This is a genomic window from Flavobacterium sp. PL11 (genome assembly GCF_035985025.1).
Classification (GTDB): domain Bacteria; phylum Bacteroidota; class Bacteroidia; order Flavobacteriales; family Flavobacteriaceae; genus Flavobacterium.
Map to the genome: position 1 here is coordinate 57,672 of NZ_JAXCIA010000009.1, position 57,671 is coordinate 115,342.

44 protein-coding genes, 1 tRNA gene and 1 pseudogene (2 of these 46 cut by a window edge) are annotated in these 57,671 nt (G+C 31.5%); 33 read left to right on the forward strand and 13 right to left on the reverse strand.

Annotated features, from left to right (window positions below; all coding sequences use genetic code 11):
- Both ribB and RCH18_RS06685 read left to right on the forward strand, forming a co-directional pair.
- A protein-coding gene (gene ribB / locus RCH18_RS06680) for a 3,4-dihydroxy-2-butanone-4-phosphate synthase (protein ID WP_326935978.1) crosses the window boundary here: on the forward strand, positions 1 to 141 show its final stretch. It extends 993 nt beyond the left edge of the window; only the last 141 of its 1,134 coding nucleotides appear in the window; the start codon falls outside the window, past its left edge; it ends in the stop codon at positions 139 to 141.
- A gap of 167 nt (positions 142 to 308) precedes the next feature.
- A tRNA-Ser gene (locus tag RCH18_RS06685) sits at positions 309 to 393 on the forward strand.
- A gap of 95 nt (positions 394 to 488) precedes the next feature.
- Here RCH18_RS06685 and RCH18_RS06690 read toward each other — a convergent pair.
- Positions 489 to 983 carry a thermonuclease family protein gene (locus tag RCH18_RS06690; protein ID WP_326935979.1) on the reverse strand — a complete coding sequence of 165 codons (495 nt, stop codon included), beginning with the start codon at positions 981 to 983 and terminating at the stop codon, positions 489 to 491.
- A gap of 90 nt (positions 984 to 1,073) precedes the next feature.
- Between RCH18_RS06690 and RCH18_RS06695 the strand changes: the two genes are divergently transcribed.
- Positions 1,074 to 1,877 carry a hypothetical protein gene (locus tag RCH18_RS06695; protein WP_326935980.1) on the forward strand — a complete coding sequence of 268 codons (804 nt, stop codon included), beginning with the start codon at positions 1,074 to 1,076 and terminating at the stop codon, positions 1,875 to 1,877.
- Between the two features lie 160 nt (positions 1,878 to 2,037).
- Here the strand turns inward: RCH18_RS06695 and RCH18_RS06700 are convergent, their stop codons facing one another.
- The 10 genes and pseudogenes from RCH18_RS06700 to RCH18_RS06745 form a co-directional block, all read right to left on the reverse strand.
- Positions 2,038 to 2,460, reverse strand: coding sequence for a DUF6943 family protein (locus RCH18_RS06700; protein WP_326935981.1), 423 nt, complete (start codon positions 2,458 to 2,460; stop codon positions 2,038 to 2,040).
- Positions 2,461 to 3,519: 1,059 nt separating this feature from the next.
- Entirely contained in the window at positions 3,520 to 3,741 is a 222-nt protein-coding gene (locus tag RCH18_RS06705) for a hypothetical protein (protein ID WP_326935982.1), read from the reverse strand.
- Positions 3,742 to 3,747: 6 nt separating this feature from the next.
- Positions 3,748 to 5,037 carry a hypothetical protein gene (locus RCH18_RS06710; protein WP_326935983.1) on the reverse strand — a complete coding sequence of 430 codons (1,290 nt, stop codon included), beginning with the start codon at positions 5,035 to 5,037 and terminating at the stop codon, positions 3,748 to 3,750.
- A 34-nt stretch (positions 5,038 to 5,071) separates the two neighbouring features.
- Positions 5,072 to 7,771 carry a DEAD/DEAH box helicase gene (locus RCH18_RS06715; protein WP_326935984.1) on the reverse strand — a complete coding sequence of 900 codons (2,700 nt, stop codon included), beginning with the start codon at positions 7,769 to 7,771 and terminating at the stop codon, positions 5,072 to 5,074.
- 38 nt (positions 7,772 to 7,809) lie between these two features.
- Positions 7,810 to 9,726 (reverse strand): site-specific DNA-methyltransferase, encoded by a 1,917-nt coding sequence (locus RCH18_RS06720; RefSeq protein WP_326935985.1) that lies wholly within the window; start codon positions 9,724 to 9,726, stop codon positions 7,810 to 7,812.
- Positions 9,727 to 9,730: 4 nt separating this feature from the next.
- On the reverse strand, positions 9,731 to 10,855 hold the full coding sequence (locus RCH18_RS06725) for a HigA family addiction module antitoxin (RefSeq protein WP_326935986.1): 1,125 nt from the start codon (positions 10,853 to 10,855) through the stop codon (positions 9,731 to 9,733).
- 15 nt (positions 10,856 to 10,870) lie between these two features.
- Positions 10,871 to 11,212 (reverse strand): killer suppression protein HigA, encoded by a 342-nt coding sequence (locus tag RCH18_RS06730; protein WP_326935987.1) that lies wholly within the window; start codon positions 11,210 to 11,212, stop codon positions 10,871 to 10,873.
- Between the two features lie 60 nt (positions 11,213 to 11,272).
- Positions 11,273 to 14,167, reverse strand: a complete 2,895-nt coding sequence (locus tag RCH18_RS06735; protein ID WP_326935988.1) for an SNF2-related protein — start codon at positions 14,165 to 14,167, stop codon at positions 11,273 to 11,275.
- Between the two features lie 110 nt (positions 14,168 to 14,277).
- The gene (locus RCH18_RS06740) at positions 14,278 to 15,261 is read right to left on the reverse strand and encodes a DUF3987 domain-containing protein (RefSeq protein WP_326936029.1); all 984 of its coding nucleotides are present in this window, start codon (positions 15,259 to 15,261) and stop codon (positions 14,278 to 14,280) included.
- A pseudogene (locus RCH18_RS06745) lies at positions 15,257 to 15,620 on the reverse strand (IS1595 family transposase); the annotation flags it as partial. The pseudogene RCH18_RS06745 and the gene RCH18_RS06740, both read right to left, overlap by 5 nt.
- A gap of 693 nt (positions 15,621 to 16,313) precedes the next feature.
- Between RCH18_RS06745 and RCH18_RS06750 the strand changes: the two are divergent.
- The 30 genes from RCH18_RS06750 to RCH18_RS06895 all read left to right on the forward strand — a co-directional run bounded on the left by RCH18_RS06750 (position 16,314) and on the right by RCH18_RS06895 (position 55,629).
- The gene (locus RCH18_RS06750; protein ID WP_326935989.1) at positions 16,314 to 16,535 is read left to right on the forward strand and encodes a hypothetical protein; all 222 of its coding nucleotides are present in this window, start codon (positions 16,314 to 16,316) and stop codon (positions 16,533 to 16,535) included.
- Positions 16,536 to 16,566: 31 nt separating this feature from the next.
- Entirely contained in the window at positions 16,567 to 17,235 is a 669-nt protein-coding gene (locus RCH18_RS06755; protein ID WP_326935990.1) for an FAD-binding oxidoreductase, read from the forward strand.
- Positions 17,236 to 17,749: 514 nt separating this feature from the next.
- Positions 17,750 to 18,733, forward strand: a complete 984-nt coding sequence (locus RCH18_RS06760; RefSeq protein ID WP_326935991.1) for an NADP-dependent oxidoreductase — start codon at positions 17,750 to 17,752, stop codon at positions 18,731 to 18,733.
- Positions 18,734 to 18,782: 49 nt separating this feature from the next.
- Positions 18,783 to 19,421: an SDR family oxidoreductase gene (locus tag RCH18_RS06765; protein ID WP_326935992.1), complete on the forward strand. Its 639-nt coding sequence runs from the start codon at positions 18,783 to 18,785 to the stop codon at positions 19,419 to 19,421.
- Between the two features lie 678 nt (positions 19,422 to 20,099).
- A complete protein-coding gene (locus RCH18_RS06770) occupies positions 20,100 to 21,236 on the forward strand; it encodes an efflux RND transporter periplasmic adaptor subunit (protein ID WP_326935993.1) in 1,137 nt (378 codons plus the stop codon).
- Between the two features lie 22 nt (positions 21,237 to 21,258).
- Positions 21,259 to 24,396, forward strand: a complete 3,138-nt coding sequence (locus RCH18_RS06775; RefSeq protein WP_326935994.1) for an efflux RND transporter permease subunit — start codon at positions 21,259 to 21,261, stop codon at positions 24,394 to 24,396.
- A gap of 5 nt (positions 24,397 to 24,401) precedes the next feature.
- A complete protein-coding gene (locus RCH18_RS06780; RefSeq protein WP_326935995.1) occupies positions 24,402 to 25,817 on the forward strand; it encodes an efflux transporter outer membrane subunit in 1,416 nt (471 codons plus the stop codon).
- A gap of 338 nt (positions 25,818 to 26,155) precedes the next feature.
- Positions 26,156 to 27,157 (forward strand): NADP-dependent oxidoreductase, encoded by a 1,002-nt coding sequence (locus tag RCH18_RS06785; RefSeq protein ID WP_326935996.1) that lies wholly within the window; start codon positions 26,156 to 26,158, stop codon positions 27,155 to 27,157.
- A 931-nt stretch (positions 27,158 to 28,088) separates the two neighbouring features.
- Positions 28,089 to 29,861, forward strand: a complete 1,773-nt coding sequence (nhaA, locus tag RCH18_RS06790; RefSeq protein WP_326935997.1) for a Na+/H+ antiporter NhaA — start codon at positions 28,089 to 28,091, stop codon at positions 29,859 to 29,861.
- 464 nt (positions 29,862 to 30,325) lie between these two features.
- Positions 30,326 to 33,613 carry a SusC/RagA family TonB-linked outer membrane protein gene (locus RCH18_RS06795; protein ID WP_326935998.1) on the forward strand — a complete coding sequence of 1,096 codons (3,288 nt, stop codon included), beginning with the start codon at positions 30,326 to 30,328 and terminating at the stop codon, positions 33,611 to 33,613.
- Between the two features lie 16 nt (positions 33,614 to 33,629).
- The gene (locus tag RCH18_RS06800; RefSeq protein WP_326935999.1) at positions 33,630 to 35,063 is read left to right on the forward strand and encodes a SusD/RagB family nutrient-binding outer membrane lipoprotein; all 1,434 of its coding nucleotides are present in this window, start codon (positions 33,630 to 33,632) and stop codon (positions 35,061 to 35,063) included.
- A gap of 35 nt (positions 35,064 to 35,098) precedes the next feature.
- Entirely contained in the window at positions 35,099 to 36,412 is a 1,314-nt protein-coding gene (locus RCH18_RS06805) for an MFS transporter (RefSeq protein WP_326936000.1), read from the forward strand.
- Between the two features lie 125 nt (positions 36,413 to 36,537).
- Entirely contained in the window at positions 36,538 to 37,215 is a 678-nt protein-coding gene (locus tag RCH18_RS06810; RefSeq protein ID WP_326936001.1) for a peptidoglycan DD-metalloendopeptidase family protein, read from the forward strand.
- Between the two features lie 3 nt (positions 37,216 to 37,218).
- A complete protein-coding gene (locus RCH18_RS06815; RefSeq protein WP_326936002.1) occupies positions 37,219 to 37,704 on the forward strand; it encodes a hypothetical protein in 486 nt (161 codons plus the stop codon).
- 702 nt (positions 37,705 to 38,406) lie between these two features.
- Positions 38,407 to 38,961, forward strand: a complete 555-nt coding sequence (locus RCH18_RS06820; RefSeq protein WP_326936030.1) for a helix-turn-helix domain-containing protein — start codon at positions 38,407 to 38,409, stop codon at positions 38,959 to 38,961.
- Positions 38,961 to 42,068: a PAS domain-containing hybrid sensor histidine kinase/response regulator gene (locus RCH18_RS06825; RefSeq protein WP_326936003.1), complete on the forward strand. Its 3,108-nt coding sequence runs from the start codon at positions 38,961 to 38,963 to the stop codon at positions 42,066 to 42,068. Before RCH18_RS06820 ends, RCH18_RS06825 begins: the two co-directional genes overlap by 1 nt.
- Positions 42,068 to 42,502: a response regulator gene (locus RCH18_RS06830; protein ID WP_326936004.1), complete on the forward strand. Its 435-nt coding sequence runs from the start codon at positions 42,068 to 42,070 to the stop codon at positions 42,500 to 42,502. The genes RCH18_RS06825 and RCH18_RS06830 overlap by 1 nt, the downstream gene beginning before the upstream one ends.
- A gap of 100 nt (positions 42,503 to 42,602) precedes the next feature.
- Positions 42,603 to 46,787: a chemotaxis protein CheB gene (locus RCH18_RS06835; RefSeq protein ID WP_326936005.1), complete on the forward strand. Its 4,185-nt coding sequence runs from the start codon at positions 42,603 to 42,605 to the stop codon at positions 46,785 to 46,787.
- A gap of 652 nt (positions 46,788 to 47,439) precedes the next feature.
- On the forward strand, positions 47,440 to 48,822 hold the full coding sequence (locus RCH18_RS06840; protein WP_326936006.1) for an NAD-dependent succinate-semialdehyde dehydrogenase: 1,383 nt from the start codon (positions 47,440 to 47,442) through the stop codon (positions 48,820 to 48,822).
- 149 nt (positions 48,823 to 48,971) lie between these two features.
- Complete coding sequence (locus RCH18_RS06845) at positions 48,972 to 50,072, forward strand: alkene reductase (RefSeq protein ID WP_326936007.1); 1,101 nt, start codon at positions 48,972 to 48,974, stop codon at positions 50,070 to 50,072.
- A 283-nt stretch (positions 50,073 to 50,355) separates the two neighbouring features.
- Positions 50,356 to 50,829, forward strand: coding sequence for a Dps family protein (locus tag RCH18_RS06850; RefSeq protein WP_326936008.1), 474 nt, complete (start codon positions 50,356 to 50,358; stop codon positions 50,827 to 50,829).
- Between the two features lie 611 nt (positions 50,830 to 51,440).
- Positions 51,441 to 51,887, forward strand: coding sequence for a hypothetical protein (locus tag RCH18_RS06855; protein WP_326936009.1), 447 nt, complete (start codon positions 51,441 to 51,443; stop codon positions 51,885 to 51,887).
- A gap of 394 nt (positions 51,888 to 52,281) precedes the next feature.
- Complete coding sequence (locus tag RCH18_RS06860) at positions 52,282 to 52,488, forward strand: hypothetical protein (RefSeq protein WP_326936010.1); 207 nt, start codon at positions 52,282 to 52,284, stop codon at positions 52,486 to 52,488.
- Positions 52,489 to 52,867: 379 nt separating this feature from the next.
- Positions 52,868 to 53,329 carry a hypothetical protein gene (locus RCH18_RS06865; RefSeq protein WP_326936011.1) on the forward strand — a complete coding sequence of 154 codons (462 nt, stop codon included), beginning with the start codon at positions 52,868 to 52,870 and terminating at the stop codon, positions 53,327 to 53,329.
- A 178-nt stretch (positions 53,330 to 53,507) separates the two neighbouring features.
- Positions 53,508 to 54,131: a porin family protein gene (locus tag RCH18_RS06870; protein WP_326936012.1), complete on the forward strand. Its 624-nt coding sequence runs from the start codon at positions 53,508 to 53,510 to the stop codon at positions 54,129 to 54,131.
- Positions 54,132 to 54,165: 34 nt separating this feature from the next.
- Positions 54,166 to 54,318: a lmo0937 family membrane protein gene (locus RCH18_RS06875; protein WP_326936013.1), complete on the forward strand. Its 153-nt coding sequence runs from the start codon at positions 54,166 to 54,168 to the stop codon at positions 54,316 to 54,318.
- Positions 54,319 to 54,355: 37 nt separating this feature from the next.
- Positions 54,356 to 54,508 carry a lmo0937 family membrane protein gene (locus RCH18_RS06880; protein WP_326936014.1) on the forward strand — a complete coding sequence of 51 codons (153 nt, stop codon included), beginning with the start codon at positions 54,356 to 54,358 and terminating at the stop codon, positions 54,506 to 54,508.
- A 38-nt stretch (positions 54,509 to 54,546) separates the two neighbouring features.
- Positions 54,547 to 54,873 (forward strand): YtxH domain-containing protein, encoded by a 327-nt coding sequence (locus RCH18_RS06885; RefSeq protein ID WP_326936015.1) that lies wholly within the window; start codon positions 54,547 to 54,549, stop codon positions 54,871 to 54,873.
- Positions 54,874 to 54,923: 50 nt separating this feature from the next.
- Positions 54,924 to 55,268: a hypothetical protein gene (locus RCH18_RS06890; protein ID WP_326936016.1), complete on the forward strand. Its 345-nt coding sequence runs from the start codon at positions 54,924 to 54,926 to the stop codon at positions 55,266 to 55,268.
- A 4-nt stretch (positions 55,269 to 55,272) separates the two neighbouring features.
- Positions 55,273 to 55,629, forward strand: coding sequence for a hypothetical protein (locus tag RCH18_RS06895; protein ID WP_326936017.1), 357 nt, complete (start codon positions 55,273 to 55,275; stop codon positions 55,627 to 55,629).
- Positions 55,630 to 55,783: 154 nt separating this feature from the next.
- Here RCH18_RS06895 and RCH18_RS06900 read toward each other — a convergent pair whose 3' ends face one another.
- Together RCH18_RS06900 and RCH18_RS06905 are read right to left on the reverse strand one after the other, a co-directional pair.
- Complete coding sequence (locus tag RCH18_RS06900; RefSeq protein ID WP_326936018.1) at positions 55,784 to 56,824, reverse strand: o-succinylbenzoate synthase; 1,041 nt, start codon at positions 56,822 to 56,824, stop codon at positions 55,784 to 55,786.
- A gap of 212 nt (positions 56,825 to 57,036) precedes the next feature.
- Positions 57,037 to 57,671 carry the 3' portion of a tetratricopeptide repeat protein gene (locus RCH18_RS06905; protein ID WP_326936019.1) on the reverse strand. It continues 571 nt past the right edge of the window, so the window shows 635 of its 1,206 coding nt (coding positions 572-1,206); its start codon lies beyond the right edge, outside the window — the gene reads right to left on this strand; the stop codon is at positions 57,037 to 57,039.

Sequence of the window (57,671 nt, forward strand, 5' to 3'; positions counted from 1 at the left end):
AGTAAAGACTTTGGAATAGGCGCTCAAATATTACATGATATTGACATTTCAAAAATCAGATTAGTTTCCAATACTAAGGGAACCAAGCGCGTTGGAATGATTGGCTACGGCTTAGAAATAACCGAGAACGTTGGTTATTAATAGCAATAATTCTATTTAGTAAACTTAATTATATTGTTAAAGTAAAGGAAATGAAACAATTGAAAAATACTTTACAAAACAGCTAAAATTTTTATTAAAATTGTTTTTGTAAATCGAAAAAGGTGCTTATATTTGCACTCGCAATCATTAAATGATTGTCGCTCACTGGAGAAATGGCAGAGCGGTCGAATGCGGCAGTCTTGAAAACTGTTGACTGTAACAGGTCCGGGGGTTCGAATCCCTCTTTCTCCGCTGAATTAAAACCCTAACAATTGATTTTCAATTAGTTAGGGTTTTTTGTTTCTACTTCTAGCCCACATTTAGTCCACAATCAATAAAAAAATATTTTAGAATTTATTTACAATGGCATAAAGTCCTTTTTGACTGTTTTTAGCTTGTAAATTCCACTCTTGATACAATGGAAGCATTTCGCAAAACACTTCGTTATATGGCTTCGCATAGCCTTCTTTTATCATAATTTCGTTTAATACTCTGCCATCATTCAAAACTAAGTAACCTAATAGCCTACCATATTTATCAAATAAATTATTTTGTTCCTGTACTAAAGTGCAAAAATCACCTAAATTAACTTGATCCTTTAAAAATTCAAAAGATAGAAAACCTAACTTTATTAAAAGTGCAGCAGGTGTTTGAAGTTCTTTTTCATCTTTTTTTATCTTATCACAATAATTTATTTCGGGTGCATCTATCCCTAAAAATCTAACTTCAATTTTTCTTTTTGAAATAATATCTTCTAAAATAATTCCATCACCATCAACAAACATTATAATTTTCAGAAGGTTTTTTTTAATTGTTATTTCGTTAGCGTTAAAATGCTTCATTTTGCTTTATTTAATATCTTGTTTATCAATACTTTACGTTATAAATTTAGGATAAAATTTTTATATAACATAATTTAAAATTGATAGCATATGGCTAGACAGAAAGGACATGTTAAATATGTCGGGACGTTAGGTGAAATTCGTCATTTCAAAATTAAAGGTAACGCCGGTTACTTTGCAGGGTTAAAAGGTGGACCAACAGCAGAACAAGTAAAAACTGCACCTGGTTTTATCCGTACACGTGAAAACATGTCTGAGTTTGCAGCATGTGCAATGGCAGGAAAATCTGTTAGAATTGCTTTATCAGCTTTAATGAAACAAATGACTGATAGCCAATTTACAGGAAGACTAACTGCTATTATGAAAAAAATAAATATTGAAGATGGCTCTGAAGCCAGAGGACAAAGAGCAATTCTTATTTCTCAACAACCTCAATATCTGAAAGGATTAGATTTTAATCGTAACATTTCATTTAATGGTGTTTTTAATGCTCCTTTCACGTTAACTCCAACTGCTTCAAGAATTGAAAGCACTTTAAGTATTGCTGCATTTAATCCGCTGAATTACTTAAACATTCCTTCTGGAGCAACACATTTTAGGATCATTAATGCAGTTTCTGTAGTTGCTGATTTTATTTACAATTCAGTAACGGGAAATTACGAACCTTCTGATTCGGTATTGAATCAAATGTCAAATGTTGCTTATTCTGATTATTCTCCTGTAGATGTTGCAACCTCTCTAATTGAAGTTACTGCTACATTATCGGGAGCACCAACATTAAATACAGATGTATCAGTAATTGGTAGTATTGGAATTGAATTTTATCAGAAAGTTGGAAATAACTACTATTTATTCAATGCGGGTAACGCTTTGAAAATAGAAGATATTTTCTAAAACACCATCAGTTTGCAAGAATGCAAACTTTGCAAATTTGCAATCTAAGCCCTTTCTAACGAGAGGGCTTTTTGTTTTTTACTAATTTATCTATAATGTGGACTTATGTATGACATATAGGGCGAATAAAGAGCAAATATGTATTAGTCGGAATATTATGTTACTTTTTAAAATAATGCGCTAAAATCGTACTTCTCATTTGATCCATTAAAACTAAACTTTCCTGAAATTGCTTTTCTTTTATCTCAATAATTTGCAAAGCTTTAACTTGTTTATGGTGCTGCTCCATATTTTCCAACATATTATTCAGATTCGGAATAAAGTTTTTCTTGAATTCGTGAATCCGTAAAAATGGAATTACGGAACCGCAAAGATATTGATGCCAAAAATCAGCTTTCCATAAACTATAAATAAGCCAGTAAATTGTCTCTGCTTCTTCTTTGCTTGAAAAAGTGACAACAAAGCTATTTGTAAAAGCTGTCTTTTGAGGCTTTCCACTATTCAAGCCTTTGCTCAAGATGTAAATCTGATTATCTCGGCAAACTGACTCTTTTCTGTGCGTTTTAATGATTGGATTCGGCATAACTTCTGGTTTAAAATGATGCTTTCGCTACGCTCCGCACCATATCATTTTTAAAAGAAAAAGAAAAAAAAGAAAGACGTCTCAAAAGTGGAGGTTTCAAAAGGAGTCAAGTTTTTTTGAAAAAATACTACCCAACTATTGCAATGGAATCCGATGCTTATCGGCGGAGAAAAAGAGTTGTACTGAAAATGTAAGGGTGGAGATTTTTTCAAAAACCCAGAGGGCTTGAACTTTACTTTTTGAAACCGTAACTTAAATTTGCTTTCTTTTTATTTATTTTTTTTTCTTGTTAGCACAAAATATCATTGGTAAGCATTGTTTTTTAGGAGAACGTTCTTATGGAAACGGCAATCAAACACCCCCAAGCACCGCAAGAAGCAAAAAAAAGTGTTGTCCCGTTTTTCAGGAACAAGGAACTTTTATTTGCGTATGAGGAGCGAAGTTGGTGGTGTTGCGGCAATCGAACGGCTACCATAAACGCGGGAATTGAGCGAAGGAACGTAGCGAAATGAAGCGGATATGAGCGTGAAACGGCGGGGAAAAAATAAAAGACAGCCTTTGGCGTTCCTTGATTTAGGGCAAAGTGATAACGGAGCCAACCCCGATAGCTGTGCGAAGGAGCAACCGCTGAAAAAACAAGGGGCGACAGACATAATACTGCTTAATGCAGAATATTTCTAGTATGGAAACGAGAAGTTCTTAAAGCTGTATTGTGGCTGTAATAGCCCCGACGAACGCAGGAAGATCGCGTGTGAAGATGAGGAACGAAACAGTGCTGAAAAAATAGCTGATTGTTTTCAAGCTGCTGTTTTTATAGTGCTGTGAAGTGCCTGTGGAATGGAGGGAAACCTAAATAGTTATTAAGAGATAAGATTCCCTAATTTATACTAAAAGTTATTATGAAAATATTTGGTTGACCGACTGGAACAGCCGAACGGAACAAAGCAAACGACCGAAGAGAGACCGCTTGATTGCCTCTTATTCTTTTTAACGTAAATGATGTTTTAAAAACCTTTTAGAAATAATATATTAATATCCGATAATTTTTTATCTCTAAATTTATTTCTTAACTGTTTTTGTTTCAAAATCTTCTTTAGTAATCTCGAATTGTTCTTTTACGACATTTATAATCTTTTCCGAAACAACCTCTGATATTTCGCTTATGGACATACCTTGTCGTATTGTAATTTTTTTATCATTACTTTGTCTGAATACCGAAAGAACGTCTTTGGTTACTTCTAAAGTACTCGTAAGATCATTATTAAAAGTCAGTAAGCTCATAAAAGATTATTTAAAATAGTTATCAAAAAAATGTTGATTTAATTCTGGTCTAAAATAGTGTTTTCTTTTAATCCAAACAAAGCCATCTCCTTTAGAAATTATAGCAACATCTACAGGACCACCAACACTCTCTTCTGCAAAGGTAATTCTTCTTTTTAAATAAGTCAAATATATTAAACTTTCCGCCATTTCGGCTAAATCCTCTTTATCAAGATTACTAACAGCATCCATTAAAGGAACTATATAATTCTCTCTTTTTATTTGCTGGTTTAAACTATTAAATTCACCTACAATAGCGTTAATATCGAGATTACTAATCTGTTCTGTAAGAAGAGGATTAGTATCGCCTATAGCGGCCAATATAGTTTGATTGTATTTTTTCAAAAGTTCTTCAAAATTATTCAAATAAATAGTGTTTAACGAAGGATCTATACCTGTTAGTATTGTATTAATAACGTCTGTTTGTGCAAAAGGATTGATTGATCCAGAATTATCATTAGATATTTTTGCAATTTGGTTGTCATCAATAAAGTAATGCAATCTGTTGTCAATTACCATTGAAATAAATACAGGAATTAAACTAGGGTAAATTTCATCTTCACCAAAACCAGTAAATATTAAACCTGTAAAACTGTTGAAATTTTCTTTTGCTCTTAATAGATAAAAAACTGTTTTCTTAATTTTTAAAAATAATTCATCTGAAACAATAATCTCATTTTGAATAAATCTATTTTCATTTATTTCATTAAAAATATCATTAGAATATGCTTCGAAATTTTCAAAAGTATAATCTTCAAATTCTGGACAAAAATTAGTCTGAATAATCCAGTTATTCATCAAATTATCAACTTTCACTTCAAGATTTTCTAAAAAAACAACTCTATTTTCAGCAGTAGGATTTAGGGTAATACTATTATTTATAGCGATAGCATCATTAATGATTAAATTTACAATATCTAAAGTGAAAAGCTTTAAAAAATCACTTTGTATAGTATCATCAGTATAATATTTTTTAGACTTTAAAAACGCAAGGAAATCAACTTGATATTCATTGAGGGTATTAAAGGATTTGTCTTTTAATTGTTTTCTGTAAACTTTTATTATTGTTTCCCAAGGTGTACCCATAAAAGATGCCGCATTATAAATCATAATACCCACAGGATGGCATTTAGACAATGCAAATACTTTGTTTGCTTTATTAAATATTTTTTTACCATTAGAACCTCCAATAGTTACAGCACTATCGGCTGCCATTGCTACTGCTTGCTTATTTAAAATACCTACTATTGCTGTCATAATTATTTGTATTTATTGGCTTTCATAATCATTCTTAACTAAACTTTGCAATTAATAAATCGAAATTGATTGTTCTTGATATTTCATTGTGTGGAACTAATAAATACCTCCAAGGTTTACCGTTGTTTTCAGCGGTGAATTTGGAAGCGTATTTGCAATATTTTACTGCTGCTTCTTTTTTGGCTAAAACATCGGAATCATTCATATTGGCCGATGATTTTGGTTCAACCATATAGATTGTATCTTCTGTTTCTATAATAAAATCAGGTTCGTATCTTTTTGAATTATTGTCCCAATACATACGGAATTGATTGGATGCTGGACGAAGCCATTTAATTACTCTAGCATCGTTTTCTATTACAAATGCTAAATCTTGTTCTGTTTTACTGTCAAATTTATATTCGAAATGACAGGCTTTTTCAAAACCTCTAAAAACATATTTAGCAACTGATATTGTTGGTACAACCACTTCTCTATAATCTCTATATCCTGCATTGATTAAAGCGGAAAAATTCCATTGTTCAATCTTGGTAAATGCATATACTCGTGGTGCTACATAATCAGGTGTTGAAAGTGTAAAATGTACTTTCATTTGGTTGTATATCTTATCTGCAATGGCTGACTTGAATTGAAATATAGTTTGGTGTATTTTATCTTTTTCTACACTATTTTCAAGAATATAATCATAGGCTTGATTCGCCAAATGGTATAATAAATCTGCATTGTCGTCATAATCGATTTCAGGATAATCAATTAATTCTGCAATTATCATTTTTACAGGATTACCATAAGAACCGCTTGATTTTGCTTTTATGGTTTCAATCAATTTATCTCTTAATCCCATTCTGATTATCTCTTGATCTAATGCTTGATAATTAAATTCGGTAAGATCTAAATTAAAGTGATTGAATGTTGCGGTAACTTCGCCTAACACTAAATCCATTCTTGGAATTTCGATTATATTCTCTTTGTAGGAGGCTACAATCTTTTCATAGGTTTCTTCGGCTTCTTTAAGAATATCCACTGCAAACAGATTTCCTTGACCTTCGCTTAATTTTTTTTCTATTTGGCGAATAACTTTTCTTTTTACTTCGGGTTTATTTAAATCTTCTACTTTACGAACTTCGGGTAACGTATTGAAATCAGGTAAAGAATTTATAATTGCTTTTTTAGCATCAAGTGCATTTTGCGCTTTTTGTTTTGTTACTACATTTTCAATTTTATCAACGGCAACTTGTTCATTTTCAAGTTTTATGTCAATAACTGGTTTTGACGTAACTACTTCGGTTTTAGTTTTTAAATCTTCTTCGGGAATTTCAATGAAATTCATTTTATTTAATACCGAATTTGGATCATTTGCAGCCGCTAAAACCGCTTCAAAATTTTCGTGTGCAATTACTGTTAATTTATCAATTTTATCTACTCCTGTTCTCTTTCCATCATAGGGTAAACGCAATCCACGACCAATAGTTTGCTCAATTAAAATACTTGCATTTGCAGCGCGAAGTGGCACAATGGTATAAAGATTAGTTACATCCCAACCCTCTTTTAGCATATTCACGTGAATGACTATTTCTATTTCATTGTCTGGACTTTCTAATGATAAAAATTGCTTTTCAATTTCTTCTTCTTTCTTGGTAGAACTATCAATTTGCAACACTTTCCCTTTGTATTGTCCTTCATAAAAAACATCTGAATTGACATATTCATACACTTCTTTAGCGTGGTTTATATCTCTACAAACTACTAGAATAAAAGGCTTTACTAATTTGACATCATTAGTTTTAGAATAAACTTCTAATTCTGTTCTAGTGTCTTGATGAATGCTTATGGCATCTTCTAATTTTATTTGCTGAATTTCTTCATCAGTTCTGCCTTTTGGATCGAAGTTCTTTCTGGTTGCGATAGCAGGATTTTTGACATATTTTCCTTCTGCTAATGCTTGTGCTAATGAATATTCATAGACCACATTTTGAAAAGGTTTTTGTTTTTCGTCAAATGGTGTTGCGGTTAGTTCTAATCCTAAAATTGGTTTCAATTCATTAATCGCATTCTTGGAAGCACCAGCGTGATAGCGGTGTGCTTCGTCCATAAGTATCACTAAATCTTGTATTCCTGACAAATATTCCCAATAAGATTGTCCTAAATATTCTGATAATCTTTTGATTTTTGGTGCTAATGCAATTCCATCTTTCTTTTGCCCTTTGTTATCGGAATTGAATTTTGAAATATTGAAAATATTAATTCTAATTTCGCCTTCTTTGAAAAGGTTTCCTTGTTGGTTGTAATTGTCTCCTGTTATGATAACGGGTCTGTTGTGTACAAACTCCGAAATACCATTGAACACATATTTATGATAAGCAGGATTACCAAAATCTTGAATTAATTTATCATAAATGGTTAAGTTGGGTGCTAAAACAAAAAAGTTTTTTATGCCTTTTTGCAAGTACAAATAGGCCATACAAGCCCCCATTAAACGCGTTTTACCTACACCTGTTGCAATTGAAAAAGCAATAGATGGAAAATCTCTTTGAAAACTGGTACAGGTTGTAAAACTGTTTTTTATCTTATCTAATTCCGTTTGTAAAAATGCTACTGCTTCATCCTCATTATCGGGTAGTTTAGATAATGTTAAATCATCTGATACTTGTGCCACAATATCTAATGCTTCTTGCAAAGGTTCACGAAGTGAAAGACGGTTTTTTATACGTTGTAATTGTTCGTCGTTGGTCATTTTAGTGGTGGTCAATTATAGGTTAAAAATAAACTTTGTTAGTCATTGCCTTTTCCATCTCTTATTTCTTGAATAGTCAAATCAACAACTTCATCATCTGTTGGTAAATTGACAATATTTAAACTGTAATCGTCTTTACCAAACTCGCATCTATCCAACAACATTTGGGGTATTTTTTTGAGTGTAATGTTAGCGTATTTATTTTTACATTCTTTTTGAAAGGCTTTGCAACATACCAATACTTTTTCTCCTTCTTGCATATCATCGTGAATGCTATCTAAAGCCTCTACGGTAAAGAATTGCGTTGTGGTGAAAATGAAATCATTCTCGGACGAATTACCTTGTTTCCAGAATTTATCTTCATTTGGCAAATAATTAAAACCTTCTTGTTTTGCCATTGCAGCAGCAAGCATATTAGCATTGTATTCTTGACTGATAACCCAATTGCCAAACTTATCTTGTTTTAATAAACTTGGGGCTACTTCATAAAACTTGAAACCACCTCCGCCTTGCCATTTTAAAGATTTTGAAATACCTGTTTGATCTTGACCAGAAACAACTGATTTAAGTCTTTTAAAACAATGAGTATATGCTTGTTCTCCCAATTCAATACCAATATACTTTCGTTTCATTTTTTGTGCCACAGAAGCAGTCGTTCCAGAACCGAGAAAACTATCTAAAATATAATCATTCTCATTCGTAGTTAATTCAAAACAACGTTGAATTAATTTTTCAGGCTTTTTACCTTTTTTAAATGTAACACCACCTTCATTTGCTATTCCTTCCCACGAAATATCCTCCCAAATATTAGTAAGTAATTTTGTAGAAGTCAAAACTCCCTCAACATTATGAACATTTTTTGAATAAAATGACAATTGTTTTCCATTCAAAATATAAATATCATCCAAACCATTAGTCCTGCTTTGCTTAAATATTTTATCAGGATTCTGAATTGAAATGTATTTTAATTCTACTGTTTCTTTACCAGCACCTGTATCGCTAATTTCAGTATCCCTAAATACATTGCCTGAATTATCAAAAACATATTTATCAATATCCGTATCTTTAAAATTATAACTTGTTTTTTCTAATAAGTACGGATAAACTTTATCAAAAAAATCGTCAAGATTCGTTTCAGTCTTAATTTTAGTTTTTAAATAATTAGCCAATTTTTTTAAATCAACTAATTGATCATATGGGAAATTTTCTTTTATGTAGGTAAAAATATCTGTTGAACTATTCCCTTCGATTGTTTCGAATAAACTATTAATAAATACTTTAATATTTTCAATCTTGGGTTTATTTAAATTTTCAAGAAAAGATTTTTTCAATGATGTTATTACCCATTCCTCCTCATTTTTCTCTTTATTTTCAATAAATTTACTATAAGCAGTATCTCTATTTGAAGGTATTCGCATACTTCGACTTTCCCAGCTAAATTTATCTTTTGCAAACCAAAGTATATATTCAGAAGATTTAAATACACCGGGATTTACTGTACTAAATGCTGATGGAGATCTTGCATCGATTGTTATTCTATTAATAAAGTTACTTCTTCCAAAAACATCATCTAAAACTATCTTACAATAATCAAGTTCATTATCATCTAAATGAATAAAAATTGAACCATCTTTAGAAAGCAAATTATATAAAATTGTTATTCTACGGTACATTAAATCTAACCATAATGAATGCTCTACACCATCATCATAGTGATCAAATGCTGCTCCAGTATTAAATGGAGGGTCAATATAAATACACTTTACTTTCCCTGCAAAATCTTGTTCTAGTGCTTTTAATGCCAAAAGATTATCGCCGTGAATGAGTATGTTTTCGGTATTTGGGTCTCCGTAACTGTATTCTGGGTTTTCAATAAGAATTCTTGGTTCAAGTTTGGGTTCGTTACCTTTGCCAATCCAAGTTAATTCTAGTTTTTGGAGGTTGTTTTTTGACATACTATTAATTTTGAGATAAATCTACTTTTTTATAAAAATTGTGTGTCCAACCCACACTTGGATGTAATATATTTTTCCTTGCTAAATGACCAATAATTTGAGCTGGATGGGTATTTATTTTTTTTGCATAATCATAAATATATGCAACTTGATCAGCTTGCTTTACAATTTCGGCCATTAGTATTTTTTCTTCTTTAGCCGAAAATGTGTATTTAGAAGCAAATTCATTAGCTTCTACTTCTTTTTTAAGTCCTTCGGCTGTATAATCTAGACCTTCAACAAAAACATCTTTCTTACCATGTTTTAGGATATGCCCTGCTTCATGAAAGAACGTAAACCAAAAAATATCGTTTCTCTGGTATTGATTAGACAACTGAATTAGAGCAGTATTATTTATCCATCGCGTTGAACCGTGTAATTTGGTTTTAGGCAAACAAGGCGTGTGTACTACCTTAACTCCTGCTTGTAGGCAAATAGTTTGCAGCTGTTCGAAAAAGTTATCGGGATGGTTTGCCATAATAGTTTTTATACTATCTAAAGCGGTTTTAAACTTTGTAGCATCAAAATCTATCGTAGGTAGTTTATGGGCTTGTATTTCGCCTTGACGTAACCACGCGTTAACATTGTGTGGATTTTTATCTCCAGTATTAATCATTCTATATGCTACTACAGTTTCTTCAATTTCATAATGACTGTGATAAGCTCCTACATTTGAAACGGAGAAAAAAGAAAGAACTGCATTAAATTGTTCGATGATTTCATTTTTTGAGAAATCAATCCAACCCAAAGTTTTCATACTAACCAAAGGAAAGTTTTTGAGCCATTGCGATTTTTCTAATAGTTTTTCTGTTTCAGCAATTTCTGCTAATTCTAATCTATAGTTTTGTTCTCTTTCAATCCAGAATTCAGCAGAGATACCCAATACACGTTCTAATTGTATAGCTGTTTCAGGAGTAATTGCTGTTTTACCTTGAATAATTTCGTTAATTGTTTTGACAGGTCTACCCATACGACTAGCCAATTCAGCTTGAGAAATATCTTTGGCTTCAATAGTATCTATTAGGGTTTCACCGGGGTGAGAAATAAGAAGTTTAGCCGCCTCTATATCCTCTAGTGTTTTATACTTCATTTTAGTTAGTGTTAATTAATGATAATCTTCTCCTATATCAATAATTGTAATGTTTGTGACAAGTGTCCAATCTAAACCAGTATCTTCTTTTCGTGGAATGGGGTCGTGATTGGGAGTAAAAATTATTCTATGGTTTGCAGAAATATCACATGCTAATAAATCTTTTTTTCCGTTTGCATTAGAGAGTTCATGGCAATTTGCTTTAGGTATATTTCGAAAATCAGCTAAATTTTTTGCAGCTTTTATTTCTTCTATTCTTTGATTAACAAGTTTAGCTCTAGTGCCATAATTTTTAATTATTGCTCTCGGACTTTCGACTGACTTACTTAACTTATTACTTTTATAACTAATTATCATGCAAATATAAATAATATTATTTAATTATCATTAACCTTTTGGGTTAATTAAAATATAAAATTAAATCATTTTCCACTTAATGGTGAATAATTCTTTTTGTTCAATTTTTTGGTTTAAGCGTTTTTCTATATCGCTTAACAACGTTTCCTTTTTATCATCTATATTATCTTGAGCAGAGTATAAGGTTTGCCTTTTTTCGTTGCGTTTTTTTTCTAACTCTTTAATTTGTCTTTGCGACTTAACTTTGGCTTCTAGATTCAACATTTTTTTAGCTTCTGCTTTACGCAGTTTTATTTCAGCATCAAAATCTCTAATTTCTTTTTCAAGACTGATTTTCATATCGTCAGCCCACTGATCAAGCTTATCCATTTCGATATCAAAAAAGTCTCTATTCCTATTTGCATTTTCAGAAATAATTGTTTGACGTTCTCTATAAATAAGCTCATTGAAAGTAGCTAAAATATCATTAGTTACTTCTACTCTATTTCCTTCTACCGCATTTAGAGAGAAAAACCTTTGTGAAGTTTCACTAGGGATATTTTCGCCATCATCTGTATAGCACCCCATTAAAATATAATCTTCTAACTCAAATGAATTTACCGCCAGGTGTTGTACTTGAAACCAACCTGATTTCCCGATGAAACTTTCTAATACAGTAACTTTGGTTGGTGTATCAGTATAATTGAAAATAACTTCTTTTGAAGGTGTTTTATTTGACTTGCAAGTACTTAAAATTCGCTGTGCTAATTTGTGCCCAATTCGATAAATATTAGTGTCGTCTGGAATAAATACATCTGATTTTTTTTGACCTTCTTTAGGCTTCAAAACCATATACGGCCCACTATGTATGGTTTCGTTTGGAAAAGGATTTTTAAATAATTGAAACGAATAGTCATCAGAAAAATTAGCATAATCATTTAAAAAATACCGTGTTGTTTTCCAAAGTTTATCTTCAAAAGTACTTAAATGCATTTTTGTTTCTAGTAAATTACTTTTAAGTTTTTCTTTTACTCCTTCATCAAAATGTTCTAATAAAGTAGTTCTAACCGTTTGTATTTTTTCTGATATTTCAGGTCTTAGTTCGTCTTGTAAACTATCGAAAGCATTTTTTATTTCATCAACTGTTCTGCAATCATTATAAATTTGAGCAATCCTTTTTTCAAAATCTACACCATTACCAATAGCTCCTAACACTTCGTCACTAGAGCCAAAAACACCATCAAACAATTGGAATTTTTGATCTAGTAATTCATATACTCTTTTGTCAGCTGCATTTTTAATATTTAAGAAATTTACAACTACAACATCATGTTTTTGCCCATAACGGTGACAACGACCAATACGTTGCTCAATACGCTGTGGATTCCAAGGCATATCAAAATTAACAATAAGAGAACAAAATTGTAAATTAATCCCTTCTGCAGCAGCTTCGGTAGCAATCATAATTGTTGCTTCATCTCTAAAATAGTCGACCAATGCAGCTCTTTTATCAGCAGTAGGGGAACCCGTAACTTTATCTGTTCCTTTGTGCTCTAGTAGCCAGTTTTTATAGATTTCTTTGGATTTAGTATCCGTATTTGTTCCATTAAACTGGACTACTTTATCTTTATGCCCTCTTGCTTCTAAAAGATTATAGAGAAATTCTTGCGTTCTTCTACTTTCGGTAAAAATTAATGCTTTTTGATTAGCTCCTAATTTTTCAAGTTCTTGAAATGCTTTTTCAAGAGCTACAAACAAATGTTCAGCTTTTGAATTTTTTCTAATTCTTTGAGCTAAATCACGATATTTTTTTAAATCATCAATTTCAATATTAATTGCTTCAATGTCTTCAGGAGTATATTCAATTTCTTTTTGTAATTCCTGTTCATCCTCTACCCATTCATCACTTAATTCATTAAGTGTATCGAAATCAAACTCTAATTCAGTTAGTATATCAAAGTGATTTTTAAGCACAATTTTCTCAAGCTTTTTTACTAGAGCATCCAAAGTTCCATAAATAGCAAAAGTTGACGAGGCTAATAATTTTCTTAAAATCAATGTCATTAATTGGCGCTGGCTATTTGGAAGCGCGTAGAGTTTTGGACGCTGTAAATACTCAGAAACCCATTCATATAATTGATGTTCCTCATCTGAAGGAAGAAATTCTTCACAAAATGCCCTTCTTTCTGTGTAATTAATATATTCTAATACTTGTCTTCTTAAAGTTCGATGACAAATAGGAAGTAACCTGCTTTTTAGTTCATCGTAATTTCCTTCGTCTAATTGCCTGCTATATTGACTCTTAAAGCTTTTTAAATCTCCAAATATAAAATCATCAATGATGCTTACTAAACCATAAAGCTCTAAAATTGAGTTCTGTAAGGGAGTTGCAGTAAGTAGTACCTTTTTTCTGTTCTTCAACGCCTCTTTAATAACGTTTCCAATTTTATTAGAGGCTTTGTAAACGTTTCGTAAACGATGTGCTTCATCAATTATAACTAATTCCCACGGTGTTTGCTCAATATAGATTGCTTTATGTTTAGCAAAATGATACGAACAAATCACAATATTATTCTTTTGATTAAAAGGGTTAAGGTTTCCTTTTTTTATTTGTTCGTTGAAAGTTTTAGTTTCTAAAATTATCGAAGGTAAAAAAAACTTATCCGCTAATTCCTGACTCCATTGCTTACGAAGATTCGAGGGAGCAATTATCAAAAGTGTTCTTTTACGCTCTGCCCATTGTTGCGACAAAATAATTCCTGCCTCAATTGTCTTACCCAGCCCAACTTCATCAGCTAAAATAGCACCTTGCGATAAAGGTGATTGAAAAGCAAACAACGCAGCTTCAACTTGGTGCGGATTTAAATCTACTTGAGCATCTTGTAACGAAGACGTTAGCTTTCCGAGATCATTGGAAGGTCTTTGTCTTGTTAATTCGTAGGAAAAATATTTAGCGTGAAAAGCAGTGAAAATCATTTATTTTATATCAATTTTATAAATGGACAGATACATTTGTAGCAAGATACTTTAAAATTATCTATTCTAATGTAAATATAAACTAACTTTTGAGTTTACGATAATTACTTTTATAATTTCTCATAAATACCATAATCAGGCTGTTTTAAGTGTGTACCTAAACAGGCTTTTAATAAATTATCCACTGTTCTTTCGGATAATTTATAGGCACTACCTATTTCAACTGCTTCCTTGCGTTTGAACTCCAAAGGCAAAGCATCGAAAAACTGTTTTTTCTTTTCCCCTGATTTAAAAGGGCCTTGATCGCCTTGTTTTGGTAAATTATTAAACATGATTACACTGTGTTCTAAATAAGTTGTTACGAGTGTTAAAGCAGTTTCAAAATCAATATCAGTACAATAGATTTCTGTATGATAATCATTCGCTTTAAATTTCCTGATAGCGGTAAAAACCATGCAAAAACGATATAAAATAATACCTAGACGTTTTACCACACTCAAGGCATCATCACTTACAAAAGTGTTTACTTGATGTAAAAAAGTACTGAAGGAATTATTTAGTTTAGACCATTGTTCCTCTGACAAAAGCAATATCATACTATCCCGTTCGAAAAACTCTACCATTTTCAATACTTCTCTTGATTGTGTTTTAAAAAAGTCGGTTAGATTTATCGGGTTTCCTTTTGGTGAAGGATCAAGCCAAACGGCATCCGTTTTAAAAACATAGAAAATGAACCGGCTAAACAAACCATCTTCGGCAGAGGAAATGATATTGAAAATTTGTTTTAATGTTCCTGACAATGCAACTGAAAGTTGCGGTTCATTTACTTCGACAAACTCGGCATCTGTTTTACGACTTACAGAAATTTTCTCGTGATGAAAGGATTTTCGAAGCATATCAGAATAAGAACCCCATTCGTTTTTGAATGTTTGTCCTAATGTATCGGCTTCGGTTTCACAAATAATTCCTTTACCTTCATTCCAATCTAAATGCTGAATTACTTTTGCATTACTCGTATTGGCAGGAATATAGACTACTTTTAATTTGGGTGCTATTGTAATCCCAAAATAGTGGACAATAACCTTTTCATTTATCTGTCGTTATTCTTGCGCTTTTATCAATGTTTGTCAAATATTGTCTCTAATTCTTTAGGGAAATAATTATCGATTTTTAAAGAATACATTCTTTTAATTTTTCCCTCGTCGGTTAGTTCTGCTGCGGTCACAATCTTTTACTTCTTGCTGCCATAACTCCTTCCTACATCGCCTTTTTCCTTCCCACCAATAACAAATTCATTAACATGAACAGTTTCTGTCATGGGATGATTTCCACAACATTTCATAGCTTCTCGAATTTTATGCATAAATAAACGTGTAGTTTTTTTTGTCACCACAAAGCAAACGACCATATAATTGGTAGATAAGCTTTTAATAGTAGTTGACATCTCACTGCAATCTTTTAAGGGGTTAAACTACACAGAGGTTATCAAATTATATAACAATCAATTTTAAACCTATGAATTATATATGAAACTTTAATAATTCTGTAAGTTGTAACTAATTTATAATATATATATTCACTGATTAGTGTGAATGAAACTTGACGCTTGAATGACGATTATTTTTGCCAACACAGTTTACAATATATATTTACAAAAAAAATAATAATTAACTTGATAATTATAAATTCTAATTTTGTTAAAAAATTAGAATTTTTTAAATGTGAAGATATTTTTAAAATAAACGAGATGATTAAGCAAGTATTTATGATGTCCATGCTAAATTGCTCAATAAATTGTAATTTACCTAACAGATAAAAAATAAAATAACCGAAATTAATAAGCACAATTGAAAATACAGCTTAAATAGTAATGTAAAGGTTGGCAATATGGGAAAAGTGAAAGATTGTATTATTGATGATGCAGTTTGAATACCATTTACCTTATTGTCAAAACTTGCATTTGCTTTTTTAGAATAAAAGTCATTATTTCTCCGCTTTAAATTATAGATGCGCAGTAGAAAGAGCAAAAAGTGATTACCATCTATTTAAAAGATGAAGTAAAATGGCGTCCTAACTATAATTCTTTAGGGCCAATAAATGATTAATATGAGCATTTACAAAATTATAAATAAGAAATATAATAGATATGGAAATTTTAGAAGAAGCTGCACTATTTGAAAACGCCAAAATGAGTCACATGAGTACTAGTGAAAGAGTAATAGCTTCAAGAGAAGCAAAGCGACTTGTCTTAGAAATCAATAAGATTTATCAAGAGACTCAAGAAACAACCTTAATGGATTTAATGAAAAGGCTGACCATTAAAAAACAACGAATTGATATTCGTCTAAAAGGAAGACCTAATTCATGAATTTATTTCTAATCCATATTAAAAAAAAACTATGAAAAATCAGATAGTAAAAATAATTTCAGTTCAACATGTTACGCATGATGTAAAGCGTTTCACAGTTCAAAAACCAGAAGATTTCCAATTTTTAGCTGGACAAGCAACAGAAGTGTCTGTAAATACTCCTGCACTTAAAAATGAGAAGCGACCTTTTACATTTACTAGTTTAAATGATAACAAGAATCTAGAATTTACAATCAAAATTTATGATAGTCACGATGGAGTTACAAAAGAATTAGGAGAATTAAAACAGGGTGACGAACTTATTATTCGTGATGTTTGGGGCGCAATTGAATATAAAGGTGAAGGTGTATTTATTGCTGGCGGTGCAGGTGTAACACCATTCATTGCCATTCTAAGACAGTTACAAGCTGATAACAAAATTGCGAACAATAAGCTCATTTTTACCAATAAAACCGAAAAAGATATCATTCTTAAAGAAGAATTTAAAGACATGCTTGGTGAGAATTTTATCAACACTCTTACTGATGAAAAAAAAGAAGGATATGAAAACACAAGAATTGACTATGCTTTCCTTAAAGAAAAAATAGACAACTTTAAACAGCACTTTTATGTGTGTGGTCCACCAAAATTTGTTACAGCTATCTCAGAAGCACTCACCCAATTAGGAGCTGAAACTGATGCAGTAGTTTTTGAGAAATAATTTTTGAAAGTTGTTAAAAGTAATTTGCTTTTCTTTTTTTTTGAGTTTAAACTTTGGAAAAATTTACTTTAATGAATTTTATTTTTAATGCAAAATTATTTGATAATAATTATGAAGAAAATTTATTTACAAGACAATATCTCGTAACAAAATTAGTTTCCTACTCGCGCTAATTTTTCTTTTATTTTTTCCTCAGAAATTCCCCAATATCTTAATGCAAAAGATGCCGTTGGTATTTTAAATTCTGACAGTGCACGATTAATCAGTTTTTTTTATAATTCTGATACATTCAATATTTCGGTGGGTAGATGTTCAGCAATTATAGAGGCATTCTACAAAATAAAGAATTATCATTAGATAGATCTAAAACAGCTAAACTGTAAAAAAACATCCTTTTTACTATAAAAGCTTCGCAATACGTAGCTAAATTATTTCCCAGTTTAGCAAATTAATATTTTTTTTAAAATCAAAAAGACAGACAGCAAAAGACAATTAACAATAATATATACCTGACATGAAAGCACTACAAATAGTAAAATACGGTGAAATCAAAGAGAGCTTATCCATCAATGAGATCGAAAAACCTTCTTTAAAACCAAATGATGTTTTAGTTGAAGTGAAAGCAGCTTCATTAAATCCTATTGATTATAAAATGGTGGAAGGTAACCTGAAAGATATGATTTCGTTAGACTTACCAAGTACAATAGGTTTCGATTTAAGCGGTGTGGTGATTGAGAAAGGTGCAGATGTAAAAAATTTTGAAATTGGAGATGAAGTATATTCCCGAGTGCCACAAGAACAAATGGGTACCATAGCAGAATTTGTAACTGTCACTAGTGACTTGGTTGCCAAGAAACCCAAAAACAGCTCTTTTGAAGAAGCGGCTGGGTTGCCGTTAACAGGACTTACAGCAATACAAGCCTTAGAGAATGTTGGTATTAAAAAGAACGATAGAATTCTCATTCATGCTGGGTCTGGTGGTGTAGGCACCTTTGCAATTCAGTATGCTAAGGCTAAAGGAGCTATTGTATATACTACTACCAGCAGCAAAAATGTAGACTGGGTCAAAGCTTTAGGTGCGGACCGAGTAATCGATTATAAAACGGAAGATTATAAAAAGGTTGCTAACAATTTAGATATTGTTTTTGATACTTTAGGAAATGATTACACCTTTGATGCTTTTGAAATTATAAAAGAGGGTGGAAAAGTGACTACAATATCAGGTCCACCTGACGCAGAAACAGCCAAGAACATGGGTATGAAAGATTATAAATTGCCCGAAAAATTATCAAAACTGATCAAGGAAAAATCTGCTGTTTATAAACTAACTTGGATGCAGCCCAATGTTGAGCAGCTAAATAAAATCAGTAAAATGGTTGAAGATGGGGACATTAAACCCATAATCGATTTGATTTACCCTTTTGAAGATGGTATTGATGCCTATTTATATTTAGCTACTGGACGAGCCAAAGGAAAGGTGATTATTAGGATGTCGTAAAAAATTTAAGACGATAGATAAAATTAGTAATGATAAAAGACAAAACAATATGACTAATAAAAAACAAAATGTACTCGTTGCGGGAGCAAACGGTACCACAGGAAGAATTATTATTGAACTACTGAAAAGTTCGGACCTTTATAATCCTATTGCCATGGTAAGGGATCAAGAACAAAAAGACTATTTTGAAAAAGAAAATGTTTTAGTGGTGCTAGCCGATCTAGAGCAGGATCTAAAAGATGCTGTAATAAATGTAGACAAAGTGATTTTTGCAGCAGGATCTCAAGGTGAAAATGTAATTGGAGTAGATCAAGAAGGTGCAAAAAGATTAATTGATGCTTCTAAAAATGCTGGAATAAGAAAATTTGTTATGCTCAGTGCTATGGGAGCTGATGATCCTTCTGTCAGTGATACTCTTGAAGACTATTTGAAAGCAAAACAAAATGCTGACAACTATTTAAAATCAAGTGGCTTAAATTATACTATAGTAAGACCTGGCTCACTAACGGATGAAGAAGGTACAGGTAAAATTCAGTTAGAAGAAAAAATAAATAATGAAGGAAGTATTTCAAGAGCAGATGTTGCTCAAACCTTAGTTGATGTTTTGAATGATATTGCAAAACACAATCAAGTTTTCGAAATTCTAGCTGGTGAAACACCTATTGAAAAAGCGGTTAATCAGCAATAAATAATATAGATAACACTTTACATATTACAATAAAAAAATAATGTCCACAGCAGAAGTAACCACTGCAAGTGTTTGTAATAATCAGGTAAAAAGCAGCAAAATTATTTTAGATCTAGAATCAAAACGTTAAAAAAATTGGATAGAATAAGCGATTATTAAACCAATTCTAAAATGCTTTTTGTGGCAGGATATTCAGTTTGTTTCGATCGTGCGTTAAACTTCGTGATTAAAAAGAAGAAACAAGTGTAAATACAAAAATAAGCATTGGACAAATCGAAAATGGTAGTTTTGGTTTAGCATCAGAATTAGTAGTAAATAGTACAGAAGCAAGTTTAGAACCAGCACAAGAGTTGGCAAAAATTTCGCATCAAGTCTGTTCCTATTTTACGTTAAATGGGGCGACATTAAATTAAAATTATCCTCAACCAATAATAAATATATTTTAAAGAGTACATGATCAAATATCAAATCCAACCAATGCCGCAAAATTCAACTATGACTTATTTATGTGATTAAAGTAATTTAGTATTTCATAAATATTTAATGTTTAAAAAAATAAGACACGTCAATCTTTCTTTAAAAATAGAAGTTTGACCTAGGTCATTTTCAACAATAAAGCGTTCCTTAAGTTTTGAAAAATACAAAAAGGAGAACGAAATACAGAAAACATAAATAATTATGAAATTAATAATAAAAAACAATAATTTATTTACACTATCAATGATAGGGATTTTTTTACTTGTTTTAAGTTGTGGTAAAAAGGATGAAAAAAAAGTTGCTCCACCTGCAGCAACTTTTCCGGTAACACAAATAAAACTTAAAACAGTTACAGGATATCAAGAATACCCAACTAACATAGAAGGTATTGTCAATAGTGATGTAAGAGCTAAAACTTCGGGATATATTCAAAATGTCTTAGTGGATGAAGGTCAAAAAGTGCGTAAAGGTCAAATTTTATTTAAATTAGAAACACAATCTTTGAATCAAGACGCTGGTGCAGCAAAAGCACGTATTATCGTCGCGCAAGTAGAAGTAGATAAATTGATTCCTCTTGTAGAAAAAAACATTATTAGTGCTGTACAATTAGAAAGCGCTAAAGCCATTTTGACTCAGGCAAAAGCTAATTACAGTAGCGTTATTGCTAATATAAATTACGCAACCATTAAAAGTCCCATAGATGGTTATGTTGGAGCTATTAATTTTAGAGAAGGCGCTTTAATTAGTATGAATAATGAAACACCTTTGACAAAAGTGAGTAAAATTAATAAGGTGTATGCTTTTTTTAGTTTTAACGAAGCGCAATATATAGACCATTTACAACGAGTTGAAGGTAAAAACAAAGCAGAGCGCATTAAAAACGCAGCAGATGTAAGTCTAGTTTTGCCCAATGGAAAGATTTATTCTGAAACTGGACGCATTCAAACAAGTACAGGTCAAATCAATCAAAGCACAGGAACCATAACAATAAGAGCTGCCTTTGATAATCCAGACGAAATTTTAAGTAATGGAAATAGTGGGAAAATTAGAATTCCTTTGGAATATAAAGATGCTATTGTTGTGCCTCAATCAGCAACATTTGAGCAACAAAAAGATATTTTAATTTACACATTAAATAAAGATAATAAAGCTAAATCTACTTTAATAAAAGTACAAGGTACAGTTGGAAATTTATATGTGATAAAATCGGGACTTAAAGAAGGAGATAAAATTATTATTTCTGGAGTTGGTAAGTTAAAAAACGGAACACCAATTTCGCCAAAAGAAATCTCTTTCGATGAGGCTGTTAAACCAATAGAGGCCTCTTTTAAAAATTAGTAACCACTAAAAAATATTTATCATGTTAAAAACGTTCATTGAAAGACCGGTACTTTCAACGGTAATATCTATTATAATAGTGATGCTTGGCATTATTAGTATTACGAGTTTACCAATAGAGGAATATCCAGATATTGCACCACCAACAATTAAGGTATCAGCTGCTTACCCAGGAGCCAATGCAGAAACTGTATTAGAGAGTGTGATTATTCCTATTGAGGAACAAATCAATGGCGTAGAGGGTATGACCTACATTACATCAACAGCATCTAATAATGGTACCGCTGAAATCACTGTTTATTTTAATCAAAGTACCGATGCAGATATTGCCGCAGTTAACGTACAAAACCGTGTTAGTAGAGCAAATCCTTTGTTGCCACAAGAGGTAAAACAAACCGGTGTCACTACCCAAAAGCAGGAAACAAGTGCATTAATGTTCTTATCCATGTACACCGATAGTGAGGATTATGATGCGACCTTTATTCAAAACTATTTAAAAATAAATATTATACCTGCCATGCAACGTATTAGTGGTGTTGGTGATGTTAATATCTTTTCACAACAAGATTACGCCATGCGTATATGGTTAAAGCCAGAAAAACTTGCAGTGTACAATTTAGTCCCGTCAGATATTACAGCTGCTTTACAAGAACAAAATTTAGAGGCTGCAGCAGGCTCTCTAGGTGAAAATAATGGCGAATCATTTTCATACGCATTAACTTATAGTGGGCGTTTTAAAGAAGCAAAACAGTATGAAGATATTATCATCAAAGCATTAGGTGATGGAGCGTTTCTTCGTCTAAAAGATATAGCAACGATAGAATTAGATGCACAATCATATACGTCTAATGCTATGAGTTTAGGTCATCCTGCAATATTTATGGGTATTTTTCAAACGAAAGGTTCTAATGCTCAAGAAATTATAAAAAATATTAAAATGACTTTAGAAACAGTCAAGAAAGATTTACCCAAAGGATTACACATTTTTGTGCCTTATGATACTAGCTTATTTTTAAATGCTTCGATTGAGAAAGTAATTATAACCTTAATTGAAGCCTTTTTATTAGTATTCTTAGTGGTATTTATCTTTTTACAAGATTTCCGTTCTACTTTAATTCCTGCAATAGCAGTTCCAGTTTCTATCATTGGTACTTTCTTTTTTTTGAATGTTTTTGGATATTCAATTAACTTATTAACGCTATTCGCATTAGTTCTTGCTATTGGTATTGTAGTAGATGATGCCATAGTTGTCGTTGAAGCCGTCCACACTAAATTAGATGAAGGTGAAAAAAATCCTAAAAAAGCAACGCTAAAAGCAATGAACGAGATTTCTGGAGCCATTATTTCGATCACTTTGGTAATGGCTGCGGTATTTATTCCAGTCACTTTTATAACTGGTCCAACAGGAGTCTTTTATGAGCAGTTTGGAGTTACCTTAATTATTGCAATTCTGATTTCAGCTGTTAATGCCTTAACATTAAGTCCCGCATTATGCGCCTTATTATTAAAAGCAAATAAAGATGATGAAGCGCTAAAGGGAAAAAATCTATTACAACGTTTTTACACATTATTTAATAGAGGATTTAATGCTACAGTAAATAGGTATGGACAATCTGTTACTTTTTTATATAAAAAAAAATGGATATCCGCAGTATTATTAGTATTGGTTTTACTAGGGATTTTCTGGGCTTCAAAAACGACGCCTACTGGTTTTGTTCCTAATGAAGATAGAGGAATTATATTTGCCAATATAGAATTGCCTCCAGGAGCTTCTTTAGATAGAACAGATGCCGTAACTAAAAATCTATTTACAAAAACGAGCAAAGTGGCAGGAGTTGTGGGTGTATCTTTTGTAAAAGGGAGGAGTTTAATTAGTGGCGCTGGCAGCAACTATGCAATAGGATTTTTAAAACTTGAAGATTGGGGTGACCGCGATGATACATCATTATCGTCAGAAGCGATTATTGGTAAACTATTTGGAATTGCTTCAACCATTCCAGAAGCAAATATTATTTTCTTTGCACCACCAAGTATTAGAGGATTTGGGAATTCTGCTGGTTTCGAGGTGAATTTATTAGATAAGCTTGGAGGCGAATTTACAGCTTTAGATAAAGCGAATCAAGAGTTTAGCGCGGCATTAACAAAGCATCCAGAAATTCAATATGCACAATCCTCTTTTAATACGAAGTATCCTCAATATGAAATGCAAATAAATGTGCCATTAGCAAAAGAAAAAGGTGTACCCATCAATAGTATTTTCTCAACACTGCAAGGCTATATTGGAGGAGTTTATGCATCAGATTTTTCAAGATTCGGTAAACAATTCAGAGTTTATATTCAATCATTACCAGAAGACAGAGCCGATGTTGATGATTTAAACAGCATGTATGTTAGAACAGCATCAGGAGAAATGGCACCTATTACACAGTTTGTAAGTCTTGAGCGCGTGTATGGTCCACAAGCTGTAACACGATTTAATTTATTTAATTCAACAACAATTACAGGAGCCACAAACTCAGGATTTAGTACTGGTGATGCTATTAGAGTTATTGAAGAAGAGGCTAAAAATCTACCAACTAACTATACAATCGCTTATTCAGGTTTGACGCGTGAAGAAGTAAATGCAGGAAACCAAACAACGTTTATCTTTATCTTAAGTATTCTATTTATTTACTTTTTACTAAGTGCGCAATATGAAAGTTACTTATTGCCATTTGCAGTGGTATTATCACTACCATTAGGAGTTTTTGGAGCTTATTTAAGCACAAAATTATTAGGATTGGAAAACAATATTTATTTCCAAATTGCCTTAATTATGCTTATCGGATTACTCGCTAAAAATGCGATTTTAATAGTGGAGTTTGCGCTACAAAGACGTAAAAATGGAGAAAGCATTGTAGAAGCTGCTATAAACGGAGCAAAAGCACGTTTACGCCCAATTTTAATGACTTCGTTTGCCTTTATTTTAGGATTAATGCCATTAGTATTTGCTTCAGGTGTTGGTGCAGCAGGGAATAACTCCATTGGTACAGGAGCAGCAGGAGGAATGCTTGTAGGAACACTTTTAGGCGTTTTTCTAATACCTATATTATTTATCTTATTTCAGTGGTTACAGGAAAAAGTGTCAAGTAAACCCGCAACAACAACTATTGAAGAATAAAAATTATGAAATCTACAAATAAATATAAATTTTTTAGCAGAGCTATTTTCATTTTATTGATCTCGTTACCCTTTCAAAGTTGTTTTGTAGCTAAAGATTATAAAAGACCAGAGTTAGTAAACACAGAAAACTTGTTTAGAACAGATAATTTGTCAACAGATAGCGTGTCTATTGCAGATATATCATGGAAAATATTGTTCACTGACCAATTTCTTCAACGTTACATAGAAGAAGGCTTGGAAAATAATATGGATATTCGAATTGCAATTCAGCAAATGATAGCAGCACAAGCTTATGCCAATCAAGGAAAAGCAGGTTATTTACCCTTAATTGGTCTTGAGGTAAATGCTTCACATCAAGAACTATCCAAAAATAGTCAATTTGGATCATTATTTAACGGAGCAGTAGATCAATATGATATTACTGGAAATCTATCTTGGGAAGCGGACATTTGGGGGAAAATAAGAAGTAATAAAAGGGCAACACGGGCCGCTTACTTGCAAAGTGTCGCTGGACACCATGCTGTAAAAACACAATTAATTTCTAATATTGTGAGAACCTATTATAATTTATTGGCATTAGACGCCCAATTAGAAGTTACTAAAAAAACCATTACCACCAGAGAAGGTAGCGTAGAAACCATTAAAGCACTAAAAAATGCAGGTCAAGTAACGCAAGTTGCTGTAGACCAAAATATTGCACAATACAATAATGCTAAAGCTTTACAAGTAGATATTGAAATCGCTATTTTTAAAATAGAAAACACGTTGAGTATTTTATTAGGTAAAGCACCACAGCGTTTTGAAAGAAGTCGATTAGATATTCAAAAAATAGAACAAGAGATCACATTTGGTGTACCAGCAAGATTGCTTAGCAATAGACCTGATGTTATGGCAGCAGAGTATGGCTTAATTCAATCATTTGAACTGACTAACGTGGCAAAAAGTAACTTTTATCCGTCGTTAACAATAACAGCATCTGGAGGTTTGCAGAGTTTAGAATTAGATAATTTGTTAAATGTAAACTCTTTATTTGCAAATATTATTGGTAGTTTAACACAGCCACTTTTTAATCAAAGAAGATTAAAAACACAAAAAGAAGTTACTTTGGCACAACAAGAACAATCCCTACTTCTATTTAAAAAAACATTGTTAGTTGCAGGAAGCGAAGTCTCTAACGCATTATTTTCTTATGAGTCTGAAACTAAAAAGTTCGAGTTTAGAAAGATTGAAGTTGAAGCCTTACGTGCCGCCGAAGCCAATTCAGAAGAGTTGCTCAAAAATGGCTATGCCAACTATTTAGATTTGTTAACAGCAAGGAGAAGTGCATTAAGTGCAGAGCTAAATAGTATAGATAGCAAACTGCAACAATTAAACTCGATCGTAAATTTGTATGAAGCACTTGGTGGTGGATGGAGATAAAATAAGTTGAGACGATTAGTAAAGGAGAATTATTAAAATATTTTATTGCAAAGTTCAGGTAACACGAAAATTAGAATATATATTTTAACTTATTAGTAGCGCGCTTGTCATTGCTAAAACTAAATTGTAAGTATTTATACGATATAAAAATGTGGTGCTATGAAACCTAGCAACATTAATAAATGAGTATCGATAAGTCATAATAGAGATTACTGTGAATGATGGTAATAATTCTATTTTTAGTGTCCTATTAATTTCGGCTTTGGCAATTATCCAAATCTTTCGTAAAAAACATTAACTTTTTAAAATAAAAAATTAACATAATAAATAAATAAACTATGAACACAACAAGAACAATTAATTTAAAAAACAGACCAAAAGGAATACCTGAGCTGACTGATTTTGATTTTACCACTTCTCCCATACCCGAGTTACAAGAAGGAGAAGTTTTATTAAGTTCCAAATATATTTCTGTCGATCCTTATTTAAGGGGCAGAATGAGCGATGCCAAGTCTTACGTCAAACCATTTGAGCTCAATAAACCAATAATGTCTGGGGTTATTGCTGAAGTTTTAGCATCAAAGAACAGTAAATTTAGCGCAGGCGATCACGTATCTGGTATGTTGGAATGGAAAGAAACTCAAATAATAAAAACCGATGAACTTCTAATTGTAGATCCAAAGAAAGCACCTCTTTCGGCATATCTTGGCGTTTTAGGAATGACAGGGCTTACCGCCTATTTGGGACTTACTGAAATAGGAAAACCTAAAAAAGGAGAAACACTACTTGTATCAGGTGCAGCAGGAGCTGTAGGAAGTGTTGTGGGTCAAATAGGGAAAATACTTGGTTTAAGAGTAGTTGGAATTGCCGGAACGGATGAAAAAGTGGAAATGCTCAAATCTGAATTCGGTTTTGATGAAGCAATCAATTATAATACGACACAAAACATGAAGGAAGCAATCGCTAATTCTTGTCCCGAAGGCGTAGATATTTATTTTGACAATGTGGGAGGCGAAATCTCTGAGGCCGTACTTTTTAATATCAACAAGTTCTCAAGAACAGTAAACTGCGGTGCTATTTCCGTTTACAATAGTACAGAACTTCCAAAAAGTATTAGTGTACAACCATTCTTAATCAAGACAAGTTCTTCTATGCAAGGTTTCGTGATTTCCAATTATGCAGACAAACATTCCGAAGGAATTAAGCAATTAGCAGAATGGTTACAGCAAGACAAACTGTACTATGTAGAAACTATTGTAGATGGTTTTGATGAAATACCCAATGCTTTTATCGATTTATTTCAAGGAAAAAACAAAGGAAAAATGATCGTCAAAGTATAAACTAAAATAAAGAATTACAGGTTTGATGATAAAGGCTTCAATGTAAAAGTACAGCTATTTATATTTTTTTAGAGATTAAAAACATCTCAAAAGATTAAAATACACGTTTAAGAAAGAATGGGTAAAAGATTGCAATGAATCTATGAAAATGACGAAGATGTAAGTGATATGAATGCTTTTATCATTGAAGATTTAAGAATTATTGGTTATCACATTATTCTAGTGATTGCAGAAACATAGTTCTTTTTAAAGAATTAGATCATGATTGTAGAGCAGGGATTACAATAATTTTTATCCATCCTATCTTAATTATAAGAAAAATAATATCTATAAATTTTTATAAATACTAATTAAAATCTTTGTTTAATAAATTGTTAAATACGTGTTTACGGCGATTATATCAAGCCAAGCCATGTCATGCTAGGTTAACATACTATCATTATAAATGCAATTATTTTACAAAATTTGAGGATTAAAGATTTAGCAAAAGATGTGGAGAAAATAAAAAAACAAGAATTAAAAAAAATTTAATTATGATAATTACATAATTATCAATAATTTACAGATCTTAACGTCTTAATTATACCTTAAATTGTCATTTTAGAATAACAGATAAAAAGGCTCTTTGACTAGCTTAATTAAAAATTAGTGGCACAACGGCAGAAATAATAGAGATTTCTAAATTGGATTAAAAATATATCAAACATCTTTTTAAAAATAAATACTTTATGTATCAAGGCAGCGTAAACATGAGCTTTATAAATTAACAAATTGAAACAAACGATACAAATAAAAATAATAAGTGAATATTTAAATAATGATAAAGAACATGACTTGAACTACTTTACACATTTCATCACCAATTCCTGCATTCCTGCATTCAAAACTCATTATTAAATTGTAATGCAATAAATCTTTTAAACAATTATTGATGCATAAAGATATCCAAATAGAATTACTCATATTTGTCGACTATACTAAGAAAATTGGTCGAAATGGTCGCCACATACTAGATAACGTTGTCAAACATTATGGAGATACGATTAATATGAAATTTCAATATTTTTCGAATACCGTAAATAACGCTGAATTCCAGGTAACAACAAGGGCGGTTTTGACGGCTAAATCATTTGGAAAACTCAATGAAATGGATTTATTACTATTGGATCATGAAGGTGATTATACTTTGGACATTATTCATAATATGGCTGAAAGTCTTGGTATTGATATTCAAAAATTCAAACAAAAATATGATTCGTTAGAAATTACCAAAGAGTTAAAAAACAATATAAATCTTGCTGAAAAAAATCAAGTAAAGTTAGTGCCAGCAGTTACCGTAAACGGTGTTCTGTATAATGGCGCTTGGGACGAACACGCGCTTATAGAATATATTGAACGTATTAAAAACAGACCTGTTGCGCAAGCCATGGAAAATTTTGTAAATTGGGGAGTATCGGCTGCGTTGGTGCTATTGGTTGCTGCAATAGTCGCCCTAATTTTTGCAAATATAGGTTTTAGTGAAGAATACGAATTTTTGCGTGATTTTAAATTTGGCTTTTCTGCAGGTGAATATAACTTCCTTTTGCCAATAGAAACCTGGATTAATGATGGATTAATGGCAATTTTCTTTTTATTAATAGGATTAGAGATAAAAAGAGAAATAATTTTTGGAGAATTATCAAGTAGAAAAAAGGCGACCATGCCTGTTATTGGAGCCCTTGGCGGTATGATTATTCCAGCATTATTGTATTTGTTGATCAACTACAACGATGAGAATGCTCACGGCTGGGGAGTTCCAATGGCTACTGATATTGCGTTCACATTAGGATTTATGTCGATGCTAGGAAGCAAAGTGCCCATGGCGTTAAAGACTTTTATCTCTGCATTAGCCATTTCTGATGACTTAGGTGCTATTATTGTTATTGCGTTATTTTATGGAGACGGATTTCATATTAATGCATTTGTGGCAGCACTCGTCATTGTTGGTATAATGGGAATTCTTAATTATTACAAAGTATATTCTAACAGCATCTATATTGTTTTAGGCGTTTTTCTTTGGTTCTTTATTTATCAAAGCGGACTGCACGCAACCCTTGCTGGCGTTATTACTGCGATATCAATTCCCTCCAGAAGAAAAGGAAATCTAATAGGTATTGCAGCTCAGGCTAGCGTGATATTTAAGCAAGAAATAGTAAATATTAAAGATGCAGACAATAGTCAAGAAAGTATTAGGCACAGTTCTTTACAATCTATCAATAAAGCTATAAATAGATTGACTGGTCCCGGAGAAGATTTAGAGCATTCTCTAGAAAAAGGAGTCAACTATCTAATATTACCTTTATTTGCTTTTTTTAATACCGGAATAGTATTATTGGGAGTACAATTTAATGTAATTACGCCAGTTAATCTGGGTATAATATTAGGTTTGTGTATAGGCAAACCACTCGGTATTGTGGGATTCTGTTGGTTAGCATCTAAATTTAATTTAGCTACTTTATCAAATGAAATTAGTTGGCCTCAGCTAATTGGAGCGGCATGCTTAGCCGGTGTTGGTTTTACGATGTCAATTGTCGTGGCAAGTGCAGCTTTTGATGGGGCAGTATTAAACGGAGCTAAATTAAGTATTATAATAGCTTCTGCCCTATCCGCTATCGTTGGTTTGTTCATATTGAATCGAGCTATTAATGTCTCAATAGGTAAATAGTTTCCATTAATATAATTAGTTTCTGTTTTTAAAAAGAAATAGTATAAATACAATTTAGTTTTGTTACGACGACAGCTTAAGATTTTATCCTGATAAATTATCAATAATTTTCATAGAACCCACTTATTGAGTTACAAGTATATAAGATGATAATAACCTCAAAATTTATAATTCCACTAATTTAGGCGAAGAGCCAAAAATTATTTGCAGCTTAAGAAATCATGTCTGAACCTATGAATTATATACAAAACTTTATGAATTGTATAAGTTAGAAATACGATATAAAATATAAATTCACAATATTATATAATTGAAACCTAAATTTTCATCAGAAAAATCTTTTTTTTATGATAATGTTTTACGAGATATAGTAATAAGATTGTAATTTCCGTAATAATTTATAAGTTTTTACACCGTTTTAAAAACATATTACAATACTACATTTTAATTTTAAAATAATTTTTATGATGCAAAAAATACTTTCGCTTACTGTATTAACTTTTTTAATAAGTGGTCAATTAATTTACGGACAAAATAAACAAATCACTGGAACAGTTACTTTCTCAAATAAAACGAGTGCGCAAGGAGTGACAGTTATCCTTGCAGGAAGCGCTGTCAGTACTCAAACTGATGCTTTAGGAAATTATATTTTAAATGTTCCGCAATCCTCCAGTACATTGTTTTTTTCTTATATTGGAATGATAACTGTTAAAGAAAAAATTAACAATCGATCAGTTATCAATGTAGTACTTAACGAAGATAGCATTGAACTTGATAACATCGTCATAACTGCTTTAGGTGTAAAAGGAGAGAGAGATAAGTTTGCGTCATCAGTCACAACGGTAAAGGGAAATACTATTGCAAAATCAGGTGAAACTGGTGTTTTAAATGGTTTAAGTGGTAAAGTTTCTGGAGTAGTAGTTTCTAGAAGCGGTGGTGACCCAGGAGCAGGATCGTATATTCAAATAAGGGGACAAAATACTATTAATGGAAATGCCCAACCCCTATTTATAGTTGATGGAATTCCAGTTAGCAACGCCAGCGAAAAGATTGGCGCCGCAAGAAGTAATGGAATCATTCAACAATCCAGAATAAATGACATTAATCCTGATGATATTGAGCGCGTTGAAGTATTAAAAGGTGCTTCTGCAGCTGCAGTTTGGGGATCAAGGGCCGCAAATGGTGTCATTGTAATTACTACTAAAAAAGGTAAAAATTCTAAGGGTAAGATAGATATCGCTATTAAATCTACCGTGTCATTTGACCGTGTCAATAAAACGCATCCACTTCAAACACGTTACGGCCAGGGCTCGGACGGGATATACAATCAAAGTAATCGCTCCAGTTTTGGAGATCTTATTTCAGATCGATTAGGTGGCGAGGATGAATCTATTACAAATCCAACTGCCCTAGGTTATCAAGGTTATGTTACACTGGATAACGGATTGATTAGATATGCCGTTGCTGCTGGAAATGCGGCTAATCCTCATGGTGGAAAAAGAGACACTTCTACTTACAATCATTCAAAAGATGCTTTCCAAACTGGTCATTTTGTTGATAATTCTTTTAATATCAGCGGCGGAAACGAAAGATCAACTTTTGCACTAAGTTTTGGAAATCTTAATCAGGATGGAGTTGTAAAAAGTGCAAGTGATTATGAGCGCAACACGGTGCGACTTAATGTAACCAATAAATTGACTAATTGGTTTATTGCTACTGCAAATATAGGGTACACTAAAATAAATTCTAATAGAGTACAAGAGGGTGACAACGTAGATGGAATTTTCCTGAGCAGCTTACGTACGCCAGCTGATTTTAATAATGACTTTTATAGTGGAGTTTATACTGATGTTAGTGGTCAAACATTTCCAAATGCACATGTGTCATATCGCAATCCATTAGGAAAAGATTTAAATACAATTTATGCTAATCCAAACTGGAATATAGTAAACAATTATAATTCAAGTGAGGTTGACCGTATTATAGGTAGCTTACAATTAGACGCGACACCGGCAGAATGGTTAACGACAACCGCAAGAATGGGAATTGACAATTATAACGACAATAGACTAGAACGTTTTGCTCGCAATTCTGCTAATTTTCCGAAAGGTTTTCTATCTAAAAATTGGGTACAAGAGAAACAATTTAATACCGATTTATTTGCAATTGCTAAAAAAACGATCAGTGCTGATTTTGATGCTTCCCTATTAGTTGGATTTAATTATAACACTAGACGAAAAGAAAGTTTGTCCGGAAGTATTACTAATTTTATAATTCCAAATGCACCTGATATTCTTACTAATGCCATAAGCACTAATTTATCTGCAAGCAATTTTAACTCACTAAACATTACTTATGGATTTTACGCTCAAGCTGATCTAGAAGCGTACGATATGTTGTATTTAACTTTGACTGGTAGAAATGAAGCGGCATCGACTTTTGGTTCTAAAACCAAAAATAATTTTTTCTTTCCTTCTGCAGCCTTAGCTTGGCAGTTTAGTAAACTAGATTTTTTCAATGAGCAGGAAGTTATTAATTTTGGTAAACTAAGATTAACTTGGGGACAAGTAGGTATACAACCGCAACCGTACCAGAATTTTAATAATTTTAGTGCTGCAACTTATATGGATGGTTTCTCGAGTGGATTGTCAGGTATTAGCGCTATTTACACCGGTGGATATGTTCAAAGTACAACCGCTGGCAATGATTCATTAAGACCTGAAATCAAAACTGAAACAGAAGTTGGTGTAGATTTTCGATTCTTCAAAAATCGTTTAAGTTTGTCAGGAACTGCTTATTTCAATACTACAAAGGATGTTATTTTACCCATCAGTTTACCCTCTTCAACTGGTTTTACAACCTATAATAGTAATGCCGCTGAGTTAGAAAACAAAGGAATTGAATTAGACTTTGAGTTGGATATTTTGAAAAGAGAAAATTTTAAATGGAACATTTCAGCTAATTTTTCTAAAAATAAAAATAAAGTGATTTCTTTAGCTGGTGCAAATTCTTATACGTTACCCGATAGTTTTTTAGCAAATGCTTCTTTAGTTGTTGGTCAACCTTTTGGTGTGTTTTTATCTACTGACTTCTTAAAAAATACTGATGGTGCTTACCTTTTAGATGCTAATGGTTTTCCTCAAGGAGGAACTGCTGTTGAAGTTATTGGAGATCCTAATCCAGAATGGCGTGGAGGCATTGGAAATACTTTTTCTTATAAAAATCTTTCTCTTTTTTTATTATTTGATATGGTTCAAGGAAACGATATTTTTAATGGAACACGCGGTTCTTTATACGCTTTTGGAACACATGGCGATGTTGGCAATACTGCAATAGCACCTTCTGGAGGAATTAAAGATGTAAACGGAAAAACGATTGCCGCAGGAACTGCCTTTCAAGGAGAAATTAAAGATTTTGGCGCTGGAGCCGTAGCATTGAATCAAGCTTGGTATCAAGGAAGAGGTTCAGCATCGAATACAGCTTCTTATAAACAATTTACAGAGGATGGAAGTGCTTCAAGACTTAGAGAGGTTACCCTATCGTATTCTTTAAAAAACATCAAATTTTTTAAAAACAACCAATTATCAAGAATAGACTTTGCATTAACAGGAAGAAATCTGGTGCTATGGACTAAATACAGTGGTATCGATCCTGAATCTAATGTTACTGGTGCAGGACTTTCAAGAGGTCAAGATTGGTTTACAAACCCAAGCACAAAATCTTTATTATTTACAGTTCTTGTCAAATATTAATTTTATAACATAAAAAATGAAAAAATTTACCATCTATATAATATCAATGAATCTTGTTTTATTAACGCTATTTAGTGGTTGTTCTAATGCGTTTGATGATAACAATATTCAAAATAATCCCAATGCAGTAACTGATGTTGATGTGAAAACTTTATTGTCAGGCACAATGCTAGGTGTAGCATTTATTCACGAAGATACCGATGTGCGAATCGCCTCTATGTGGGCTGGCGAACTGACTGGTTTATCTAGAGCACATTTAGGTTATGGACAATATATTGTATCTACGCAAAACTTTAATTGGAACAATTTATATCCTGTAGGAAACCAAGCAAGACTGATACAAATAAAAGCAGATGTTCTAGGAGATCAATGGACAAAAGGCGTTGGACAAGTATTAGAAGCGCTTGTAATAGCAAAAGCTACGGCGTTATATGGTGACGTTCCTTATAGTCAAGCCTTTGACAGAGAACAGTTCCCCACTCCTATTTTTGATAAACAAATGGACGTTTACGCCGCTTTACAAATAACATTAGATAAAGCAATTATAAATCTATCGGAACTGTCAGGATTAGCATTTGGTGCAAACGACTTTATTTTTCAAGGTAATGTTACTAAATGGAAAGCATTAGCACACACATTAAAAGCTAGGTTGTATCTACATACTAAAAATTATCCGCAAGCTATAGTAAGTGCAAATCTTGGAATTCAAAATACAGCAGGAGATGCATTAATTCCGCATGGAACTAGCCAAGGTCAAAATACCAATCAAAACTATGATTTTTTTAGAATAAGTCGTGCTGGTGATACTGGTTTTGAAGGAAGCTATCTAAGAACATTGATGCAGAGCCGTATCAATTCATTTAATTCTAAAACAAATGAAACGGCATTATACAATCATTATATTAAGGTGGGAATTACAGCACCTAATAATCTAGACCCAAATACTACTGATGGAGCCTTTACAGCGGATGCATCTCATCCAGTGATTACGTTTTATGAAAATCAATTAATTACTGCTGAAGCACAAGCTAGGCTTGGAAATCTCGCTGATGCGTTGATTGCTTTAAATAAGGTGAGAACTATTCTAGCAACAGGATATTTAAATGGAAAAACTTTTTCAGCATTAAATAGAAAATATGATGCTTATGTTACAGCAGATTTTGCTTTTGCTGGTTTAGCAAATCCCACTAATTTACAAACGGAGCAAACAGCATTATTATACGAAATAATTAGTCAACGATACATAATTCTACTGATGCAATATGAAGCATTTAATGATTACCGTCGTTTAGCTTATGCGCTACCCATTGTTCAATTGCCTATTAATTTAACAACAGGAACAGCCAAACCACAGCGCTTTATTTATCCTCAACAGGAAATTAATACAAACCCAAATGTACCTAAACCAGTTCCTAACCAATTTACAGAAGTGACTATTTTTTCCAAATAGTACGACGCACTTTAATCAAAATTTCAATTCTTTCTATGCAAAAATTAATTAATTTTCCTACGCTATCTGAGAGTGCGTTCTTACGATATTTCAATTTTTCTGCTTTATATTTTGCTGAAGGCCTTGCACAAGGAATGCTGTTTGTGGGCATACCGGCATGGATGGCCATGCAAGGAAAATCTCCAGGTGAAATTGGAAGTTTTGCTGTTGCTTGTTCTCTACCGTGGACATTCAAATTTATTATTGCACCATTAATGGATAGATACACCTATTTGCCAATGGGAAGAAAGAGACCTTGGGTTTTGATCAGTCATTTGGGTCTAATGTTGAGTATAATAGGATTTGCATTTGTACCCGATCCTTTGAATAATTTAAACACATTTATGCTTGCTGCTTTTTTAGTATCCACATTTGGAGCCATGCAAGATGCTGCTGGAGACGCAATGGCTGTAGATGTGGTGCCTCCAGAGCAGCAAGCACGTGCCAATGGATATATGCAAGGTTCTAGGATGGTGGGTAGTTCGTTATCATTAGTATTATGCAGTTGGATTTTAAATGAATATAGTTTTGAAGCATCAATGTTAACCTTGTTTTGTCTAGTGGCTGTTATTACCATTGTTCCCATAGTATTGAGAGAGCAAAAAGGCGAAAAAATATTTCCGTTTACTGCTGGTAAAGCCTCTGAAATTTCTAAAGATTTGCAAATATCTGATTGGAAAATAATATTGAAAGCCTTGTATAAAGTCTTTAGATTGAAAAATTCATTACTAGTGGTTATTCTATTATTTATTACACAAGGAGCTTACAACTTTTTTGAACATTTGCTTCCTATTTTTGCAGTAAAAATTACTGGATGGACTAATTTACATTACTCACAATCATTTGCCACTGCTGACTTAATAGGTGGAATTATGGGAATGTTAGCAGGTGGTTATTTAATAGAAAAATTTGGAAAGAAACTAATGATCAATATTTATTTTTTTCTGATCATAATGCTTGTGGTGGCTCTAAATTATGGAACAAAATACTGGCAGGATAGTGAAATGCTGAATGGTTTTATTATTGTTTATAGACTTATCAATGCTTTTGCTAAAATTGGTGTGTTTGCTATAGCTATGCAGTGCTGCTCTAAAAATATATCGGCAAGTCAATTTACAATATTTATGACTATGGGTGCGGTAGGATCAATTGCTGGAGCATTTTTAATAGGTCCAATAAAAGATAATTTTGACTGGAATAACACTTTTATTTTCTTTGGTGCATTTATAGCTTTGGCTTGGGCAGTGTTACAATTTATAAATATTTCGCAACAGGTAGAAAAAATATCAGAAATTGAACAAGAAATTTAAAATCGGTATTAAAATTTGGTAGTGTCACCAGCTAAGGTAGTCTAAAATAAAAGTTATAATACTACTTTGGAATTTTTATATAGACATATTTACTTTATATTTATTTTTTAAAAAAATATAAAAAAATGAAATTATTAGAAACAATTTTAAACGAGATTGAAGATGTGAAAGTACTCGATGCAGCAATAGACTATAAACGATACATCAGTTTGGACTTATCAGACACAAATCAGGATTTAAAAAATCTCAAAATTGACAATGCATCTGATTTCGAAAATTATATTGAAAATTATTTAAAACAAAATGATGCTAAAGTTGCTTACGGTGGTTATAATGAGGTAAGAAATTTATATAAGCGAAGTACTATTTTTAATGATTCGGGATCTGATGAACGCAATATTCATATTGGTTTAGATTTATGGATCAAAGCAGGAACGCCAGTCTTAGCAGCAATTGATGGTTTTATTCATAGTTACAATAATAATCTAGGAGTTGGTGATTATGGTCCAACTATTATTTTAGAACATAGAATTCAAGATCATATATTTTATACACTTTATGGTCATTTATCATTAGAAAGCATTGCCGCAATAAAAGTAGGAACGGCAGTGAAAAAAGCAGAACAAATAGCCTCACTTGGCGATGCTAGTGTAAACGGAGACTATTCACCACATTTACATTTCCAAATTATAAAAGAAATTCCCACTTTGTTTGGTGATTACCCTGGTGTATGTAGTAAAAAAGATCAAGAGTTTTATTTAAAAAACTGTCCAGATCCAAATGTGTTACTCAAAATTAAATAAATTATGAAAAAGACAATTATCGTTTTAAGTTTATTATTACTCATTGGATGTAAAACAAAAAATAGCGTAGCAACGGCTAATGAAGTTGAAGTTGAAGTAGCGAAAATTGAAAAAATAGCAATCAATACTATTAGTACGATCCAAAAAACAAAAGCTTATGAATTAGGCACGAGAGTTTTAATGACATGTAATACATCAAAATTTAAACCTTTTACAACTGCCGAAGCAACTGCATCTGTAATTCGAAACACAACTGAATCCAAATTATCTAAAACCTGCACTCGATTTCGACAATATTATGGAACTTTTATTGATTTAGAATTGATAGAGACCTATAAAAACAACATTGATCAATCTACAATTTTTAGATACAAAGCCTCTTACTCTAAAAAAGTGGCTAATAAAGAATTAAGAGTTGTCATGAATAATGAAAATAAAGTCTCCTCTATAAATTCAATGGATTGGGTAAACAACCTCGAATTAGATTAAAAATACAATCAATAACTATTTAATGAAAACATTTGGTAATAAGAATATTAGCTTTCAAATACCAGCGACAAATGAGTATTTGTAATACAATTAAATTTTAATAAGTTTTTGTTATTATATAAATTATTATCTATAATATATATTTAATAAATTAGAATATAATTTTGGCTACATTGCAGGTATTTATTTCAATGTTTTTTATAATTCAATTGAATTTTTATAATCTTACTTTTAGACAAAACTTTTTTAAAAAACTTCTAAAACCATTATGAATTTAGCATCTACCTTTTAAAAACTAATTTGGTGATTTTAATATTTAAAAATAAAGTAATAATTTAGTTAATCTTTCATAAATACCTATTTTAAAAGTTTATTAGCACTTTATTTTAAAATTTCCTGTACTATTTCTCATCATTAAATACAAAAAAATAACGATCACAAAATTAGCTAATTAACAAAATTACAATCTGACCGCACATTTGAAAAACATTGATAAGTGTTTTGTAGCTTTTTTAAGATTTTAAAGTAAAAGTTTTATATTTCTGCCATCATATATCTTGTATTTTTATTCTATTTGATCCGTATATTTGTTAAAATAAATCTTAACCTAAATTCAACAAATGTTAAAACAAATTTATATATTGTATATTTATTAAAAAATAATCTGTAAACTCATACTAATTGAAACTATACATTAAATACATGGTAAGCAATCGCTGTAAAATTGCGGTTAAGGAGGAGTTAAAAAAACTCAATCTACACTTTATGGTTGTCAATTTGGGTGAGGTAGAAATCATGGAGAATTTGACAACGGATCAAAGGCAGGTTTTAAAAGCAGCACTTTTAGATTCTGGACTTGAACTAATGGATGACAAGAAATCGATGATGATTGAAAAGATCAAGAATGTGATTATTGAAATGGTTCATTATTCAACTGAACCATTAAAAATTAATTTTTCAGAACATTTAAGTCAAAAGTTAAATCACGATTACACCTATTTGTCTAACTTATTTTCAGAAGTTCAAGGAACTACAATTGAACAATTTATAATTTCTCACAAAACAGAGCGTATAAAAGAACTCATTATTTACGGTGAACTTAATATTACTGAAATTGCTTGGAAAATGAACTATAGTAGTGTCGCGCATTTGTCAAGTCAATTTAAAAAAGTAACGGGACTTTCCCCTTCTCACTTTAAACAATTAAAAGACAAAAGACGTAATCCAATCGAAGATATTGGAAATGTAAAGGACTAATGATAGATAAAAACAGTACTATATCCCAAGAAACAGTTCAGGACACTAAAGGATCATTTATTACTATTAGTGCCGAAGGAAAAATTACGGATATTAATGAAGCATCGGTGCAAAATATTGGAATTGAACGAGACGCCATTATAGGCACTTCATTTTCGGATCATTTTGTAGAGCAGGTGCAAGTAAAAAAAGAATGGAAACATGTTTTTGAAAAGGGCTTTATTGAAAACTATCCTTTTACAATTAAACATAAAAATGGTAAGTTAAAAGACGTAATATATAGTGCTTCAATTTATAAAGATGAAGAAGGGGTTTCCCATGGTTTCTTTACTGAAGCAACTGATTCAATTGCTCACAAATTAGCGGCGCAATATTCACATAGTTTGATAGAAGCTAGTCTTGATCCATTAATAACAATTGATAGTGAAGGTAAAATAATGGACATGAACGAAGCATTAATAAATGTAACGGGTTATAGCCGAAAAGAACTAAATGGTTCCCATTTTGTTGATTACTTTACTGATAAAAAGAAAGCAAGGGACGTTTATAACTACGTTTTTAAAAACAATGCAATAGAAGATTTTGCTCTTACGCTGCAACATAAAGATGGTACTCTCATTGATGTATTATTTAATGGAGCGGTTTACAAAGATCCACTTGGAAAAGTCCAAGGCGTGGTCGTAGTGGCTCGTACGATTGATAGACAAAAGTGGGCTCTCGATCTCCAAATTGCCAATAAAAAAGTGGCCATTCAAAATAGAGATAACAAAAAAAAAGCAACTGCGTTAGCCATTGCGAAGAAGGAACTCGATTTTCAAAATAAAGAGAAACAAAAACAAGCAAAGGAATTAGCTGCTGTTAATAAAAAATTAACTCGGGAAAGTAAAGAGAGGGAAAAAATAGCTGCAAAACTTATAGAAGCAAATAAAAAGTTAACTTTTCAAAATCGCGAGAAGGAAAATAAAGCTTCAGAACTATTAATTGCAAATAATGAATTAGCAGTCCAAATTGACGAAAATGAAAAGCATGCTATTGAATTAGCAAAGGTTAATAAAGAATTAGCATCTCGAAGCAAAGAAAAGGAAAAATGGAAAACGGTTAGTAAAGAACTAAAAGAGTTAAACATAACTGCTACCCTAGATTCTCAGTATAATTTAAGTTTAATTGAAGCTAGCCGAGATCCTCTAGTAACAATCAACACAGCTGGGAAGATTACAGATATGAATGAAGCATTTGTAAACAGCACCGGATTAATAAGAACAATACTTACCAACTCTGATTTTTGTAATTATTTTAAAGAGAAACAAAAAGCTCAAGAAGTTCATCATCAAATCTTTGCCACGGGATCTATAAATGATGCTCCACTTACACTTATCCATAAAAATGGGAAACAAACCGATGTTCTATTTAATGGATCGGTATATAAAAATGAAGATGGAAAAGTAGCAGGCGTAGTTCTTGTAGCACGAGATATTACGGAGCAAAAAAGAATTGCATCAGAACTTATTGAAGCAAAAAATCTTGCTGAATTCGCTAAGGAACTTGCTGAAGAAGCGAAGGTCGCAGCAGAAAATGCGGTGCAAGCAAAACAACAGTTTTTGTCTAACATGAGCCATGAAATTCGCACGCCAATGAATGCAATTATAGGCTTTACCAAAGTGGTTTTAAAAACGGACTTAACAGTAAAGCAGAAGGAATATCTCGAGGCAATCAAAATGAGTGGAGATGCCATGATTGTGCTGATAAATGACATATTAGATTTGGCAAAAGTAGAATCTGGTCAAATGTCATTTGAACAAGTAGCTTTTAAATTGAGATCCTCGGTTTCATCGATGTTGCATTTATTCGAACCCAAGATTCACGAAAAGAATTTAAAATTAGTTAAAGAGTTTGACCCTGACATTCCAGAACTTTTGGTGGGAGATCCAATGCGTTTGCACCAAATTATTTTAAACTTAGTAAGTAATGCTGTCAAGTTTACATCGTCTGGGAAAATCATTGTGAGTGTTAAGTTACTGGATCAAGATAAGGAAAAAGTAATAATTCATTTTGCAGTGACTGATACAGGAATAGGAATACCAAAAGACCGACTAGATTCTATATTTGAAAATTTTCAGCAAGCGTCCAGCCATACTTCTAGACTTTACGGCGGAACTGGATTAGGACTAGCCATTGTAAAACAGCTAATAGAACCTCAAGGCGGAAAAATTAATGTTAAAAGCATAGAAGGTTTTGGTTCTACTTTTAGTTTTACACTTCCATTTTACAAAGCGTATACAAATCCAGAAAAAGAAAATAATCATATTGAAACACAAACCGAATTCAAAAACATAAAAGTATTAATTGTTGAAGATATACCGTTGAATCAATTGTTAATGAAAACGTTGCTTGATGATTTTGGGTTTCAGCATGACAGCGCCGAAAACGGTGCTATTGCTGTACAAAAATTGCAAGAAAACAAGTTTGATGTAGTGTTAATGGATTTACAAATGCCAGTTATGGATGGATTTGAAGCCACGACGTATATACGAAAAACATTAAAATCAAAAATTCCAATAATCGCACTAACCGCTGATGTTACTACTGTTGATCTTGAAAAGTGTAGAGCGGTTGGAATGAACGATTATCTTGCTAAGCCAGTTGATGAGCGTATTCTATTTAGTAAAATTATCGAAATTATCGAAAAACCATATCCTAAAATTAAGATAAAAATTAAAAGATCTAAAAAGAAAAAAGTTGTAGCAAAAGAAAGCTGTATTGACTTAACATATCTAAAAAAGATAACCAAATCAAGTCCAAAATTAATGATGGAAATGATTCAATTGTATTTAACTCAAACACCAATAATTATTCAAGCAATAAAACAAAATTTAGTAAGTAAAAATTGGAATTCTGTAAGTGCTGCAGTACACAGAATCTTACCTTCGTTTGCAATTGTTGGAATAAATCGTGATTATGAAATAATAGCCAAGAAAATACAAGAACTTGCAAATGCTGAAAAAGAAACGACTGAATTAGAAGAATTAGTTGTAAAATTGGAACATATATGCATCCAAGCATGTGAAGAATTATCGCAAGAATTAGACAAAATTAAAATTACCATATAATGAATGAAGAACATAAAATAAAATTATTTTTAGTAGATGATGATGCGTTATTCTTAAAATCATTGGAAATACTATTTTTAGAAAATGCTGATTTTATAGTTGAAACGTTTTCTACTGGAGAATTGTGTATCGCTAACTTGAAAGGCAATCCTGATGTAATAATATTAGATTATCATCTTGACGGCATTATAGCTAATGCTATGAATGGCATTGAAACCCTAGACAAAATTAAAGAAATCAATAAAAAAATACCAGTTATCATGCTGTCTTCGCAGGATAAAATTGATGTTGCCGTCAATTGTATACATCATAAAGCTTTAGATTATGTTGTAAAAAGTGAAACTGCTTTCATTAGATTGCAACAAATTATTAGTACTATTTTCAAATATCAAAAAATGGAGAAAGAATTGAACTGGTATATGGATCGAATGTAATTCAATTTTGCAGCTTTACGATACATAAACTTGTCCTCCATAAATAATATTACTCTTTACGTTTTTAATGATTTAGAATATAGTAAAAAGCACATAAATAATGAAACAATCCAATCACAGTAGCTCTATCAAAGAAGTATCTAAAAAAGATGTTGATAAAAATTCCTTTACTGTGGTGGCTATAGGTGCTTCGGCTGGAGGTTTAGAGGCATTTAGCCTTTTACTTAAAAATTTACCTATAGATACTGGTATGGCGTTTATTTATGTGCAACATTTAAGTCCTAATCATAAAAGTTTATTGACTTCCATTCTTTCTAAAATCACTAAAATGAAAGTTGAGGAAATTGATAATATGGAAAAAATGGAACCCAATACTATTTATGTGATTCCACCTAATAAGGTAATCAAAGTAGTTAATGGTCACATTCAATTACTGCCACGGATTAAAAAAAATAGTCCTACACTATCTATAGATTTACTCTTTTCCACTTTAGCGGATACACACAAAGAAAATGTAATTGGTGTTGTGCTTTCTGGTTACGCTAGTGATGGTATGGAAGGGTTAAAAGCGATAAAAGATGCTGGTGGAATAACTTTTGCGCAAGATGATAGCGCTCAAGCGGAAAGTATGCCCAAATCAGCAATATTAGCTGGAGCTGTTGATTTTATTTTACCCCCAGATAAAATTGCTGCCAAAATAGTCCAGTTCAGTAAATTAGGTATTCCTAGAGTTTCAAAAGTAGAAATTAAAGACGAAGAAATCGAATTAGTTAATGACAATTACGATCTAGATTCGATTTTTGAAATACTGCTTAAAGAAACAAGAATGGATTTTAGTCATTATAAACTACCAACCATTAAAAGAAGAATAATTCATAAAATGAAGCAGTCAGGAGTAAACACCACTCGTGATTATGTAAAACTTTTATTAGAAAAAAATAACGAAGTCGAAATTCTTTACACTGATCTACTCATAAATGTAACTAGCTTTTTTAGAGAAAAAGAAACTTTTCATTATATAAAAACAAACCTTCTTGCAGCTATTTTAAAAAAGAAAAATCGTGATGAGCCAATGCGTATTTGGGTTACAGCATGTTCAACAGGGCAAGAAGCGTACTCCTTTGCGATGTTAATTGCCGATTTGCAAATGCAGAATGAGCTTAAAATTCCAGTGCAAATTTTTGCTACTGACTTAAGCGAGGACGTAATCAAGATAGCGCGCGCTGGAGAATATTCTCATGCTGAAATTGAATCAATTCCTAAAAATTACTTAGATCAATTCTTTACTAAATCAGGAGACACTTATTGTATTATAAAAGAAATTAGAGAGATGTGCATATTTGCACCCCACAATATTCTCAGCGATCCTCCCTTCTCCCGAATGGATTTTGTAAGTTGTTGTAATCTTCTGATATATTTTGATGCAGCAGCTCAAAAAAAGGTTTTTGCATCGCTTCATTTTGCACTGCGTGAAACAGGATATTTAATGCTAGGTAAAGCGGAAAGTATAGGCATTACATCACAACTATTTACTTTAATTGATTCTAAATTTAAAGTGTATGCACGAAAAAACAATCTGGGTGTTCAAAAAATACCGGAACTAAAACCGCGTTTTACACGTATTAGTAAAGTCAATAAAGCGACTTTTACTACTATTAAAAATAAGAATATGAATCAAGAGAATATCGAGACCGCTATTGATACCATTTTATTGGCCAGTTACATGCCAGCTTGTGCCGTTGTTAACAAAGACATGGATATATTGCAGTTTAGAGGCCCTGTTTCATCTTATTTAGAACATTCAACTGGCAAAGCGAGCCTAAACATTCTAAAAATGGCAAAGCTAGAATTTGCTTTTGAACTTCGAACTGCTATTAACACTGTGATTCAATTTAATCAACCGGTGATTAAATCGGGAATCGAAATTAAGATAGATTCAGTTTTAAGATTAATGACCTTTGAAGTGAATCCTCTCAATAACAAGGGTGAAGAACCTTTACTTCTTATCGTTTTTCAACCTAACGAAAAAGTCGAGAAAATTTTCGAATTGGACTTAAATGGAAATCAAAGTGGAAATATTAAAGATGTAAAAATTAAAAAATTAACCACAGAGCTTAATGCAACTCGTGCGGAAATGATCAAGCAAATTGAGTCGCAAGAAATTATCTATGAAGAGTTGCAAGCGGCTAACGAGGAGATTGTCTCTTCTAACGAGGAATTTCAAACTTTAAATGAAGAATTAGAAACCTCTAAAGAGGAAATAGAAGCCACAAATGAGGAGCTAATATGCACTAATCAAGAATTGCAAACCCGCCATGAGCAATTAATAGAATCATACGAATATTCAGAAGCAATAATTGCAACAATACATGAGCCAATGCTCATTTTGAACAAAAATTTCAAAGTTATGTCTGCTAACAAATCTTACTATAAAAAGTTTATAGTAGAGAAGTCAGATACTGAAGGGAAATTACTTTTTGAGTTAGGAAATAAACAATGGAACATCAAGCAACTTCGAGAAGAGTTAAATGAATTAATCGAAAATAATACTGGTTTTGAAAATTTCGAAGTGACACAAACACTTACTGGAATTGGAGAAAAAACAATGCTTTTAAATGCACATCTTATCATACAAAAATCCAGTAGCGAACAACTTATACTTTTAGCAATTGAAGACATCACAGAACGTTCTCAATTTTATATAAAAGAAAAGTACGCGGTGAGTCTAATAGAGGCAAGTCTTGATCCTTTGACAACTGTCGATAATGATGGTTTGATCACCAATGTGAATCGCGCTATGATTAAACATACAGGATTATTAAGAGAGCAATTAAAAGGATCTTTATATTTTGATTATTTTTCAAAGCCAGAAAAAGCACGTGCTGCTTATAAAAAAGTTCTTTCAGATGGTTTTGTAAACAATACACCACTACAATTACAAAAAGAGAATGGCAAGATAACCGATATTTTACTAAATGGCTCCGTATATAAAGATGACAAAGGCAATGTCAAAGGTTTAGTATTCGTAGCAAGAGATATAACAGATCAAAAAAGAATTCAAAGCGAATTGTTAGAGTCCAAAATAGTTGCGGAAAATGCCACTAAAATTGCAGAAAAAGAAAAATTATTAGCAGAAAAAGCTGCAATAGTTGCTGAAAGTGCCACTAAAGCTAAACAGCAATTTTTATCAAATATGAGTCATGAAATACGTACACCGATGAATGCCATCATTGGCTTTACGGCAGTTTTATTGCGAACTAAGCTTGCACAAAAACAACTGGTATATCTTGATGCAATAAAAGTAAGTGGTGATACCTTAATTGCGTTAATAGATGATATTTTGGACTTAGCTAAAGTTGATGCTGGTAAAATGGTTTTCAAAAAAAGACCATTTAAATTTGAACTTTCACTTTCGTTAATTCTAAATTTATTTGCAACAAAAGTTAAAGATAAAAATTTAAAATTTATTACTAATTACGATAGAAATATTCCTGAAATCATATCTGGTGATTCAGCAAGATTGAATCAAATAATTCTAAATTTAGTAAGCAATGCAATTAAATTTACAGCTAAAGGCACAATTACATTTAGTACAAATTTATTATTTGAAGACGATAAAAAAGTGATAGTCGAGTTTGTTGTTACTGATACTGGAATAGGTATTCCCTCAGAAAATATAGATTTAATTTTCAAAAATTTTCATCAAGCTACAAATCAATCATCAGGAATACATGGTGGCACAGGTTTAGGTTTAGCAATTGTAAAACATTTAGTAGATGCTCAAGGTGGCAGCATACGTGTAAAGAGTAAAGTAGATCAAGGCACAAGCTTTATATTTAATTTACCGTTCGAAAAAACCTCGTCTGATATAGAAATAGATACAGACATTAAAGTTTTAAATAATGATTTAAAAAAGATTACAGTGTTAATTGTTGAGGACGATGCCTTGAATCAATTATTAATGAAAACTATTTTAAATGATTTAGGATGTGAGCGCGATCTTGCAAGTAATGGTAAAATCGCTATAGATATGCTGCAGAAGAAAACCTATGACATAATTTTAATGGATTTACACATGCCCGTTATGAACGGATTTGAGACGACAACTTATATTCGTGAAGTGATGAATATAAGTACACCCATTATTGCTCTTACCGCTGATGTAACTACTGTTGACTTCGGAAAATGTAAACAAATGGGAATGAATGATTATGTTGCTAAGCCACTCGATGTTCAACTACTTTTGAGTAAGATAAAAGAACTTACTCAAATAGTAAAAGTATAAAACAATTAAACTACTCACATTCTGAAAAATAACGATATATAAATTCTCTTATTATTTTCTACTATAACCGCATTTTTAAAAATTAATTAATGACTGTGCATCGGTTGTAATTGAATGAATGTCATCTTTCAAGAATAGATTTGGTAAATATTTAAGTGTAGCACTTGTATCATTTTGACAATATAATCAATTTATTTCCTTAAATTCTTATTCTTCATCACCTGAATTATAAGAGTAATTAGAATAAAGATTTATTTATTTTGGTTTGACAGTTCTATGTCATGTCATTAATTTAAGGATAATAATTAAATAAAGTTTTGTTTTTATCATTTCCACGAAGCAGGGCTTTCATCAAATGAGAGCAATAAGTAAAGATTCTTCCTTTGTCAGAATGACAACGTTGGAGAGCTAAAAGCTTTACTTATAGAGATTAAGTTCTATGTGTGAATGTTACAAGTTGTGCAAAATATTCTATAACTTAATTGAACTTTAATAACTGACCTTTACTCTCCGCTTTTTAATATCTATTAATACTTTCTTCACTTTACCTATTTTACGTTTAGAGCACGATTTTTTAGTGTCTAAAAATAGATAGAAAAGGTATCAATTATCATATAGAGTATAATTTTTTAATCATTTAAATAATAAAAATATGGCAGTTCAAACAATAAATCCTTTTAATAATGAAGTTGTTCGCACATTTGACGAAATGACTGATGATACTGTAGATATGTTAATATCACAATCAGTAGAAACATATTCGACTTGGAAAAACACCACTTATAAAGATCGCGCTGAGATTTTACATAAAGTGGCTTCTTTAATGCGAGAACAAAAAGATCATTTAGCCAAAACTATAACTTTAGAAATGGGTAAATTAATTGCTCAAGCTGAAGGTGAGATAATGCTAAGTGCCGCAATTTTTGATTATTATGCCACAAATGCAGAAGAATTTTTAGCTGATAAACATCTAGATCCAGAGTATGGAAGTGCTTATGTTCGCAGTAGTCCCATCGGTGTTATTTTTGGTGTAGAACCATGGAATTTTCCTTTTTATCAAGTGGCTAGATTTTCGGCTCCTAATGTAATGGTTGGCAATACAGTACTTGTGAAACATGCATCAATGGTTCCTCAATGCGCAATCGCAATAGAAGATATTTTTAATGAGGCTGGAGCTCCAAAAGGACTTTATACTAATTTATTTCTATCAGGCGAGCGAGCTTCAGCTTTAGTATCAGACAAAAGAATTAAAGGAGTAGCATTAACAGGAAGTGAAGCTGCTGGAGCATCGCTCGCAACTGAGGCGGGAAAAAATTTAAAAAAATCAGTGTTGGAATTAGGTGGTAATGATGCATTTATCATTCTTGAAGATGCTGATATAGAAAAAGCAGTTGAATGGGCAGTTGTAGGTAGAATAAACAATAATGGGGAATGCTGTGTGGCCTCAAAAAGATTTATTGCTGTAGAAGCGATTGCTGATGAATTTTTAGAAAAATTTAAAAACCAACTGGCAAATTTAGTTGTCGGTGATCCTATGGATTCTAAGACAGAATTAGGACCAATGAGTAGTGAAGAAGCAGCAGTAAACATTATTGATCAAATAAATAGGTCAGTTGATGCTGGAGCAACTATTTTGATAGGTGGAAAACGTCTAGATAGACCAGGAGCTTTTGTTGAACCCACAATTTTAACCAACCTCAAACCAGGAATCCCAGCTTATCACGAAGAAATTTTTGGACCTATTGCTTCCTTCTACAGAGTTAAAGACGAAGCCGCCGCTATTGCATTAGCTAATGATTCTGATTATGGTTTGGGTTGTTCGATTTTTACTCAAAACATTAAGCGAGGTGAACATATTGCGAGCCAAATTGATGCCGGAATGGTGTTTATAAATCATCCTACTTGGACACAGGCCGATTTGCCATTTGGTGGTACTAAAAATTCAGGTTATGGAAGAGAACTTTCGGAATTGGGAATTCAAGAATTTGTAAATAAGAAATTAATTCGCATCAGCGGTCTTTCTGATCCACTTTAAATTTAATAATTAGGATGGTAGCTCAAAGACTGAGCTATCATTTTCTATTATTCAAATTATTTCTATCCGATAAAGTAAGCATAACTACTCTATAACTCGTTTAGGATGTGTTTTTTTATAAATAGAAAATAAAATAAAATTTTAAAAATATGAAAAGTAATGAACTTTTTACACCAAAGAAACTGGGAAATATTGAACTAAAAAATAGTATAGTTATGGCGCCAATGACTCGATCGCGCGCTATTGACAATATACCTAATGATTTAATGTCTAAATATTATAAGCAACGTTCAACCGCTGGATTGATTATAACCGAGGGAACATCGCCCTCTCCAAATGGTTTAGGATATGCCAGAATTCCTGGTATTTTTAACTCTGAACAAGTAGAAGGATGGAAAAAAACTACGCATGCCGTTCATGAAAATAATGGCAAAATATTTGTCCAATTGATGCACTGTGGTAGAATAAGTCATCCTTTAAATATGCCTAAAGAAGCAACAATTTTTGCACCTTCGCAGGTTAAAGCAGCTGGGCAAATGTACACAGATCAAGAAGGATTGCAAGATTATGTGATACCAACTGAAATGAGCTTACAAGACATTATTCATGCAAAAACGGAATTTATTTCGGCAGCAAAAAATGCGCTGTTTGCTAATTTCGACGGTGTAGAATTGCATGGGGCAAATGGTTATTTACTGGAGCAGTTTTTATCGCCAATTAGTAACACTAGAACTGATGAATACGGAGGAAGTATCAAAGAGCGCTGCAAATTTGTATTAGAAACAGTGGAAGCAGTTGCACATGCAATTGGAAAAGATAAAATAGGAATTCGACTATCACCTTATGGAGTTGCAAGCGATATGCCGCACTATCCTGAAATTGCTGAAACGTATGACTACTTATCTAGTGAATTAAATAAAATAGATATTGCTTACATCCATTTAGTAGATCATTCTGCGATGGGTGCGCCAAAAGTTCCTGAACAGATTAAGAAAGTTATCCGAAACAATTTTAAAAATACGTTGATTCTATCCGGAGGGTATGATGAGCATCACGCGGAATCAGATCTACAAAGTGGTGCTACTGATTTAGTTGCTTTTGGTCGACCTTTTATCAACAATCCTGATTTAGTGGAACGTTTTAAAAATGATTGGCCAATGGCCCAAAATTTAGACGATGATACTTTTTACTCCGCTGGTGCAAAAGGATATACTGACTATCCATATTATCACGAATGGTTAAAAGTATAATAATTTAAAAAAGTGTTTAATATCATAAGGTTTGTCAAGCTAATTTACAGTACCATTTAATTAAAATTAGTTAAGTAACCTGAGTTATCAAATATTTTCAGGTTATTAAAATAAATCAGAATAATAATGAAATAAGTGCGAATATTGAAAATTATAACAAAAATTTTATAATACCTTGCTATTCAAATAGTAAGACCTTTGAAAGAAAGAAAATAAACTGATATTTAAGTGTATTCATAAAAATTTAGGTATTAGGACTTATAAAAATTTAAAAATAAATATTATGAAAGTTAAAATAGGAATTACAGAAGAAAATTTAAAAAACAGTATATCGTTGTTAAGTTCAACTTTAGCTAATCAAATGACATTATATGTAAAATTGAGAAAATTTCACTGGAATGTGTCAGGCCAAAGTTTTATGGAACTTCATCTCTTATTTGAAGGTCAATATAAAAAATTAGAGAAGGCTATTGATGAAACTGCGGAACGAATAGGTAAACTAGGTGGTAAGACAATTGGCACAATGAAAGAATTTGCTGAATTGACCGTTTTAAAAGAATCTCCAAACGAGTATCCTGAGCAAAAAGAAATGATGAAAGAACTGATTTCTGATCATGAAACAATTATAATTCAACTGAGAAAAGATATCGATACCAGTGAAGAAGAAAATAAAGATGCTGGAACAGCTGATTTCTTAACATCTTTGATGTTAGACCATGAAACAATGGTTTGGAAATTAAGGAGATATTTAGAATAGATTTTTATACATTCTTTAAGATGAATGTTCTCATCACAAAGTATTTAGGGTCTTGCTAATTAAATAATAATATGTTTAATTTAGTTATGTCTCATCCTAATTTAAAGATTTTTTTTCAATAAAAATTAATTTAATTTTATTGATTAAATCAATATATAATTTATAATTGTTATTTACAGGTAAACTTTTTATTTGAGATTACATTTAATAGGAATTGATAACTAAAATTAAAAATTTGGTTTGGTTTTTGTTTAGTTAGTAAGGGGTTACTGGAAACAGTAACCCTTTTTTTAACAAAAATTATAAGTTTAACATAATCACATAAGTATATTTTGCAAATTGTAAAAATCGTTACCGCAATAAGTTTTTGATCTCCTACTTGCCTCTTACACGACTATTTTAAATCTCAAAAATTTTAGCATAGCTAAATTAGAAGCCCAATAGAAATAGGCTTTTAAAAATTTGCTTTTAAATCCACAAAAAAGCTACATTTTATTTTTGAATTTGCTAACTATATGTGAATATTATAAAATTTAAATTTTTTATTATAACAGCTTTACTCATTAAAATTGTCAATTTTGCTGTTAGTCAATTGTTAAAAAATATAAATTATGACAAATCCATTACCTATTATTTATAAAAAATTAAATTTATTATTAGTAGTATTATTGTCAGTATTTCTACTAATGTCATGCAGAAAAAATATTCCTTTTGAAAATTCATCCGTAGTTCCAGCTGCTCAAGGTAATGTCAGTATTAAAATGGATGATAATAAAAATTATTCTATCCACGTTAAAATCACAAATCTAGCTGAGGCAAAACGATTGCAGCCAAGTAAGAGCGTCTATATCATTTGGATTAATACCGAAGAAAACACCATTAAAAATATTGGTCAAATAAAAACCGAAAAAGGATTTGTATCTTCTAAATTAGAAGGTAAGTTTGAAACAGTAACTTCTTTTAAACCTACAAAAGTATTTATTACAGCTGAAGACACTGAATTTGTAGAATTTCCAGGAAACCAAATAATTCTAGAAACAAAAATTTTCGAATACTAAAATTTATAAAGTGGTGCGCTGAAGGCTCTATTTATCTACACTTTTAGAACATTCGCCTAAATGAGTTACAAAAATACTGTACTATTATTTTACACTATAAAAGTGATCTTTATTTCATAATACAATTTTTCTAAAAATAAGTTATTATAAAAATACAATCAACACATCATGAAAGAGCTATAAAATAATGTAATTATAACTTTAATTAATTGCAATATTATTTCTAAAATTTTTTAAAAATGCAGAAATCAAAGAAGCGATTAATTCTATTTTGAAAATATTTAAATAGAGACGAGTTTGATAAATACAACTTGAGATTATTAAAAAGTTGATTGTAAAAGTAGCGTTCTTAAATAAAAGCAAGTAAAAATGTACTAATCATAAAAACAATAAAATGAAAACAGAAAAAGAATTGAATCAGGAAATCTTAGAAACAACTACAATGATAAGAAATGAATATCCGGAGTTGATCAAATATTTAGAAGAATTACCTTTAACAATTCCTATTGTAGATGATCCAGCTATTACCAATAAACTTTTAGAAGACTATGTAAATTCGCTAAAAAATATTCTTATTAAGTACGGCATAAAACACGAATAAATTATTTATTTCTATACTATTATGCCTTTTCTCTACTACTTATTATGATAATTTGATTATGGTACTTATAATCATCTTTAAAGAAAATAAATATTGTTAAAAGTTATGTAAATAACAAAGTGTACTTAAATAGCAATTTTATAAAATATTGATTATCAATATAATGTGTATTTTTGATACAAAAAGTTCAATATCTTATTGAATAAATTCTGAAGTAAGAGGTTCAATTATCACTTCTAGTGCAATAAATTAATTTGCAATTATAAAAGAATAATAATTTTAAACTTGATACTTACTTTACAGAAAAATATAGAATGTTTATTCCAGATTCATTTACAAAATTTATTAAAAATAATTCTCAACTTTAAAACCAAATATTATGAAAAACTCAATTTTAAATAGTGCATTCACCATTTTAGTCGTGAGTTCAATGTTGATTGGATGTAAGGACTCCACCAATAAAGAAGAACAAGCTAGAGAAAATGTAGAAGAAGCTAGAGTCGAATTAAATGAAGCAAAAACTGAATTGTCGAATGCTAGAAAAGCAGCTACGGAGCAAGAGTGGAAAGAGTTTAAGGAAAGTACTAATAATACGATTAGGAAAAATGAAGATAGAATAGCGGAACTTAAATCACAAATGAAAAGAACTAATACTTCAATGGATAATATTTATGAAAAAAGGATTGAAGAATTAGAAGAGAAAAACAGATTGATTAAGAATAAATTGAATGCTTATAAAAATGAAGTTAGTGATGATTGGCAGAATTTTAAAAATGAATATAATAAAGATATGGATGATTTAGGTGAATCTCTAAAAAATTTCACGGTCAAAAATAACTAATTGACATACGTTAAATTCACAGATCAAGTAACTGGTATTGAATTACTTATTTACAATATGGTAGTAATTTGAAGCATGACAACTGTGAATATTGTAAAATTATCAAAAAGTTTTGTAACAATTACCCTATAAACATTAATCATCTTTGTAAAGTAATTAATACACTAAATATAACAAAATGAAAAAAACAAAAAATTTAATCTACGCATCAGTTTTAATGGGCTTAACTGCCTTTACAGGAGTTCAGGCTCAAGAAAAAACAGCTTCTTATGGTTTTAAAGGTGGCCTAAACTTTTCTAATCTTTATACAGATAATGTTGATGACAATAACGTCTTAACAGGTTTTAATGCGGGATTGTATGCAAAATTTCCAATTACTAATAATATCGCTATACAGCCTGAAATTAGCTACACTACAAAAGGTGCTGAATTAGTTTATGACAATGCCATAGTAAAAGGAACAGCAAAATTTAATACAAATTATATAGAAGTTCCAGTACTATTAGTAATTAATCTTACTGATAATTTTAATATTCATGCTGGGCCTTATGCTGCTTATATGGTGAATGGAAAAACGTCTAACGATTCAAATTTTGGATCTTATGAAAATGAATTGGATACTGATGATTTTAACAAATTTGATGCTGGGTTTGCAGGTGGAGTTGGTGTTGATTTAGATGCTTTAAACTTTGGAGTGCGTTACAATTATGGTTTAACAAAACTTGGTAAGGATAATTCGTTTTTATCTTCAGATGCTAAAAATAGTGTTTTAAGCGTGTACGTCGGTTTAAGACTAAACTAAATAATAATTTACTAAAAACTAAAAACTAGAAATCATGAGCAATCTACTTTACATCATTGCAGTAATCTTAGTAGTGTTTTGGGCAATAGGCTTTTTTGCGTATAGCGTAGGATCAATAATTCACATATTATTAGTAATCGCGGTAATAGCAATATTATTTAGATTAATTTCTGGACGAAGCGTCTAAACAGATAAAAAAAATTAGTAACTTAAAAGATTTTAAAATGGGAAATTTATTATACACAATAGCAGTAATTTTAGTTATTTTTTGGGCAATCGGATTCTTTGCATTCAATCTAGGTTCAATCATACATATCTTATTAGTAATTGCAGTAATTGCAATCTTATTCCGACTTATTTCAGGTAGAAGTTTATAAAAATGACATTAACAATAATAACAATTAAATAAAAAATTATGAAAGCAGATAAAATAATATTGGGAGTTTTAGGTGGAGTAGCTGTTGGAGCATTATTAGGAGTTCTTTATGCCCCTGAAAAAGGAGATAAAACTAGAAGAAAGTTAATGGACAAGAGCAATGACTATGCCGATGAATTAAAAGATAAGCTTGACGTGTTGTTAGGAAGCATTAGCGATAAATATGAAAAAATTTGGAAAGAAGGTGAATCTTTAGTTTCTGAAGGAAAATCTAAATATCAAGATGTAAAAAATGATGCGGAAAATTTTATGGATGAAGGCAAGGCAAAAGTTGAAAATGCTAAGTCAGATTTTAGAAATTCGTAACATACTTTAATAATACTAATTATATTAGTTAATTAAACAATCATTAGAATATGGAAAATAATACATCAACAATAGAAATGCTTTTTGATAAAGCGAAAGATTATGGTGTAACAACCGCAAAACTTTATAAATTACAAGCAGTTGATAAAGGTGCTGATATATTATCGTCAATTGTTTCTCAAATAGTTATTTCTATTGTTCTTGTATTTTTTATACTATTAATAAATATTGCTCTTTCTTTATGGATTGGAGACGAATTAGGTAAAGCTTATTATGGTTTTTTTGTAATGTCTGGATTTTACTTTTTACTTGGATTAGTATTATACTTATTCAAAGATCAACTAATTAAAATTCCGATAAGTAATTTAATTATAACGAAAATACTTAAAAAATAATCAGATGAAAAAGAGCAACAAGACAGAGACTTTAAAAGATGTTATTATATTATTAAAGTTGAAGCAAAATGAAGATTTGATTTTATTAAAAAATCAATATCATATCACCGCTGACCATTTAAAACCTGTCAATTTGATGAAGACGGCACTACATCAAGTGTCATCTTCATCTGAAATAAAGGGAGCTATTGTTAGTAAACTTATTGGATTAGGTTCTGGATTTTTAACAAAAAGGGTTTTGTTTGGCTCATCAAATGGTATTTTTAAAAAAGTATTTGGAACTGTTTTACAGTTGTTCGTTACAAATTTTGTAGCTAATAAAACAGAGCAAGCCATTGAACATAAGATCGCAAAAGATTAGTACGATATTTAAGTACACTATAATAATTTGTAGAGGATAGTTTAAAAGCTATCCTTTTTTTGTGTCTAATAAAGAAACTTAATCAATACCTTAATGTTCTTTAAAATGGTATTACTAAACCATAAGTCAATTGATTATAGATGTTATAATTTTATTATAAATCAAATTTAAAATCCCATTTCACTTCAGGGTCATACCACAACTTCCCTTTTGAAACGGTTAATGGACAGTCAAAATTATTGGTGTAAAGACCACCCGTTCCTAGACCTTGAGGCATTAAATTATGTTGTAAAAAAGTCCATTGCGCAATCGCATTTAACCCAATGTTACTCTCTAAAGCTGAAGTGATCCACCAACCAATATTATTCTTTTCTGCAAGTGAAATCCACTGCTGTGTGCCTTTAAAACCACCTATAAAACTTGGCTTTAAAATGATGTATTTCGGTTTAATTTTAAGCAGTAATTTCTCTTTTTCTTCCTGATTAAATACACCAATTAATTCCTCATCCAAAGCAATAGGAAAAGGACTCACTTTACACAATTCTGCCATAGTGTCAGCTTGGTTTTTAGCTATAGGTTGTTCAATACTATGTAATTGAAATTCAGATAACTGATTTAACTTATCTAAAGCTAAATCTGAATTGAAAGCACCATTAGCATCAACCCGAATTTCGACTTGTTCTGGAGTAAAATGATGGCGTATAAATCGTAATAATTGCAGTTCTAAATCAAAATCGATGGCACCAATTTTGAGTTTAATGCAACGAAAACCTTCTGCTAGTTTATCCTCAATTTGCTGCTTCATAAAAGCCTCATTTCCCATCCAAACTAAACCGTTTATTTCCATCGAATTTTCACCTTTGGTAAATTCAGAAGGGAACAATAAAAAAGGATTCTCACTCGCTATAGATAGAAAAGCCATTTCAACTCCAAATTGGATTGATGGGAATTCCGCTAAAGCTTCCCAAAGCAAGTCTTTACCAAGATGAATATTAGAACAAGTCCATTGCAATTTTTCTTCATAATCAAGTCGATCATCGATACTCAATCCGCGAAGGATGCCGCACTCACCTATTCCTTTTTTTCCATCTTGTTCTACAATAATAAACCAGGTTTCTTTTGTATTCATCACCCCACGTGAAGTACCAGACGGACGCTTGAAATTAAGAATGTATTTATGATAAGTTGCTTTCATAATTTTTAAACCGCAAAAATTAATAAAAATTTTAAAGGAATCGTAAAGGTTTTTAAATAGTTGTATAAGAGTTTTAAATAAAATCTAAACCTCATTTCCAAAAAAAATATACCAAGGACGAAAACTAAAGACTATAGACTAAGGACTCTGAACTCAGGACTCTGGACAAGAACTCTGGACTAATTACTAAGGACTAAAGACTAAAAAAAACATCAATCTAAAACCCGCAAAATCCTCTCAAAATCCTTATTCTCAATTCCCACTTTTTTAAATAGGGCAAAATCTTGTTTTATTTTAAGAGTCCAACTCAAACTATCCGTTACATTTTGAGATTGATATTCTTTATAAATCGCTTTTGCCAAAGCATAATTATCATTCAGTAAATAAGCATGAGCTAAATTCAATTTAATCAATAACTCCGTTTCATCTAGCTTCTCGCCTGTTTTAAGGAATTTTATTGCTTTTCCATATTGCTTCGTTAAAAGAAAATTCTCACCTATCGCATTATAATCTAAAGCAGTTGCTTTACCATCATTAATTATTATGGTTAGCTTTATAATCGCTTCACCTTGTTTTCCTTTTTTACTCAAACTGGAAGCTTGTTTACGTAAATCATCATAAATGCTTTTTGAAAGATTGCTTTCGCCAAAGCAACTATCGCCAAAATCTTTAAACGATTTAGCGCGCTCTATGGCCAACAATTTTTGAAATTCCTTAAAACTGTACTTGGATTGGATTTTCTCGAGAATACAAACGCAAAAATCATCTGAATTACTCATTTTCTGTGCTAAGTTGGATGTTTTACATTGATCAATAATTGATTTTCTGTTTGCAGCAGTCCAACCCC

Coding starts and splice junctions, on each gene's coding strand:
- RCH18_RS06690 (WP_326935979.1), bottom strand. CDS start 983: ATGAAGCATTTTAACGCTAACGAAATAACAATTAAAAAAAACCTTCTG.
- RCH18_RS06695 (WP_326935980.1), top strand. CDS start 1,074: ATGGCTAGACAGAAAGGACATGTTAAATATGTCGGGACGTTAGGTGAA.
- RCH18_RS06700 (WP_326935981.1), bottom strand. CDS start 2,460: ATGCCGAATCCAATCATTAAAACGCACAGAAAAGAGTCAGTTTGCCGA.
- RCH18_RS06705 (WP_326935982.1), bottom strand. CDS start 3,741: ATGAGCTTACTGACTTTTAATAATGATCTTACGAGTACTTTAGAAGTA.
- RCH18_RS06710 (WP_326935983.1), bottom strand. CDS start 5,037: ATGACAGCAATAGTAGGTATTTTAAATAAGCAAGCAGTAGCAATGGCA.
- RCH18_RS06715 (WP_326935984.1), bottom strand. CDS start 7,771: ATGACCAACGACGAACAATTACAACGTATAAAAAACCGTCTTTCACTT.
- RCH18_RS06720 (WP_326935985.1), bottom strand. CDS start 9,726: ATGTCAAAAAACAACCTCCAAAAACTAGAATTAACTTGGATTGGCAAA.
- RCH18_RS06725 (WP_326935986.1), bottom strand. CDS start 10,855: ATGAAGTATAAAACACTAGAGGATATAGAGGCGGCTAAACTTCTTATT.
- RCH18_RS06730 (WP_326935987.1), bottom strand. CDS start 11,212: ATGATAATTAGTTATAAAAGTAATAAGTTAAGTAAGTCAGTCGAAAGT.
- RCH18_RS06735 (WP_326935988.1), bottom strand. CDS start 14,167: ATGATTTTCACTGCTTTTCACGCTAAATATTTTTCCTACGAATTAACA.
- RCH18_RS06750 (WP_326935989.1), top strand. CDS start 16,314: ATGGAAATTTTAGAAGAAGCTGCACTATTTGAAAACGCCAAAATGAGT.
- RCH18_RS06755 (WP_326935990.1), top strand. CDS start 16,567: ATGAAAAATCAGATAGTAAAAATAATTTCAGTTCAACATGTTACGCAT.
- RCH18_RS06760 (WP_326935991.1), top strand. CDS start 17,750: ATGAAAGCACTACAAATAGTAAAATACGGTGAAATCAAAGAGAGCTTA.
- RCH18_RS06765 (WP_326935992.1), top strand. CDS start 18,783: ATGACTAATAAAAAACAAAATGTACTCGTTGCGGGAGCAAACGGTACC.
- RCH18_RS06770 (WP_326935993.1), top strand. CDS start 20,100: ATGAAATTAATAATAAAAAACAATAATTTATTTACACTATCAATGATA.
- RCH18_RS06775 (WP_326935994.1), top strand. CDS start 21,259: ATGTTAAAAACGTTCATTGAAAGACCGGTACTTTCAACGGTAATATCT.
- RCH18_RS06780 (WP_326935995.1), top strand. CDS start 24,402: ATGAAATCTACAAATAAATATAAATTTTTTAGCAGAGCTATTTTCATT.
- RCH18_RS06785 (WP_326935996.1), top strand. CDS start 26,156: ATGAACACAACAAGAACAATTAATTTAAAAAACAGACCAAAAGGAATA.
- nhaA (WP_326935997.1), top strand. CDS start 28,089: ATGCATAAAGATATCCAAATAGAATTACTCATATTTGTCGACTATACT.
- RCH18_RS06795 (WP_326935998.1), top strand. CDS start 30,326: ATGATGCAAAAAATACTTTCGCTTACTGTATTAACTTTTTTAATAAGT.
- RCH18_RS06800 (WP_326935999.1), top strand. CDS start 33,630: ATGAAAAAATTTACCATCTATATAATATCAATGAATCTTGTTTTATTA.
- RCH18_RS06805 (WP_326936000.1), top strand. CDS start 35,099: ATGCAAAAATTAATTAATTTTCCTACGCTATCTGAGAGTGCGTTCTTA.
- RCH18_RS06810 (WP_326936001.1), top strand. CDS start 36,538: ATGAAATTATTAGAAACAATTTTAAACGAGATTGAAGATGTGAAAGTA.
- RCH18_RS06815 (WP_326936002.1), top strand. CDS start 37,219: ATGAAAAAGACAATTATCGTTTTAAGTTTATTATTACTCATTGGATGT.
- RCH18_RS06820 (WP_326936030.1), top strand. CDS start 38,407: ATGGTAAGCAATCGCTGTAAAATTGCGGTTAAGGAGGAGTTAAAAAAA.
- RCH18_RS06825 (WP_326936003.1), top strand. CDS start 38,961: ATGATAGATAAAAACAGTACTATATCCCAAGAAACAGTTCAGGACACT.
- RCH18_RS06830 (WP_326936004.1), top strand. CDS start 42,068: ATGAATGAAGAACATAAAATAAAATTATTTTTAGTAGATGATGATGCG.
- RCH18_RS06835 (WP_326936005.1), top strand. CDS start 42,603: ATGAAACAATCCAATCACAGTAGCTCTATCAAAGAAGTATCTAAAAAA.
- RCH18_RS06840 (WP_326936006.1), top strand. CDS start 47,440: ATGGCAGTTCAAACAATAAATCCTTTTAATAATGAAGTTGTTCGCACA.
- RCH18_RS06845 (WP_326936007.1), top strand. CDS start 48,972: ATGAAAAGTAATGAACTTTTTACACCAAAGAAACTGGGAAATATTGAA.
- RCH18_RS06850 (WP_326936008.1), top strand. CDS start 50,356: ATGAAAGTTAAAATAGGAATTACAGAAGAAAATTTAAAAAACAGTATA.
- RCH18_RS06855 (WP_326936009.1), top strand. CDS start 51,441: ATGACAAATCCATTACCTATTATTTATAAAAAATTAAATTTATTATTA.
- RCH18_RS06860 (WP_326936010.1), top strand. CDS start 52,282: ATGAAAACAGAAAAAGAATTGAATCAGGAAATCTTAGAAACAACTACA.
- RCH18_RS06865 (WP_326936011.1), top strand. CDS start 52,868: ATGAAAAACTCAATTTTAAATAGTGCATTCACCATTTTAGTCGTGAGT.
- RCH18_RS06870 (WP_326936012.1), top strand. CDS start 53,508: ATGAAAAAAACAAAAAATTTAATCTACGCATCAGTTTTAATGGGCTTA.
- RCH18_RS06875 (WP_326936013.1), top strand. CDS start 54,166: ATGAGCAATCTACTTTACATCATTGCAGTAATCTTAGTAGTGTTTTGG.
- RCH18_RS06880 (WP_326936014.1), top strand. CDS start 54,356: ATGGGAAATTTATTATACACAATAGCAGTAATTTTAGTTATTTTTTGG.
- RCH18_RS06885 (WP_326936015.1), top strand. CDS start 54,547: ATGAAAGCAGATAAAATAATATTGGGAGTTTTAGGTGGAGTAGCTGTT.
- RCH18_RS06890 (WP_326936016.1), top strand. CDS start 54,924: ATGGAAAATAATACATCAACAATAGAAATGCTTTTTGATAAAGCGAAA.
- RCH18_RS06895 (WP_326936017.1), top strand. CDS start 55,273: ATGAAAAAGAGCAACAAGACAGAGACTTTAAAAGATGTTATTATATTA.
- RCH18_RS06900 (WP_326936018.1), bottom strand. CDS start 56,824: ATGAAAGCAACTTATCATAAATACATTCTTAATTTCAAGCGTCCGTCT.